Consider the following 57671-nt stretch of genomic DNA (forward strand, 5'->3'; position numbering starts at 1 on the left):
TGACCTGGAAAGCTCCACTATTTTGATGAATGCAGCTACAATTTTGACCCTTGAACCGGATTACAGAATTGATTGGATAATTTTCGATTTTAGTAAATAGCTATATGAAAGGTTTAATAAAATGGAAGCTTGACAGTCAGATATTTTCGGCTATGTTGGGGACCTGTATGCTTTTGGGGGTAGGCATAGAAAAAACCTCTGCCCAAACAATTACGTATGCTACGGGCCAATGGGATCGCCGTGAATTTGGTAATCACCGGGTTGTCATATCAGTGAATGATGATGCTCCAGCTGTAAAGGTTCATATACCCTGGCGAAGACTGGATGATCCCCGGAATAAATCGGTTATCCTGGTAGACGCTTCCAGCGGGAAATTGATACACAATTTCAGTTTCCTGGCGATCAACAGAGAATTTTCAGACTTTATTTTCGAGCCATCTACCCGAAAGGGAAAATATTATCTGTACTATTTACCCTACAGGAATACAGGCAGCTGGTACTTCCCCAATACAGTTTATCCGCCTGCAAAGGAAACAGCAGATTCCCAATGGATCGCAAAGTTTAAAGGCAAAGAATTATCTCAGGCGGAGGTACTTCGTTTTGAGTCTGTAACTGAGTTTGATAGTTTCGATCCTATGGAAACTGCAGCTACTGCGGGAGAAGTAGAAGAAATGCTGCGCGTTAACAGGAAGAAAGACTATCTGCTTTTCCCGGAAGACCGGAAGCATCCTGTCCGGATGGATTCCGATATTCCATTACGCTGGGTGCAGCGAAAAGATGGGGAACCATTTAATGCTACAGTGCTGCGAAATGAATTCTTTGCCTTTCAGTTGGGGATATATACACCATTCCGGGAGCTGAAAAATGTGCGCCTGGTATTTACTGATCTGCGAAGTAGAGGAGGAGAAAAGATCCCCGGATCGGCCATCCGTTGCTTCAACCTGGCCGGGGTAGACTGGCTGGGTAAGCCATTTACCAGGGAGATAGATATACAAAAGGGTAAGATTCAACCAATGTGGATTGGAGTAGATGTTTCATCAGCTACCAGGCCGGGAGTTTATGAAGGTGAGATAGAAGTGCTGGCAGATGGTGTTCACAAGAAGATGCTGAAGATCCGGTTCGATGTACAGGACTCCCTGCTGATGGACCGGGGCTACAATGAACTGTTCCGAATGGCGAGATTAAATTGGCTGGATTCGAAGATCGGGCTGGATGACAGTTTATATAAACCATATACCCCCGTTCAGCTAGAAGGCAATACCATTCGGATTTTGGGACGGGAGCTTCGATTTGACCGCTATGGTTTACCAGACAAAATCACCAGCAATTTCACCGGCGCCAATGACAGAACAGGAGGACCAGCCAGGGATATTCTCAGCGGCCCAATGCGGTTAGTGGCTTCCTGTAACGACAAAGAGCTGATCTGGAAGGGTGGAAAACCTGTCATCACGTTGAAAACGGAAGGGGCTGTGAGTTGGAAGACCAGCCTGCATAATGGACAAAATCTTCTTGAAATCGCCGCAAAAATGGAATGCGATGGGCATATCGACTACCTGGTAACGTTAACAGCAGGGGAAGATCTCACGCTTGATGACATTCAATTACAAATCCCCTATGCATATCAGGCTGCCACTTATATGATGGGGCTGGGCCGTAAGGGAGGAAAACGTCCGGAACACTGGGATTGGAAATGGGATAAGCAACTGGCCAATAATCAGCTTTGGCTTGGTGATGTGAACGCAGGACTTCAATGTAAGCTAAAGCATGTAACCCCGGACTGGTCCTTATACAATTTCAGTCAGACAGGGACCTATAAAGATTGGAGTAATGAAGGACTTGGTGGATGTACCTTAAATGATGAAGTACAGGACAAAGGCAGGGTATTATTCAAAGCTTTCACAGGAAAGAAGATGCTTCGGAAAGGCCAGACAATACATCTCAATTTCGGATTACTCATTACGCCCGTTAAACCGCTGGACAACAATCATTGGGATGAACGGTATTTTCAGGCTGACCCACCGATAGATAACTGGAGAAAAGAGGCGATGAATAAAGGCGCAACAGTAATGAACATTCACCAGGGCAACCTGCTGAATCCCTATATCAATTATCCATTCATCGCTACGGATACATTAACGAGGTATATCAACACAAACAGGAAGTTCGGAATAAGGACCAAGATATATTATACAGTCAGAGAACTGAGTAATTATGCAGCAGAGCTCTGGGCGTTCCGGAGTCTTGGTGATGAAATTTATACTCCTGGTCTTGGCGCTCAGCTGGCCAACCAGTTCGCCGACGATGGCCTTGGGGGCAACTTATACGCAAAGGGCGGTCCATGGCTGGTTGAACATCTAAGAACGAGGTACGATGCTGCCTGGCATACACCTTTGGAGGGAGGTGAATATGACATGTCTATCCGCACGCAAGGTCTCTCGCGTCTTCATAACTATTACCTGGAAGGTCTGGGCTGGTTGGCTAAAAATACAGGAATGAGGGGTATCTACCTGGATGGTGTGGGCTACGACCGGGAAATTATGAAGCGGGTTCGGAAAGTACTTGACAGGTCTGCCGATAGCTGTTTGATCGACTTTCATTCGGGCAACAATTTCAGTGCTTCCTATGGGATGAATAGTCCCGCTAATCAATACATGGAGCTTTTTCCCTGCATCAACAGTCTTTGGCTGGGGGAAGGATATAATTATGATGAGGGACCGGATTACTGGTTAACGGAAATGGCCGGTCTGCCTTTTGGGCTGTATGGAGAGATGCTCAATGGCTGCGGAAATGCGTACAGGGGCATGCTTTATGGGATGACTTCCCGTCTTGGCTGGGTTGGTTGCGACCCTTCTGCGCTATGGAAACTCTGGGATGAATTTGGCATCCGGCAATCCAGGATGATCGGATACTGGGACCCCGGCATCCCTGTCAGATGCAACCAGGACGATGTTAAACTTACTATCTACCAAAAAGAAGATAAACTGTTAATCGTTTACGCCAGCTGGGCTAAGGAAGATCGTCATATTCAATTATCGCCGGATTGGAATGCTTTGAAGATGACGCCCACAGCGGTTTCTATTTATGCACCGGCAGTAAACAGTCTTCAGGAAAAACAAGTTTATACCAATCTCAATGACCTCCATGTTCCTGCCGGCAAAGGAGGCTTTATCATCATTGCGAAAAAACAGTAACGTTATTCAAACATCGAAATCACGCTAACCTGAGATTCGTGTGAAAATGGTTTATTTGTGTAAGATAAGTCACTTATCTTACGTAAATAAACCATTGATGTTGGATAAGATAGTATACATACGAAGTGAACTAATGTAGTAAATTAAGCCGTCTGTCAATGTTTCAGACAACTGATAAAAATGTAAAATGAAAAAACGATTTGTTCTTATTCTTTGCTGTGCAATGGTGTCCCTTTCCTTAACTGCTTCTGCTGAAAAAATAAGAGACGCAAAAAAGATAGTTGCTCTTTTGAAAAAGTCGCGGGCATATTGTGAAGACGCGGCTGAAAACCGTATTGATAATAGCGCTTTGGCGATAACCAGAAGCTGGGACCATCAAATGGTTCGTTCGGCGGTAGTTAACAATGGCAAACAAACCATCTATGTCAACAATATCGTGTTGTTTGAAATAGATGGGTCTGTGCTGGACAGCAATAGCCAGATTTATGGTGAAGGATTCCAGATGTTGTCACAAACCGGGGGAAGCCTGGGGCATCCTCAAAACATTGGCGGTTATACGGATGAAGGGCACTATAAAGTAGTAGGGCCTCATCATATGCCTACTGCATATGGTATGTTTAATTTAACCTTACCTGGTGGTGAATGTTTAATGCTGGCTTTTTCCTCCTGCCAGCGCTTCATGGGGCGTATCAGTTTTTCAGCAAATAAGATAATTGTTTCCGTAGACGTAGAGCACTTAAAATTAGCACCCGGACAGCGGGTAGAACTGGAAGATTTTATGGCACTGGCTGGAACTGATAAGAATTTGCTGTATGACGAATTAACCCAACAGATTGCGTTAAAACATCCGCCAATTTTTGGAAAGCAAGTGCCTACAGGCTGGTGTTCCTGGTATTGTTATGGCCCTTCCGTTTCTCAAAAGGATATTCGTGAAAACATGCTGGGCTTTGCCGCTAAATTGCCGGCAGTGAAATATATCCAGATTGATGATGGTTTTCAGCCATACATGGGGGACTGGCTGGACGAAAATCCGAGATACGGTTCACTGGAAAGTACGCTGGCGGAAATTAGAAATGCCGGTTTTACGCCAGCGATATGGCTGGCTCCTTTTATTGCGGAAAAAAAATCGAAGCTATTCACAGAACATCCTGACTGGTTTGTAAAAGACAGCACAGGGCAGCCGCTTAATTCGGCTACCGTAGGATTCGGCGGTTGGCGTAATGGCCCGTGGTATGTGTTGGACGGGACTAATCCACATGCGCAGGAGTATTTAAAGTATGTGGTTAGAACGATGCGTGAAAAATGGGGCGTACAATATTTTAAGCTGGATGCCAACTATTGGGGTGCTATCCACAAAGGGGTTCATTATGATGCCAACGCAACCCGGATCGAAGCTTATCGCGCCGGTATGAAAGCCATCCTGGAAGCCTGCGACAGCAATACCGTTATCCTGGGGTGTAATAATCCCATATGGCCTTCTTTGGGTTTAATAACCGCCTGTCGTACAAGTAATGATGTATCAAGAGACTGGAATTCTTTTCAGGCAACCGCCCGGGAAAACCTGATGCGTTCCTGGCAAAACGGGAAATTATGGTATAACGATCCGGATTGTTTAGTATTGGGCCCAAATGGTGAATCCGGGACGGAACTTACGGCAAATGAATTTTTGTTTCATGCCACGGTGGTTCATGCTGTGGGAGGTTTGATGCTGCTGGGTGATAAATACGCCAGTCTCTCGGAAAAACAATTTGATATTATCCGGAAACAGTTACCTCCCGCAGGTAAGAGCGCCCGTTTTACGAGTGATAAATTTGAAACGGGAAGTATGGATATGGGTGCGGAACAATATTATTATTTTCTGAACTGGGATGACAGTAAGCCCGTTTCACTGAAGATAAAATTAAAATCTAAATCGTCATTGGAGAATTATTGGTTGGGTACCGACCTTGGTGTGCATGATGGAACATACCAGGTTAAAGACTTACCTCCACATTCAGCGTTGTTAATAAAAGCAAAAACTATAAATTAATGAATTCTCAATTTGGTAGTATGGAGCTGCGTGTTTGTAAGTATTTAGCAGGGCTGTTAATGATGATTGTTGTAGTGAGTGCCAGGGCAGAGGGTGTACACCATGATGAGTTATGGTATGTCAAACCTGCCGGAAAATGGGAAGCCGAAGCTTTACCCATTGGCAACGGGAGAATGGGTGCCATGCTTTATGGCGGCGTTAAAACCGATAGGATACAGTTTAATGAACAGAGTCTTTGGAGTGGCGATAACAATTGGGACGGAGATTATCAGACAGGGGATCACGGTTTTGGGTCGTATCGTAATTTTGGGGAGTTCGTAATAGATTTTAATCATGGGGATGTTGCCACAGCATATCAACGTTCTTTGAATATTCAAACCGGCGTTCACACTACATTTTTTGAAATAGATGGTATCCGTTTCCGGCGCGAAGCTTTTGCCAGTCATCCAGACCAGGTAATTGTTTTCAGATATACGGCCAGTACAAAAGGGGCTTTGTCCGGTAAAATTTCCCTGCAATCAGCACAGGGAGCAGTGAGTACTGCGGATGCCAATGGACTGAGTTTTCTGGGCGAAATGCCTAACCACCTGAAGTATGGGGCCAGGCTTCATATCGCTACAGAAGGTGGTAGTGTTTCATTGGAAGGTAATACATGGGTATTTCAAAAATGCAATACGATTATTGTTTACCTGGATGCACGTACCAACTATAAGCCTGACTATTATTCCGGGTGGCGTGGAACAGATCCGATGCCCCTGGTTGAGCAGGAAATAGCTGCTGCTCAAAAAACCGGTTATCAAAAATTAATCAGCCGTCATACGAAGGATCTCACCCATCTTACAGCCGCCGCCGTTATTGATATAGGGAAAACAACCAATGATTTGCTGGTATTGCCTACAGATATCCGGTTGGGAAAATATGCAGCGGGTGGTGCCGATCCCGACCTGGAAGAAACCATGTTTCAGTATGGTCGTTATCTGTTGGCCAGTTGTTCCCGCGCAGGTGGATTGCCAGCTAATCTGCAGGGTTTGTGGAACAACAGTAATACGCCGGCCTGGGCAAGTGATTATCACAACAACATCAATATTCAGATGAATTACTGGGCGGCTGAATCCACGAATTTATCTGATTGTCAATTGCCATTGATTGATTTCATTAAAGCTTTCCAGGAGCCATGCCGTATCGCAACTCAAAAAGCTTTCGGGAAGAATGTACGTGGCTGGACCGCCCGTACCAGCCAGAGTATTTTTGGTGGTAATGGCTGGGAATGGAATATTCCGGCCAGTGCATGGTATGGTCAGCATGTGTTTGAGCATTGGGCTTTTACCATGGACAAGGAGTATTTACGTACCACGGCTTATCCGGTTTTAAAGGAGATTTGCGGTTTTTGGGAAGATCAGCTTAAGAAAATGCCTGATGGTATGCTGATGGTGCCCAATGGTTGGTCGCCGGAGCATGGCCCCAGGGAAGATGGGGTAATGCATGATCAGCAGTTGGTATGGGATCTTTTTCAAAATTACCTGGAAGCTGCAAAAGCACTGGGTATCGACTCGTCATATCAGGCGAAGGTAGCAGATATGCAGGCACACCTTGCACCCAATAAAATCGGTAAATGGGGACAGCTACAGGAATGGCAGGAAGACAGGGACGACCCGGATGATCAGCACCGGCATACTTCACACCTGTTTGCAGTATATCCCGGTCGTCAGATCAGCATGACCCTTAACCCTGACCTGGCAAAAGCCGCCATTATTTCTTTACGCAGCCGGAGTGGGAACTACGGAAAAAATGTAAACACCACTTTTACGGTGGAATCAACTGTTGGAGATAGTCGCCGCTCCTGGACCTGGCCCTGGCGCTGTGCACTCTGGGCACGCCTGGGTGAAGGCGAAAAGGCGGGGACGATGCTGCGTGGGTTACTTACCTATAACACCTTACCGAATCTCTTTACGAATCATCCGCCTTTTCAGCTGGATGGTAACTTTGGCATCAGTGGCGCCATTGCAGAAATGTTAATACAAAGCCATGCGGGTGAAATACATTTGTTGCCGGGAATACCTTCCACCTGGGCCGCCAATGGATCTTTTAAAGGCCTGAAAGCCCGTGGGGGATATACGGTAGATTGCACCTGGGAAAACGGAAAAGTTACAAAGTATAAGATCAGCTCAACAGCAGGAGGAAAGGTATGGATTCGTGTAAATGGAGAGCGGAAACTGATAGAAAGCGAAAGAGGATAAAAGCATGAATGGCTGATAAAATTTTAAGTATGATAAGAATATACATAATAGCATCCTGGCTGAATGTACTCCTATGGTCTTTGATAGGCTTGTTTACTATTGGGAGTATTGTTTTAAGCAGCAATGTGCTGGTGATTAACCTTATTGTTGGAACTATTTTCTTATTAATTGCGGCATTGTTTTTTTTCAAGGCTTTCTTTCTCGTAAAAGGGGTGAGAAATGGAGAAATAAGTAGTAAAGGCGGGGCCTCTTTTTCAAAATACTTAATGACCGACTTAATATTGACAGCGGGGATAGTACTATTTTCATCGATCGTTTTTTCTGCTGTTTTACACAGAATATTTCTGGAAGGCAATCCTATATTTGGATAGCATATTATTCTTCAAACGGGGTATGTAAAAATTAAAGGGGGCTGGAAAGCCCCCTTTGTTATTGCTATTTTCAATCGTCTTCGCTACTTCATTGTAAAAGTTTCATCAAAGGAGGTGCGATGAGTGGCACCCGGTTGATTCATCCAGTACTTTACTTTGAGTGTTTTGGAAACGGGATCGAATTGGTTGACGCCTGAGGGATCCAGTTCCGCAGAACGGCCGTTGGAGGATGGCTGACCATATTTGTTGACAACACTGATAATATGGAAGGTATTATCCATGTTGAAAACAACGCCAAATGCGCCATAATAGGAGGCAGTTCCACCACTGATGATTTTATGAAATACATCGTGCGAATTGTCATCATCCACCAGCTCCAGTTGGTAAAGACTGATTATCCGCAGTGTTGTGTTCCAGGGGTAGGGACCTGTTAATGTGGCGCTGGTATAATCTGTCATACTGCCGGTACAGATATAGCCGGCGGCTGCCAGGTTAATCTGAACCGTTTGTGTAGCGTAGAAAGTATCGATTCCTTTCAGCGGCACATAGGCTGTTTTTAACTGTAGAGATGTAGCAGTCTGCTTAATGTCAGCAAGGGTATCACGAAAAGCGCTGTTGTCCTGCACCTTTTTTGAGATCGTTTTATTGGTATTATCAACATAAGATACCATCGTGTATTTGCAGGTGGTATCTGCTGACGCCCAATCAAGGATGATACCTGCTTTACTGTTTGATGCAGCCATTCGCCTCACCAGGAGATTGCTTTCGTACGTAGCTCCCAGTGCGCTTCCGGTAGTAATGGCAGATCCTGGCGTAGAGGAGTTCCCTGCTTTGTCCAGGGCTACGATCTGAAAGGTATAATCACCCTCCGGCAGGTCGTTGACAATCACTTTCTGTATTACATTTTTATCAGGCGCGACTTCCAGTTTATTTTTGTTATTGTTCCAGTAAATAACATACCTGGTAATATTAGGATCTTTCGATTGGGTAAACTGAATTTCTATCCTGCCTCTCCCTGCATGTGTTTCAAGATTATAGGGAGCGCCGGTATAAAAAATTTCTCCGTTTGTAAGGTATGGTTTGTACTCATCATCCATTTTGGTGCAGGATGAAAAGCAACAGGAAAGTGCGGTTAGCGCGCAAAGTATTTTCTTCATATGGAATATTTTTTTGCGGAAAATTTATTTATCTGTAATCTCCCATGAACTTAAGAGAGTATATTTCTACGCCGTCTCCGCCACTGAAGTTTTGCAGAACGACAATCCGGAAATAGCGGATGGAGATGGCAGGTAATGGGAGAACGAACTCCGCGCCATTGTTCACTACTTCGTAATCTGCGCTATTCAGCTGTCCGTAGGGCAAGCCGGATGGCTTCACGAGTTCGTATACACCTCCCAGTTGTGTCCAGGAATTATCCAGTGCGCCATTCGGATTAGGATTCAGGCTGCCATATACTTTAAAGAAACGGAGTGTTCCATTTTTGAATTCTGCGCCACCATTTGAACGCATCCAATACCTGAACCGGCTCAATGTTACTGGTTGTCCGAGGTCTATAGTAATGCGTGCGGGCGTTGAATCATTCACGCCTCTTCCGCCGTAAAAAGAATGATCACCTGCTTTGTAAGGATTGGAGAGCGGAACATCAAGGTTGGACCCACAGCAGGACTGCTGATCTCCACTCAGGAACAGGGCCTTCATTTTGGTTCGGTCTAGTTCCACCTCATTCATGGATTGAACGTTTGTCCATACCGTATCGGATACATTTCCCCATCTGTCTCTCACGTAAGCGCCGAATTTTCTTTCTTTTGCGGTGAATCCGCGAACAGAAAAGTTACCTGAGGAATCTTTGGTGTAGTTGGTATACAGGTATTCCGGTTTGCCGGTAGTATCTACCAGTGCTACAATGGCGATTTCATTTTCCATTGGATTACTGAACTGGATATTAGCGCCTCCGAAATCGGCCAGGATTTTCAGGGTGGACTTTACCGTGATGTAAGGAGGCGTGAGTGGGTTTACAGTTACCGTTACGGGATCTGATTTTACTTCACTACGGCTGACAGCATAGAGTGATACTTTGTATTCACCTGCTTTTTCAAACCCTGCTACTTTCAGGGTATCTGTATAATAGGAGACTTTTGCCTGCTGTGCCGTCGTTTTATTGACCATGTAATCTGCCTGAACATAGAGTATCTCGGGATCTGCCGGAATATCGTAGGTAATCCAGGCGCCTCCGGCAAAATTGATGACATGGATATTCGTTACTACAGGTGGCTTTTTATCGCTTTTATAAATAGGGTCAAGGTTGGTGCCTGTTTGTTTCTGGCACGAGTATATCGTAGCACATAACAGGATGAATAGAATAGGCGTTAGTATAACCAGTGTTTTTTTCATCATTTTATTTTTTGGTGAGATGTGATCATTTTCCCCTGAATGCCTCAGTGGGTGGAATGCATTACCATAATGGATTCTGTACAAGATTAGGATTGATATACAGGTTATCTTCCCTGATAGGGGAGAGAAAATCCTTGTAGGTATTATGAGGCTGATAGATCGTTCTCATACGATAGAATGTACCTGGTTTACTTTGCGATACATCCCATCCGGTGATAGGTCGGTTGATCAGGTCCAGTCTTTTCCAGCGGCGCATGTTCCAGTAGTTTTCGCCTTCAAAAATAAATTCGATCATGGTTTCCTGTTGAATGATGCTTCTGAAACCCTCTTTGGACGATGGTTTTGCGGCATTCCTGGAATAGGCGGCCCAGGAGGCTACTACTCCATTAAGTCCTGCGCGTTTCCTTACTTCATCGATATACTGATATGCTTTAGCGGAAGGGCCTTCTGCCTCGTTGAGTGCTTCTGCGTACATCAGGTAAAGCCCGCTCAGGCGGATGGCTGGCCATGCATAGGCGTCTGGTGTATATGATCCGCCATCGCCGGAAGTTTTCCAGCTAACGAGTTTTTTGGGCCAGTAACCTGTAAATGAATACCTGGAAAGTGTATTGGCGGAAGAAGATCCCCACATCGTATTGATGTAAAGTAAATTGTCTTCACTGGGTCGTTGTTTCATAAAGAAGGAAGATCCATCGAATGCCAGGTCGGCATAGAACCGGTATTCCCTGTTCATATTAAAAGCCGAAGTGGTATAGTTGGGTTTCAAAATGCTGCGCATGGATTCCGGAACGGTTTTTAGCGTGCTATACCTGTTGGCATAATCCCAGGTAATATCCTCCTCAATAGGCACACCATTTCCTGTATAGAACATTTCGCAGGCATTCATATTAGCGGCCCATAAAGCAATGGTGTAGGAGTATACGTCATTGCGGGGAGCGCACTGACGTTGCAGGCTTGATGTTGTTGCGTTGGTAAAGGTCCAGATGTTTTCCTGGTTCCATTCTTCCGTAAGGGCGCAACGGATATCCATACATTTTTTGGTGGTATCTCCGATGGTATTGAGGTCGAATGGTTTGGTGAAGTAGTAAAGGGTGAAGCCTGCACTATTGGCGGAGCTGATGGCTTCTGCACAGGCGGTGGCAGCTTTCGTCCATTTCGTGTTATCTGAAACGGTACTCACCAGGGCCTGACCATCTTTATTTTTTAATCCTGCATAATCTGCGTTGCCGTTAAAAAGAGGGCTGGCACCTAATACTAATGCATAGGCTTTTATGGCCAGGGCAATGGGTTGGGTGATGCGGCCCAGTTCTTCTCTCTGATTGGCAATGGTGAGTGGCAGGTCCGGGGTCGATTCATCTACCAGTTGGGTGATATAATTGACACCTTCATCCACCGGATCACGTTTTACTTTTACGGCGTTTACATCGGCCGATACCGCAATATTATTTTTGATAATAGGGATAGGGCCATACATGCGCAGCAGCAAAAAGTGATAGTAGGCTTTTAATACTTTTATTTCCGCTATCCACCTTTTTCTTTCACTCTCCTGTATATCGGGTACTTTGCCGATGTTGTCCAGGAAAGTATTACAGGTGCGGATGGCAACGAAATAGGCCCTTCCTCCGTTTAGTCCGTCCCAGTTATTGCAGATAGGGTTTACAACATTCTGGTAGTCGTAGCATAATTCCATAATGCTATTGGGAACGCCGGACTGCGAACCAGGGTAGGGCGTGGCAATTTCCCTGGAGCCCAGGAAGGTATAGTTGTCTGATTCACTTGCCAGTTTTGGTAAATAGGAATAGCAGGTAAACAGGTATTTTTTGGCGGTAGCTCTTAACTGGAAAGCCTGATCGAGTGTGGCCACATCGTCCGGTATGATATCAAGGAACTTACTGCAGGAGTGACCGCATAATACAATGATGATGATGACCATCATCTTTTTTAGAATCTTCATTGTTGATGCTTTTGATATTGTAAGAAATTAATGCGTTCGCTGGAAAACCAGGTGCGGATTTATTTAAGTGATAACGTAGCGCCTATGTTGATGACACGTTGAATGGGGTATCCCAATCCATTTCCTCCCATTTCCACATCCCATAAATTGAATTTGCTGAATGTGAAAAGATTGGAGCCATTCAGGTAGAATCTGGCATTCGATAAGCGTAGTCTTTTCATCAGGTTGTTGGAAAGCGTGTAGCCAATTTCGATAGACTTTATACGCAGCAATGCGCCGTTTCTCATGAACCAGGTGCTTGTCTGGGTATTGTTTGCGTTCACATCGGTACTAAGTCTGGGCCATAATGCATATATATTCCTGTTGTCTTCACTCCAGTGATTTTGGGCCCATACATCCAGCAATTGACTTTGTTCCTTTACAAACGGGGAGGTTGCTTTTGCATCGATCCAGAAAGATTCCCTGGCCAGGCCCTGGAAAAAGATGGAGCAATCGAATCTGCCGTATCCGGAGGAAGCACCAAAACCGTATACAATTTCCGGTGTGGTAGGAAACCCGATCGGGCATTGATCCAGCTCAGTAATCTTACCATCTCCGTTTACATCTCTGTACTTAATATCGCCGCCGCCATAGGGGCCAAAATTCTGCACGGGCGAATTTTTGGCGTCCAGGTCATCTACGAACAGGCGTTCAGCGATGTAACCCCACTGCTGTGAAAGTGAATGACCAACGTGCAGTTTGTTCTGTTCCGGATATTGAGGTTCCTCATACACTTTAAACTGACTGGTGGCATAGGTAAAGTTGGCCATTCCTTTCGCCCACCATTTTTTAGTGATGTTTTGGGAGTAATCGATGGCTACATCTATACCCTGAGAAGACGCTTTCCCGATATTGGCTTTCAGCTCAGCAGACAGCCCCATCGTAGTGGGTACAGAAGACCTGGTCATCAGGATGTTGGTCCTGTTTTCATGGTAAACATCCATGTCGATATTCAGTTTGTCAAAGAAGCTGGCTTCCATGCCGATATTGGTTTTCCTGGCCTTTTCCCAGGTGATATCATTGTTGGCATACCTGGAAATATCAATGCCACTCAGGCCGTAGTTTTTCAATGTGCCGAATTGCATTCCCCTGTCACTGCTGTTCATGTTTACGTTGGAGAGATAGAAGAAGCGATCGGTAGGACTCCCGATAGCATCGTTACCAACAAATCCATAAGTGGCCCTGAGTTTTAGTTTAGTGACGATATCCTTAAGCTTATCCCAGTACTTTTCATTGGAAACAGTATAGGCCACGCCTGCAGATGGGAAGAAGCCAAAGCGGTGTGTTTTATAGAAACGTTCCGATCCGTTATAGCCGAAGTTGAATTCCGCTGCGTATCTGCTGTCGTAGAGATAGGTAACGCGGCCTGACAGCCCCAGATTTCTGAACGGCAGGGAGCTTTGCAGGTCTTTGGCGTTCCCGGTCAGGCTATTTTTGGCGATTCCCACCAGCGTGCCGCTTACACTATGTACTTTATTGAATTCCCGGCGGTAATCCAGCGCCAGTTCTCCATAGAAATCAGAAGAAAGGGTTTTATCTCCTTCTTTGTAATCCAGGTATTCTGTACCAACAGGAGCTTGCGACTGATCGGCTTCCTGGTTGATCGGTTTGAGTGAGTAGCTTTTTGCTGCATAATCGTAATTGTATGCCAGGTAGTAGAATGGACTATATGCCCTTGAAACAGAGAAGTAAGCGCTTCTCTGGATATTCAGCATTCCTCTTGCAGATAGTCCCTGCGTGATAAATGATAATTTTTGGTTAAGGGCAATCTGCGCATTGATGTTGGAACGATTGAACTGTTTGTATCCCTTCTGGAGATCTGCATATGGATTATTGTATCGTCCATCTGCCGCATTACCGAACATGATGTGTTTTACATATTTTGTTTCTTCCGTAGGTTCGTAGTAGGCAGGAAACAATACGGAGTTGGACTGCATGATTTGATTGTAGATATCCTGGCCACCTGAAACAGGTCCGTTGTAGTCGTCAAAGCTGCCGGATAACCTGGCAATCATTTCCGTGGTCGGCGTAAGATTAATATTGATGTTACTCCTGATAGAGTAGGACTTTAGCCGGGAATTGCTGTTGAAGTTACTTTTTCTGTCAACTTTCAGGATACCATTATCAACATTCATAGAGCCGGATACATAGTATCTGGCCACTCTTCCGCCACCGTTTACAGAAAGATTGTAACGTTGGTTCATGGTTGATTTTTTCAACAGTTTTTCCTGCCAGTCTGTGGCTGGAAATACTACCGGATCCAAACCTGTTTTCGTGTTTTCGATTTTATCTTTAGAGTAGAGCAATCCACCGAGCGGGTTCCGGGTCAGCACGGCTTCATTGGCCAGTTCCATATAAGTGACCGGATCTGCCAACTGTACATTCCTGGTAGATTGAGACAGGGAATTTTCCGCCCGGAAGGAAAGATTGACATTGCCTTCCTTACCTTCTTTGGTAGTGATTAAAATAACTCCGTTGGCGCCTTTTGATCCATATAGCGCGGTGGCGGTGGCATCTTTCATGATGGAAAAACTGGCGATATCATCTACCTGTAGCCGGGCGAGATCGGTGGTACTTGTTTCGATGTTATCGATCAGGATCAATGGAGATTTGCGATAACCAAAAGTGGTGACTCCTCTGACAAAGAAATCAGCGTTATCATATCCTGGTTCCCCACTTCGCTGATAGGCAATAATACCGGCGAGTTTTCCTGCCAGCGCATTGGTGAGGTTACTGGAGGGTATTTTCAGCTCGCCTGGTTTGATGGTAGTTACTGCACCCACCATTTCTTTTTTCTTTAGTTTACCGTGTGCTACTACCACTACTTCATCCACCTTTGCTGTGGAGCTTTTCAATACAATCCGTAAAGGGCCTGCATTGGTTACCGGTAGTTCAAGGGATTCATACCCGATGAATGAAATCACCAGTTTACTGCCTATACCTGGTACCTGCAGACTGAAGCGTCCATTTGCATCAGTAGAAACGCCCTTGTCGGTGCCTTTTACTTTTACGGAAGCTCCGGGAAGGGGCTGATCATTTTCGTCCACGACAATCCCTTTAAGTTCCAACGGTGGAAGCGGGGCGGTAGTAGTGGAGATGGAGTGTTCTTTTTCCATCACCACAATGGTATTTTTGGATATGAAATATCCAATGTCGGAACTTTCAAAACAGCGCTTTAAAGCCTCGTCAATAGAAACGTTATGGACGTCAATGTCTATCCGGCCAACCTTATTTATCAGCTCGTCTTCAAAGAAGAACTTATACCCGGTTTGCTTGCGGATTTCGGTTACAATTTTTTTAAAGGAGACATTCTTTTCAGATAATGTCACTTTTTGGCCGAAAGTTGCGGCGCTGACGTGGAGACCGGCGATAACCAGTATTGCTGCAGTGAGATTCATTATCAGTAATGTTTGAGTAATTACTCTCCACCTTACGCGGACAGGTAAATGTGCTTTAAAATTCATAATTTTGGTTTTGCCACCACGGTTTACACCTGGTGGAGTTTGGGTGAAGAATTGATTTATTGCATAGAGATATCCGCTCCCGGACCCATGTCCGGAAGATTAGCTCAAACTACACACCGTTCCGTCTCGCACACGGAGCGGTTTTTATTTTGAACCGGTAAATTTTATTCTATTGTATTACTGTGATTTTTTTTCCATTGTTCCTGAATTTTATACCTGCCAACTGCATGAATTTTAGTATTTCCGATATATCCTCGGTTCTGCTTACAATACCTGTAAAATGTTTTTCAGTGACAGGCCCTTCATAGGTTATTTCTACATCATACCAGCGGCTTACCTGCCGCATGATTTCCGGCAATGTTTGCCCTTTAAAAAGGAAGAACCCTTTTTGCCAGGATAAAATATCCTCTACATCTACTTCGTTTAAAATACTTGTGCCATTGCGGGTGATGCGGGCTTGTTGCCGGGGTTTAAGAGAGATGGTTTCAGTTCCTGTTCCTACTCTTACTGCACCTTCCAATAAAGTTACTTTCAGCGCTTCTTCGTCTTCATAGCCATTGATGTTAAAACTGGTGCCCAACACCTGTACTTCCGCCTGGTGCAGTTTTACAATAAAAGGGGCCATACTGTTTTTATGTACTTTAAAATATACTTCGCCGGTGATTTCAACGGTTCTTTTACTACCTGTGAATGAAGTGGGAAAACGAATGGATGAAAAGGCGTTGAGCGTGGCTTCACTGCTATCAGGCAGTATTATTGTATACATTACTCCCTTGGGCGTAGAGACAGTGTTGTATACTATTTCCGTTGTTGGTTTCCCGGATGAATTATAGGCAAGCTGTCCGTTTTTCTGTTTTAATACAAGAGAATTTCCCTGCCGGGCGAGCAGTCCATTCTGAATGCTGTCCAGTTTTATGGGAGTTCCATCAGCAAGTGTGAGAATGGCATTTTTACCGGTTGTACTAACCGGTTGTTTTACAGCAACAATTTCCCTTTTTTCTATAGCGTGATTTCTCTGGTGTACCAGCCAGCCCGCAGTAGCTATCAGTATGATTACACACGCCGCCGCCAGCAGCCGTTGCAGCAAATGAACGGAGCCTTTCTTTTTCGACTGGTATTGCGGATGCTCCATTATTTTAATGTACATCGAGTGCCGTTGATCAGCATCTGTCAGCCCATCAAATCTACCGGATTCCAGGTCGCCGGTTACTGTTGCTGTTAATTCTTCCAGATGCATAGGGAGCATCTGCTGTAATTCTAGTAACTCATTATCAGAAAGATCTCCATTCAGATATCTTTCCAGTAAGCTGTGGAATTTTGACATAATGATTCACTAGTGGTTGATAAAATATAGCTCTTCTACTATAAAGACAATCAGATGTATTGATTGTACCAGTGGAAAAAATTATTTTATCGAAATTTTAATAGAAGGAGAAGAAAAATTACATAGCAATCATCTGAATGTTGCTGTACATAGTGACGGATAAAGAGCATGGCCCTGGACAAATGGTTCCTGGTCGTGTTCCTCGACAGGCCCAGCTTTATGGCTATTTCGCCAAGGGGTATTCCCTGTAGCTGATTGAGTTGATATATCAGCTTTTGTTGTGGCGGCAGTAGATTGATCGCATTTTCGATGATACGCCTGGTTTCTTTAAAATGATATAGCTGCTCTGGTGTGGGTGTAAGATCATCGTGAGTATCAGAAGGTTGCAGCAGATAGGATTTTTCGAGTTTACTGCGACGTAACGTATTAATTATCTTGTTGCGCGCAATGATAAATAAATAGTCTGAGAAATTTCTAATAGCAGACAGTGTTGATCTTTTTACCCATATAGTAAGGAATACATCTTGTACGATTTCTTCCGACATCTCGATGGATTTGGTATACGTAAATGCTACACCGTAAATCCTGTCGGAATAGGTGTTGAATAGCTGCTGGAACGCATTTTCGTTTCCGGCTGCCATTTGTATTAATAGCATCGAATCATCAGTAGGCGAGCTGGGTAGCGAAATCATTATTGAAATAGAAATGAATTTATCAGAAAAAATATGGACTTAGAGATTTTGTATCTGATGGCCGAAATAAAAGTAGTAATTGTTTTGCTATGTTGATATGTACCGGTGGACAGATACAGATTGGGTAAATAGGGGAGATGAGATTCTTTTTATTTGCCATTAAAGGCTTATGCCGCTTTGCAGAAGGGTTTTAACGAATATGCGTCTGTCGTTATGAGGTGATTGTTGTGCAATAGTTTCAGCATTGAGATCAAAATAGCATTGATAATGATCAACATTGTAATGGTTTTAGGAGATGGAAAAATAATAAAGGTGCCGGCGATAGTTTGCCGGCACCTGGAAAGTAAGTGATTTACCTGTTTGAAATAAATACCTGGTTTATTTTAATTTGTCAGCAACATTCCACACTTTCAGATCCCGGATGCTTCCTTTGAAAGCATGGGCAGTATCTCCTATATGCTGCAAGGGGAAAAACAAGGTCTGTACCTTTGTCATGGAATCTTTTGTGCCGGCAAAACTGATCCGCTGCGCCTTCAGACTTTGTAGCAATTTACCATCCACGTACAGACGTGTACCTTTATGGTCGCCACTGATAGCTAATGTTGTCCATTTGCCTGCGGGCACTACATAATCAAATACATAGTCATATCCTTCCCGGGAAAAGCCCAGTTTACCGGTTTGCTGCTGCTTCAGTTTAACAGTGGATCCCGGGGAACTAAACAGGGTAGCGTTCGGATCATTATTCATATCTGGTTTAATGGTAAATGCCACCGTATAATTATATCCGATTTCCTGTACAGGTGTTTGAGCGAAGCTCCTGCCGCCATTCAATTGCAGGCCATCTTTTTTGTTATCTGAATGGATGGTTTTAACAATATGCCTTTTATTGCCTGAACGATCTTTGCTGTTGCCCTTGCGTAAGTCGTAGTCTAATACAAGGTCTGTTTCGCCGGCTACTTTTCCACGCATGTTGGCGCCCGGACCTTCTCCGATCGCGGAAGCCTTTTTGGCAAAAACATCATAGAGCTGTGTGGTATCCGTACCACGCCACATTTTCTGAGATAACACCTGCATGGCGGGGAATACCCTGTCATGCACATCTTTTTCCGTGATGCCATTACCTACCACATCATTCCAAACGGCAAAGGAGCCTCCTTTGATCTGAGGGTCCTGATCTTTGAAACGTACATCTCCTACCTGAACAGGTTCCCATTTTTTGTAAAGCATGGGCAGGTTGAGATAGTCATAATAATAGCCGGCAGCAGGAACAATATAGAGCCAGCCATCCGGAGTAGAGATGATATCATATCCTGCTTTTTTCATTTCCACAGGATCAGCGTAGCCATTGTACCAAACGTTCATGGTAACATCTTTCACTTTCACGGGCGTGTTGCCTTTTGCATGAGTAAGGGCGCCCCATAGTCTTGCTTTTTTGCCGTAGCGTTCTACCAGTCGTATGTAATGATCCGTAAAAGCACGAAACTGCTCTGCGGAAGATTTATCATATTCATCGGTGCCTATGTGGACTTCAGGGCCAGAGAAAACAGGGTCCGGTCCCTCCAGGTATTCCATGAAAACACTGTCAATGACCTGGTAAGTAACCGGGTTATCGAGGTCCAGATGGTCCATACCAAATTTTTTGCTGCCTATTTCCGGACGAAAATGAGTGAATGCGAGCGAATGTGCCGGCACATCAATTTCAGGCACTATATTCACGCCATAGGAGGTGGCCAATGCCTGCAGCTCTCTGAACTCCTGTTTAGTATAGGATCCGTCTTTTGCGGTCAGGTTTGGATAGGTATCGCTTTGCAGGCGGAAGGCTGCGTAGGTGCTATCCCAGTTTTTGCCGAAGTGTTTATAAAAGCCGTTGTCATTAAGGTGTATATGGAAATCATTCATTTTGTAGTAAGCCATCAGCTTCACATATTGACGCAGGAAGTCAAGACTGAAAAACTTCCGGCCATCATCCAGCACAAATCCGCGGATTGAATAGCGGGGATAATCTTTAGTGGTGCCGGAAGGGAAATGAAGGTGCTGTTTATCCTGTTCCAATACCTGTAAAAGTGTTCGGGTACCCCAAAATAAACCGCGTGTATACAAGGCCGAAATATGAAGGGATGTTAGGTTGGCTGTCAGCAAATATCCTTCCTGGCCAAGTGTGGCATCGGTAGCATGCAGACTGAGGAAAATATCGCCTGTGCCGGGAACACCTGTCTTTATGGGGTATGCAGCGTTGCCGGTGAGCAATTGCAGATCTTTTTGCAGAATTTTTGCAGTAGCAAGCAGCTGATTGGCGGAAGTTTCCTCCATTACAATAGCTGTTGATGATTGAAGTGTGAACTGTCCATAACCGCCTTTCCATTCCTGCAGGTTGGGAATCACAAAGGGGACCGGGTTGGCTGCTCCTGACTGAGCACCGAGTATAAACGTCCTGCAAATACAGGCGGCAATGAGGAAGTATTTTTTCATATGTTCTTTTGATACTGATGATGCTTCGTTGGGAATTTTTGCTGGATGGTGTAAATTCCTGTTCACTTAAATATACAAAGAACATAAAAGTCAGTGAGAAATTTACCTCCACTCCAAAAAAACAATGAGGTTGTTGAAATATCCCCGCAGGTATCTGTTCCTGGCAAAGAAAAAGGCCCGCCATAGCCTGCCGGGAAATGATACCGGTATAAGCCTGGCGGACCTTATTTGATTAGCCTGACTGCAAATTATCGCGGGTAGGGATGATGATAAAAAGGTTGATCAGACATGACTACTTCGTCATCTTTTCCAGTTCATCAAGCGTCCAGAGCTGATCTCTGCCGGCTACTTCTGATCGGATCTTCCGGACATCGTCTACTTCCACTATCGGCGATTTACCTTTGTCATATTTTCCGAAGTTGTAACGTACATAGCTTAAAATGGAAGCTACCCATTCATCGGTATTGGAAGCGCCGAATGGAGCCATTACATCGGTAAATGACTTGCCATCAATAGGACCTGATAAGCCATTGAGCAATATTTTAGTCATCAGTGCTTTGTTGCCGTTTACACGATTGGAACCTACGAATGGTGGCGCCGCTGCGCTGCCGCCGCCAACGATGATACCTTTACCATCCGGCCCGTGGCAGGTAGAGCAGAGTTGTTTATAGATATTGGCACCATTGAGGATCAGGTTACGATGTGCTGCCGGCATATTTGCAAGACGGCTGCCAAATAGTTTGGTGTTGGCATTTACTTCTGCGCTGTGGGTCGCACTGATTAGCATGTTCGGATAAGCGGAAGCATTTACTATGGACTTTTGTATGTCCATAGCTCCGGCAGATTTAGTGCTGGCCAGTGAAAGTACCAGCTGCACCTGTACGGCGGCCGATGGATCGTTTTGCATGGCTGCTATATGATGAAGTACTTCTTCATCATCTTTCTTTAAAAAAGATTCGCTGATCCATACAGCGGTTTTTCTTACCTCTGCGGCGCTATCTTTCATCGCCGTGAACAACGTTTGTTTATCTATGGCATTTAGCCCTTCAAGGGTCCACAGTGCATGAATACGCGCCAGGGCGCCGGTATTTTTTCCGATGGTAGCGTGCTTGCCAATGGCAATGGTTTTAAGTTCAGGGACAACGGAGAGATCACCATGGACGATGATTTCTTTTTGTGCATTTTCTCTCCACCAGCCATTGGGATGGTCGAGACAGGCAAGCAATTTATTGGCGGGAGCATCGAGTAACTGTGGCTTATCATCGGCTTTGTAATGATCATGTACCAGCCGGTAGATGCGACCGCGTCCGATATTTTTCTCCAGTCCTTTTTGCAGAATGCGGGGGCGCAGGAAGCTGCCTTCTGCTGTCCAGGTAGCTTCCTGGATAATTCCATGGTACATATCTACGATATAGAGGCAGCCATCAGGACCGGTAGCTGTATTTACAGGCCGGAAGTTCATGTCATAGGAGGTGATAAATTCCTGGTGAGCTTCATAGGCATTTTTCAGGATCGTTTTACCACCTTCTTCTGTTATTTTTGCCCGCCTGATTAAGCGGCCCACTGGTTCGCAGATCAAAAGATCTCCTTTCAGGTCTGCCGGAAGAGCATCTCCTCTGTAAACGGATTGTCCGCAGGCAGCGGTGAAGTGATTAAGGGTAGTATCTGCACGCAAACGTTTTAATCCGCCCTGCACATCCGGGGTGGCAATGATAGGCCATACTGCGAGGAAGTCTTCGTTGTATTGATCCTGGAAATTCAGGGAGCCATATGCCGGATTAATCTGAAATCCCAGGGCCGGGATCTCAGCGCCTGCAGCTGAAAAGAACAGACGTCCATAGTCATCGTTACCAAGTCCCCATTGGCCGCCCGGTGAATTTGTCAGGGTGTCCGGAACCAGCCTGCCTTTGGAGTAGTGGTATCTTACCGGGTCACAGCTCACATATATCCAGTTATCGAGGTTCCATACCAATCCGCTTTTCTGGTGTTCGAGGTTACGGGTATCCGGTCTGTTATTTTTGTAAACCAGTTCTTTGCTGTCTGCTATACCATCTCCATTTGTATCCGTATAGCTCCAGATGTTGTAAGTAAACGTTTCATTTACCAGCAGTTTGTGGCCAATGCAAAGCATCATACGGGGCAACACAAGGCTGTCGATGAAAACACTGCTTTTATCCATCGTGCCGTCTCCGTTGGTATCTTCCAGCATGGAAATACGACAGATAGGCTGTTGCTGGCCTGTGCCATTGATGTCCTGCATGTAGGTCCGCATTTCCGCTACATACATACGGCCGTTACCGTCCCATACAATAGCTACCGGCTCCTTGATCATAGGTTCACTGGCTACCAATTGTAAGTGATAACCAGCAGGGACCTGTATGGATTGCAGGCTTTCTTTAGGTGATTTATAGGCGGGAGACGGAGATGGATTCACCAGGATGTTGCCGGCTGCATCCCGTTTAATACGGGTGCTTTTTTCAGCGACCTTGCATTGATAAATAAAAAGACTGAAACCAGATAGCGCAGCTATCACCCATATTTTCTTTTTCATGGTCGCTGAACTTTATTTGGCTTTTAAAGAGAGTATGTAGGTCACCATTTTTTTAACGTCTTCATGCTGGAGTGCCGGATGGGGTGTCATCGGAACGCCTCCCCAGCTGCCGGAACCACCCTTGATGATTTTAGAAGACAGCAGTTCGAGGTTGGTATCTGTATATGGATATTTTTTCGCTACATCTGAATAGGCAGGGCCCACAAGCTTTGTATCTGTTTTGTGACAGGCAAGACAATCAGATTTGCTCAGCAATTGTTTGCCCTCGTCAATATCCTGTTGCCTGATAACCGGAGCTGTCTGCTGCCTGGGTTTTGTGATGGGTGCTTTCTTTGCAGGTGGTGTTTTTGCACCGGATGATTTAGTTTGTGCATTTACATGCAGGTTACCGATGATGGAGATCAGTAAAACAGAAAAAACTAATTGTTTCATATTCTATATAAGTAATTATAAGGTGTGGTCCCGGGATGGAGAAGTAAAATTCCTGGCATCTGTTATATTATGACCAGGTATTTCTTCAAGTATATTTATCCGGATGTAAATATCTTCTACGTGTGCATAGTATTCAACCAGAAAACTGACTTTAGCTGATGCTTTATTTGCTGATGTTAAGAGGATTCATTTTTCAGCGTACTGTCAATCATCAAAGAAGGCCACGGGAGAGTCGTGGCCTTCTTTGGTGAATATTTATGTCCAGCTTCCTATTCCCGGGAGCATCCGCCCGTAGATAGTGCTGCTGCCGTTACATTTCGCCGTATAACTGGATTTCCTTCACGGCTACCTTACTGGTTTCCGGTTGGATACCGGTAATCAGATAGCGTACATATCTTGCAGCCGGCGCATGAAACAATGCTACCTTGTAATCCTGTCCGGATACCCGCTCCGGCTTTTTTACCTCCACCCAGTCGTTGCCATTAACAGATACCGCGATACTATAGGTATACCAGTCACTATCTTTTCCCCATACAATACGGCTACCGCGGAGGGAAGCTGTTTTTTTGAGGTCGATGGTAATGTTGACGGGGAGGCTTCCTGCGCTGGCGGCCCAGCCTGTGGCGGTATTACCATCTATCATGGTTTGGATGTTATCCTGGTGGTGGTCTGGTTGAACAGCAATGGATTTGTCCGCCAGTTTAATCTCCGGCAGTTTTTGGCCGGATGTGGCGGTATCTGTATAGTACACTGCCGGGGTTGTTTTGTTTTCGTTTATCCATTGGGGATGGGCGCCGTCATTTACATATATAGCGGAAGAAGCTATTGTTTTAATGGTCCGGCTGGCCGGGGCTACTCCCGGGCTGTTTACACTGATCCTGATATTGCCTGGCGTTGTTGAATGACGGACAATGCCGTAGGCAATACCACCTTCTGTTTGTTGTAGCGCTATACCTGCTGCAGGGATGTTGCCGCCTGTCAGTGTGGCTTCGCCTGATACATTCATCCGGATGAGAAAGGATTGCCCGGATACTTTGTTGGAAATGAGGGTGCCGTTCCGGTCGCATACTTTCACGTAAAAAGGCGTCATGGAAGAGCCGTCAGCAAGGAAGGAGGTATGGTGTTCCGGGATCTCAATTTCCAGGTGGTGAGGAGCACCAGGCGTTTTTACCATATGTGTGCAAACAGCTTTTCCGTTGATGATGCCCACGGCTTTTAAGGTGCCCGCTTCATATCTGCCGGTATGGAAAATAAAGTACGGGCTGCCACCTTTTGCCGCTACAAAGGGGGCGGTGGTAGCGTTTTGGGCCCTTGTTATTTCACCGCATAGCTGGTTATTTCTATAAAGTTGTACGGCATCGCAATTGGAGAACACCATTATGGCGCTATCTAAGGCAGGTTGGTTATTATAGCTGCCAATGTATACCATAGGTCCATAAGTGGGATTGCGGGCATCCTGCATCGCTTTGAGCTGGTAATAACCGAACTTTTCATAGCGGTCAAGATCCGTTACGCCGCTGAATGCAGTCACCGGATCAGCCCCACGGGTGTAGTCGTTATAACTCCATACAAAGTATCCGCCTATTCTCGGATTGGCATCCAGCCCGCCATGGTCCCAATAGCCGCCGAGTTCTTCTGATGTTTCTCCATTCAATGCGTTTTGTCTTAATATACATTGATTGATCAATCCTTTCTCCGTATACATTCTGCTGGCGCGCAGGCTGTTTTCTTTTTCGGCATCTGCCATCCAGCTATCGCCCCACTCGCGGGTAAGGAACGGGCGGGAGGGCATAGGATCGCTACCATCTTCATTTACCACTTTATAGGAAACATTGTAATGATTTTTGCTGCGTGAATTATAGTCATCTGCTACAAAGAGCTGGTTGCCGGGCATTTCTTCCTGCGCTGTTTTTACCGCTTGCTGCATCCATGTTTCGGGGGTAGGCGATTCGTTGAGGGAAGTTTCCCAGAGAAAAACGGAAGGGTGGTTGCGATCGCGGCGGATCATCTCGCGGATATCCCGGAAGGTGTTGGCTGTAAACAGGGAATCTTTAGAGAAGAATTGCCACCCGGGCTGGCATTCAATGACCAGCAAGCCTGTTTTGTCGCAGGCATCCAGGAAGGCAGGTGACTGCGGATAGTGGGCGGCACGCACGGCATTGAATCCTCCTTTTTTCAGCTGTAGGGCATCAAGATACTGCATGTTATCTGCTGCTGCATCACCTATGTATTCATAAGCCTGGTGCCTGTTGGCGCCGCGGAGATACAACTTTTCACCGTTGATATAGCATCCGTCAGTACCAAAGGAAATGTTTCGTATACCCGTATAGGTGACCAGGCTGTCGACAGGTGCATTGTCTTTATAAACAACAGATACCAGGTGATACAAATAAGGATGATCCGGATGCCATAGTTGAGGATGATTTATGGTCAGGGATTGTTGGATATCCGTATCCGTTTGACCGGGAATATGCTGACTGCTGCGGGCGGTAGCCACAGCGATCCCATTACTGTCTGCCAGGGTGGTGCTCAGCATTGCATTTACCGGGTTGGGGGTAGCATTAACAATATTGGTTTTAATATTAACGGAAGCGCTGTTTTTGTTAGCAGCGGGATAGGTGATAAATACGCCACCACCGGCTATTTTGTTGGCTTCCAGCGGATGGGAGATAAATATTTTTTCAGTAATGATCAGGGAAACATTTCTATAGATGCCACCAAAATAATTGAAGTCTAATTTCGACTGGGGTTTTCCCGGTGGTATCTGTGGGTTGTCGGTATTAGTTACCCTAACAGCCAGCACATTGTCTTTTTCAAAAGACACCTGCCCGCTGATGTCAATGACAAAGCCCATGTACCCGCCGGTATGCGTGGCTATTTTTTTACCGTTGAGATATACGTCTGCTGTTGTTTGCACGCCGTCAAAACAAATGGTGATTCTTTTATTACGGTAGGAGGAAGGGAGCCTGAAATATCTTCTGTACCAGCCGGTACCCTGGTAAACGGTATTGCCGCCGTTATGTTTTTTTTCGATGCGCATTACATGCGGAATACTGATGCCGGCCCAGCGCTTATCGTTGAATATTATTTTTTCTCCACCGTTTACATCGCCTCTTTGGAATGCCCAGTTGGTATTGAAGTTTAAAACGGTTCTTGTTTGCTGGGCATATAAACTGAAGGGAAGTATCCAATATATCAACAGGAGGAAAAGATAGGAGCGGCATTTTGATAAGGGCATGTGGGTGTTTTTTTAAGATAAAAAAATCCCGCTCATTTTTCAATTCGCGGGATTTTTCAATAGTGATAGTTGTGTTAATTAGTAACCGGCATTTTGTGTCAGGTTCTTGTTGATATCTCTTTCCTTTTGTGGTACAGGCCAGAGGTAATCCCTCTTATCCTGGAAGGAGCGTTGTTCTACTTTAACGTGTTCTCCGCTAAGGGTAAGTTTGCCATTGGCAGGATCTACGGTGCCTAATTTTGTACCATATACGGTGCCTGATCTAACGGCGCTGCCTATTTTCCAGCGTTGTACATCATACCAGCGCAGACCTTCCAATGCCAGTTCCACTCTGCGTTCACGTCTTACCAGCGTACGCATTTTATCAACAGTGTTGTATACTGTTCGGTCTACCACCGGCATACCCGCACGGGTTCTGATGGCATCCAGTGCATCATATACGGAATTGTCGATCACACCAGATTCGATTTGCGCTTCCGCATAGGTGAGGAGTACTTCCGCATAACGTATCACAATCATATTCAGCCCGGTATTCCACATATCGGTGAAGTCGGACAGGTGAGACGTGAATTTTTTGGGAATGTAACCTGTTTTGGAATTGTTATCGCCGTTGTAATAATCGCCTGAGCTGCTTTCTATTGAGTTGTAGTAAGCACCTTCATACAATTGACCGGGACAAACGATGGTGGCCGTTAAGCGCGGGTCCCTGTTGTTGTACGGATCATTTTCATTGTAGCCGGAGGTTGGATCGTCGATGGTTTTTCCGGTTTTGGTTTCGTAGGCATCTACCAGTGCCTGGGTAGGATCGAGTGAGCCCCAGCCACCAAAGGAAGACGATGGCATGACACCGATGTCTGAATTGGCGTAATCATTTTCCTTGTATTGCACATCCAGGATAACTTCTTTGTTATTTTCATTTTGAATACGGAAAAGGTCCTGGTAGTTATTAAACAGTCCGTATCCTAAGCCCATTATTTTTTTACAATCGGCAATACAGTCTGCATAATTTTTATCATACAATTCTATCCTGGCTTTCAGGGAGAGGGCGGCACCTTGTGTAATACGGCCTACTTCGCTGCCCGTGTAGCTTACCGGTAATACGGCAGCGATAGCAGCCAGCTCGTCTTTTACAAACTTGCGTATCTCGGTAGCGGGTGTTCTCGAAAGGGTATTGGCTACGTCCGCAGTAACGGTATTTTTAACGAAAGGTATGTCCCCATAAAGTTGGGTCATGGTAAAATATTGGTAAGCTCTCAGGAAACGGGCTTCACTTTTATACCTCTCCTTTAACGCACCGTCCATGGGTGTGTTATCTATATTTTCCAGGAACCAGTTGCATTTCTGGATGGTAGTATAACTCCAGCGGCTGGAAGCATTGGTATTGGCGGGTGTAATAGCACCACTGCCATAATCTGTATAGCCTTCCCAGGGATATTGGCTGTACATATTATCACTTGCTGCATCCATATAGATTAAGGCATAATCGCCTTCCCAATCTTTATAGCAACCATTCAGGGCCGCCAGTGCATCTGACTGGGACGTCCATAAAGAGGAGTTGCCGTAAGCAAACGGTGGTTTTCTATCCAGAAAATCTTTTTGACAGGCGGACTGCAGTAAGCCTGTAGCGAGTATTATATATAGAATGTTTTTTTTCATGATGTTAAGTACTTTTCGTTAAAAACTAACATTTACACCAAACGTGTGCACTTTTACCTGTGGGTAGTAATAAATACTGCTTGAAATGGACGCTTCCGGATCTACCCATTTGTACAGGTGATCAAACGTGAGGATATTTTGTCCACTGTAGTAAAAACGTACTTTACTGAGTCCGGCTTTCTTCACAATGCGACCCGGCAAGGTATATCCTATCTGCAGATTTTTGAGGCGCAGATAAGAGCCATCTCTCACCCAGAAAGAGGAAGGTGTGTTACCCGGATCGTTTTCTTTATTGTTATACCAGATGCGCGGGAGAGATGCACCGGTATTATCTGGTGCCCAGGTATCCAGCAATGCAGAAGTAGGTTTACCCGCAGAAGAACTTACACTGCCCAGTTTACCCGCATCGATATAGTTTTTTACGCCAGTAGCTCCCTGCAGGAAAATGGCGATGTCAAAGTTTTTCCAGGCGCCGCCCAGGTTAATGCCAAAAGTTACTTTTGGGAAATAATTACCGAGATATACTTTATCGGCCGTGTTAATGGTATCATTACCATCCTTATCCTTGTACCGGATATCACCCGCGGATGTTTTGTTGGTCTGGAAAGGAGATTTTTTCACCTCATCTGCTGATTGGAAAATACCATCCGCTTCATATCCATATAACGAATACAGAGGATGGCCTACTTGTTGGTACGTATAGCCATCAATTTTAGCACCGGCGTTATGGCGGTCTGTTATTTCATTGTTGATGAAAGCGGCGTTAATAGCTGCGTTGTATTTAAAGTCCCCTTTAGTATCATTATAGCTGAGGGAGAATTCCCAACCCTTGTTTAGCATAGCGCCTGCATTCTGTACAGAAGGCTTCAGTCCATATGGTGCGCCCACCTCTACCGGCAGAAGGATAGCATTGGTAACCTTACGGAAATAATCGGCTGTAAAATTTAATTTTCCGTCTAAGAAACCCGCGTCAAGACCCACACTGGTTTCAGTAGTGGATTCCCATAAGAGATCCGCGTTAGCACCATTAATAGGCGCTATACCGGGGGCAATACTAGCACCAGTACCGCCAAATGTATAGTTCTGGCCACCATTCACCTGCAACACATAAGGATAATAGGGAAAGCCTGGGTTATTGGCATCATCCGGTCCCACCACGATTTGGTTACCCAGTTGACCCCAGGAACCTCTTAGTTTGAGGTAAGACACATACTTCTTTAAAGGCTCAAAGAAATTTTCCCTGTCTATATTCCAACCGGCAGAAAAGGAAGGATATGCTCCCCATCTGTGGTTAGCGGCGAAACGGGAAGAACCATCGTAACGGAGATTGGCTTCAAATAAGTATTTACCGTCGTAATCATAATTTAACCTGCCGAAGTAGGAGCGGAGTGCTAATTCATAAGAATATCCGCTGGTCTTCTGCCCATCCGTAGAGGCCAGGTTTACATCGGTTAGCAGGTTGTTCAGGAAGCCTTTACGATAACCATCATCAAAAGTGTATTTGGTCAGTTCCTGTGAGAAGCCGCCCAATATCTTGAAATTGTGTTTCTGAATGGATTTGGTATAATCCAGTAATGCCTGCTGAGTAACAGTGTTACCAAAGGAGTTTTCATCTGTTACAGAGTTGGGACCCTGGTAAAAGGTAGGTTTCCCGTTAGCATCATAGTACTGTTGGTCGGCAATAAATTTCTTATTGTGTTTTATTTTCATCACGTAGGAAAGTGATGGCTTGAAATGAAGACCGTTGATGATTTCCCAATCTGCGCCCACATTCCCAATCAGGTCGTAATTATTGTATTTGTTTTGACTGTTTCCTTCCAGCCATGCCATAGGGCTACCATCTGCAATGTATCCAAAATAGCCATTGGCGTATTTGTATGGGATGGTGGGAGAAATGCGGTTGATCTGTCTTACAATCTGCGTAAAATCACCGGTATAAGGATTACTCGGTTCTACCTGGTTGCTGTTAGTAAAAGCAATATTGGCATTTACCTTTACCCTGTCTGTAACTTCAGAGGTGATATTCAGTCTGCTGGTATAACGTTTGGCATTTGTTTCTTTTACGATACCATTTTCATCGAACAAACCGAGGGAGAAAGCGTACTGTGTTTTCTCGCTGCCGCCGGATACGCCCAGGTAGTGGTTTTGCTGCAAGCCACTGCCTTTATAGAACAGGCCGAGCCAGTCGGTATTCGGATATTTGTAAGGATCAGAACCATCTTTGAATTTCTGAATTTCCTGATCTGTCCAGCGTACAGGTTTTCCTTCATTCACGAGGGCTTTGTTATACAGGGTAGCTGCCTGCCAGGAAGGTAAGAAATCTGGTAAGCCGGTAGCATTTTGTTTACCTACATATGCGTTATAACTCACCTGTGGCTTTCCTTTTGAACCTTGTTTGGTAGTGATGAGCACCACACCATTGGCGGCGCGGGAGCCATAGATAGAAGAGGACGCCGCATCTTTCAGCACAGACATCGTAGCAATATCATCAGGATTGATATTATTCAGGTTGTTCAGGTTGGTGATAACCCCATCGATTACAATAATCGGATCGGAGTTATTCATGGTACCGATACCCCTGATGCGGATCCTTGCGGCATCACTACCTGGTTGTCCGCTGTTGGCGGATGTAACGGTTACACCTGGCATGGTACCCTGCAGGGCATTACTCAGATTGGTTACCGGCCTGTTGGTGAGTTGCTCGGAGGTGATGGAGGTAACAGCACCAGTGAGATTGGCTTTCTTCTGGATGCCGTAGCCTACTACTATAAATTGTTTTAACGCGCTTACATCGGGAACAAGCGAAATATTGAATTGTTTTTTGCCGGCGATAGGAATTTCCTGGGCAACATATCCCAGGCTGCTGATCACCAATACCGCATTTTCAGGTACGTCTTTCAGCTGGAAAGTACCATCCGGGCCGGAAATGGCTCCTTTCTGGGTGCCTTTCACCATCACAGAAGCGCCGGGAATGGGGGCTCCGGTATCGTCCGTAATTTTTCCTGTAATGATAGCAGGAGGTGGAGCTACTGGCGGGGTAGCTGCCGGTTTTTCGTTTTTGGTAATGAAGATGGTGTTGCCCTGGATTTCAAAACTCAGGGGTTGCTGAACCAGCACCATTTCCATGGCCGCCTGCGGCGAGGCGTTTTTAAGGTCAACCGAAACAGGCTTACTGTTTTTCAGGTCCTCTTTATCATAGAAGAAAACATACCCTGTCTGCTCTTTTATAGCATTGAGTACTTTCTGAAGACTCACCGCTTTGGCGGAGTAGGTGACCGTTTGTGCACTGCTGCTGGCACTTACCTGTAAGGTGGCCACGAGTAGCATGATAGAAGTTAGTCTCATCACTAACAAAATTTTGGTTGAGAGCTCCGCAAACTTCCAATATTTGCGGGTACCGGAATTACAAATAGCCTTAAGTTGCATACTTTTGCAATGTTTGGTTGAATTAATAAATAAAGTTTACCGACTTGTTTGTTGATGAAATTGAACTATAACCGGGGTAGGACGCCAATCTTAATCCCCGGTTTTTTATTCAATATGCGTGGAAATCCACTACTGACAGTTTCAGGTGGTTCATTGTTCCGAATGTTTCATTGTTCATAACTATGGCTGGATAACAATCCGGTTACCATTTTCAATTCTATATCTGATCCTTGTTTTAGATAATCCTTTTAATACCTGCGACAGGGTGAGGTTTCTGCCTATTTCTCCGCTGAATACCCGTTGAGGGATATCGCCTTCATATTTTACTTCCACATTGTACCAGCGCGAAAGCTGACGCATAACAGTAGGAAGGTCTGCATCATTGAAGTTGAAGAAGCCTTCTTTCCACGCCAGCACCTGCGACAGATCTACATGATCCACTATCTGTATGGCCTGGCCATTAGCGTGTACCCTTGCCTGCTGCCCTGGTTTAAGCGTTTGTTGCTGCTGCTGCGCGATGATCTTTACAGCTCCTTCCTGTAAGGTGGTATTGGTACTGGCTTCATCTTTATACGCATTTATATTAAAATGTGTGCCCAACACTTCTATTGTTGTATTGTTAGCCTTCACTACGAAAGGCATTGTTTCATTTTTGGCTACTTCAAAGTAGGCTTCCCCGGTAATGGTGACCATTCTTTCGTGCCCGGTAAATGCAGTAGGGTAGTAGATGGAAGAACCTGCATTTAGCCAAACGGCCGTACCATCCGGTAAAATAAGCTTGTATTGTCCGCCCAGCGGGGTACTCATCGTATTATACAACACCTTGCCGGCGGCAGCTCCTGATTCATCATAAGCCAGTTGACCGTTACTCAGTTTGGTAATACGGGTATTCCCCTGTTGAGCCAATACGCCGTTGCCTGCACTGTCGAGCGGTATCTGGGAACCGTCAGACAGGGTGAGCATAGCCCGGTTGCCACCAGGTGCAACGTCCTTTGCAGGCGCTGTAGCTACTATTGGTGTTGGGTGCGCGGACGTTGATAAATGATAATAATAAGCACCGGATAGGATAAACAGGCCACAGGCGGCAGCCCACCAGTAGCGTTGCAGGAAATGTACCCGCTTTTTAGCCGGTTCAGGCAGTACGAATTTATCGGAATCCAGTATTTCTTTTACGATTGATTGCCAGTAGGGGCGGTCATATTCCGCATCCGTGGCGGCGGCTGATGGCCTGGTGGCATGAAATGCGTCAAGTTGCCGCACCACGTCGCCAGATTCATCATCATTGATGAACTGCAACAGTTCTTTGTACTCTGCCTGCGTGGCTCGCAGCTGCTGTACCTGTTCTAATAGATATTTAAGTCTTTCTGGCGTGGACAACAAGTGAAATTTAGAGTCTTTCTAATTTAGTTGATATCATAGGAAATCTCCTTGTTCAGAAGATCCCCTGCTATATACGTACGGCAACTAAACAAATAGTACCTATCCGATTAAAAAAAAATTAATAAAAAAATAGGATATCCCATCCAATCAGGATGAGCGGAAGCGTAACACCTTTACTGATGAGGTATTCCCGGATGGATTTCAGGGAACGGACCAGTGAATTTTTAACGGTTTGCGGTGACAGTTGCAACTGATCCGCGATGGTTGCAATTTTCAGTCCCTTCTCCCTGCTGAGCAGGTAGATCTTTTGTGCCTGTGGTGGTAACTGGCGAATGGCTTGTTTTACCAGCAGGGATGTTTCGGAAAAAGCAATATTTTCTTCTGTCAGATTGGATTGGTCGCTGCTTTCTCTTATAATGATCTGGCTGGCCTTGTTCCGGACTTCCTGTTTCTGTAACCAGCTGTAACAGCGGTGGTACACCATCTTGAAAATCCAGCTTTGTGGAATCAGCACGTCTGTCAGCTTTTCCCGGCCAAGCCATATGCCCAGGAATATTTCCTGTATAATATCTTTCTCTGGTCCCTCTACCTGTATTACACGTGCAATGACGGGTGTAATCTTTGGTACATACAAATGAAACAATATTTCAAATGCAGTTTCGTCCCCCTGCGCTATTTGGTGGAAAAGTGCAATTTCATCCATTGAATCATTATTCATTCCGTTAGATCCTGCTCTCTTTTTTTAAGATCATCCAATCCGGCAAATCTAAAAATAAAATGCCTGAATGACCTGTTGTTATTGGTAAAGATGCAGTTGCAAGGTACAAAAAAACAAATTGCTGCACGGAGGGCGCTATAAAGTTCCAACGCCTGCGCCGATCGCAGGCGTTTTAAATGGAGGAAGATCAGTTTTTTTATCGCCTGAACCAGTTGAAGTCTGCATGACCACCAGCTGCACGGGTATTGAAATTAAACAATGCAAACCGATTGGCCGTCCAATCCAGCCCCAATCCCATTTTTAATTCATTTCCGATTGGGATGAAGTCTTTACCATTGGTACTATAGGCAAAAGTGGCCACAAATCCCTTTTCTCTGACAAAAGACTTAAACCAGACCTTTGTGCTTTTTAAATTAACCACTGCTATAATGCTGTCGTTGTTTGCCATGATTATTTTCTTCCTGCCGTTGGTTTGCTGAACGGCCACATAGGCATAGGGGAGCTGGAATATGCCCAAGCCGGCGATATCTCCATCTTTCATTCCCTGTACGTCCATTTCCACTGTTCCTTCCGAATATGGGCCTTCTACGCGTTGTGTTAAGGTATTAATAGCCTGCTGCCATGTGGACGCTTTGCCGGCTTTTAAACGAAGATAGCCGGGGCGGTCTGTCAGCGACCATTTGCTGTTATCGGGGTTATGATTCCATTGCCATTGCAGGGCCAATCCGGGGGAATTGAATTCATCGGAGCTGGCAGGCACCGTAATCGGAGCGGTTATACCAGTTACAGGTTTGGGAAAGGTATCTACTCCCATCCCGTTTTTGCCCAGCATGGGCCAGCCATCTACCCATGTAACCGGTTCAAGATTAGGCACCCGCCCTATTGGCCCACGGTCCTGCATAATAATAAACCACCAGGAGCCATCTTTTAATTGTACCATACCACCCTGATGCAATCCATTGCCGGGATAGGTGTGATCATCATGTATCACTACTTTCGATTCATAGGGGCCATAGATACTGTCTGAGCGTAAACAAACTTCACGACCCCTTGTGCCGCCGGTAGAGCCAAGTATGTAATATTTATTATTGATTTTATAAAGATGTGATCCTTCGAGATAAGGGAAGCCGGGATTGTCGTAAATTTTCCGCTGCGGAACTTTTACTGACTTCGCATCGCTGTTTAATTCAGTGATATAAAGTGTTTGTTGCCCATGTGCCACATACACTTTGCCATTATCATCAAAAAAGAGTCCCGGATCATACAGGTACTCGGGGAAGATGGTTCTTGTCCATGGTCCGCTTATACTTTTAGCGGTACAAATAGAAAAATGCCCTTCCTTTCCTTCCATCCTGGGAGTGCAGAAGCCTACATAGAAGGTGCTGTCATGATGGCGGATGGTGGCTGCCCAGGAACCACTGAGGTACATATCTCCACCTTTCATATCATAACGGGCGTCTTCATCATACCTGGAAACGGCGTAACCGGCCATTTCCCAGTTTACCAGATCCCGGGAAACAGCAATGGGACAACCTGGTACATAATGCATGCTGGTGGAAATAAAATAGAATTTATCGTCTACCCGGATAATGTCCGGATCCGGCCAGTCGCCCCACATAAGCGGATTCTTAAAATGCCCGTTACCCAAATCCGGTGTCCAGCTTTTATTGGTTTGTGAGAAGGCGGTAGTGAACCACAGTAGAAGTGTAGATAATAATAAAGTTCCTTTCATCGATCACTGTATTTTTTTCGCGTAACGTTATTTTCTGAGTGCGGCGCTGCCTTTCATCAGCAGTGCAATTTGATATCTATTTGGTGCAAAAATTCCGGAAGGTAGCGAAGCTACTAATATTTTTTAATAAGACTGTTTTACTTCAATGTAACAGTAAGCATGTTTTTGGTGATAGCGTGGCACTTGCATTATTTATGCAAGTTCAAAAGCGTACGAAGGTCAATAGATAATATTTTCAAACCTACAGTTAATTTGACTTATTCAGATGTTATTTTGACGATAGCTACTCTTTCATTTGTATAGCGTAGAACGCTTAATGATCACTTGTATGAACCCCGGATATTAAGAGAAGGGGAGAAGCAATCAGTCCGGTATATTCCGAAAAATGAATTTTGCAGGATGTGATTTTAATCTGACAGCATTAATGAAGAGGTATGCATATTATACATTTTATAGATCACCTTGTTTGTGATTTAGTCCGCATAATTTTGTTGTTCCTATAAAAATTCTTCTCTTGATAAATCGATTGTTTTCCCTTAGCTCATTAAGGAAATATAGCGTGGAGGCTGCCGGCGCTTACATGGAAAAAAATATTCGGGGCAAAATAACATTACTAAAAATCAAAGCAGTTGTTGTTTGAAAAAATATATCGCGTGAACTTCGTCAGCGAGATTTGCCTCACAATTATCGAGGATATTATTGTCACGATTTGTCAACCGATTCAGTTATGAAAACAAAAGTAGAACCACTCCGGTGGCTCTTAGGTGTCTTATGCCTACTGCTGACTACGCAGATTTCATTTGCACAGAACCCGATCAGGATTACAGGAAAAGTTATTGATTCAAAAGATAGGGTGGCCTTGGGAGGAGCCACTATTACCCTTGTTGACAGCAAAAAAAATGCAATAGCTGACAAAGAAGGGCTGTTTGAAATAACAGTGCCTGAAGGTAGCCGCTTGCGCGTTACAATAGTAGGCTATGAACCTGTTATTGTAACTGCCCGGGCCAATCTCATTGTTCCGATGAACGCATCATCCGAAACGCTCAACGATGTAGTGGTGGTGGGATATGGTACACAGAAAAAAGAATTGTTAACCGCTTCGATAGGAACCGTAAAATTTGATGAAGTAAAACGTAATATACCTACTCAGCAACTGGGTAATCTTTTAGCAGGTCAGATAGCAGGTGTGAGTGTTGCCAGCCCGAAGGGAATACCAGGAAACGATCCGGGTATTTCTATTCGTCAACGGACCACCTGGGATAAGAATAAGCAGGATATTCTGTATGTAATTGATGGAAGAATTGCAGGGAGTGATGATTTCAACCGTTTATCGCCAAATGAGGTAGATAACATTACCGTGCTGAAAGATGCAGCTTCTACTGCGGTATATGGTTCAAGAGCTGCTGCTGGAGTTATTGTGGTAACAACACGCAGAGGGAAATCCGGTAAGGCAACCATTGAATATTCTTTTCAGACCGGTGTTGATAAAAGAACCAGGAATAGTGAGTTGATGAGTGCGGTGCAGTATTTTGAATTTCAGAACCGGATAACGCCCAATTCATATAGCCAAACTGTTATTGATAAGTTTAAAACAATTAATGATGGTTGGGGATACGATCAATTAGCTGCTGTATGGCATGACCCATCTACTACTACGCATAATTTAAGTATCACCGGAGGAACGGATAAAATACAATACTTTATTGGCGGTTCAATGAGTAATCAGCAGCTGTTCATAAAAAATTTGAAATGGCAAAATTACAATGTAAGAGCCAATATTAAAGCCCGGATTGCGCAGGGGTTGACGGCGGAAGCGCTCTTATCACTCAATAATAATATTAGAAACTTCCCTTCGGACAATGATTACGATGGTGACGTGTATGCCAAACTAAGGGTATGGCAGCCATATCAACCTGTTTGGACAACTGACGGTCATCCAATTGACTATGGTTGGATTCAGAACATGGGTGCGCAGGCAAGGGGTGATAACGGGTATAAGACTTCGTCTTCCGTTAAGCCAGTGGCCAACTTAAAGCTTAACTACCAAATTCCGGGTGTTAGAGGACTTAGCGTAGCGAGCCAGTTTAGTAAATCGTTTTCCAATCAACGGGAGAAAGCGTTTGTTAAGCAATATGATATGTGGATCATGAAAACAACTGACCAATATATCATTAGTACAGACCCTAAAGATCTTGTGTCGTTGGCAAAATCTTTTCATACCAACAAGTTGTCTGAACGATATGAATGGAGCACCGATTATCAGTTGAACCTACAGGTAAATTATGAAAATACCTTTAAGGACGTGCATCATGTAAAGGCATGGCTGATCTATGAACGCACTGGCAACGATGGTTCCTGGATGAAGGGTACCAGGGAGCGTTTTCCTGTATATATCAGTGATCAATGGGGCTTTACAAGTGGCGACAGAGTGGATTCTTATGTGGAAGGCAACACCGAACAACCGTCCGGAAGAAAATCATATATCGGGCAGTTTTTTTACGATTATGACAGCAAATACCTGGCTTCCTTTGCTTTTCGTTATGATGGTTCTATGCAATTTGCGCCCGATAAACGTTGGGGCCTCTTTCCATCCGGCTCATTGGGCTGGATTATTTCAAAGGAAAATTTTTTCAGGTCAAACAAAATTGACATGCTCAAACTCAGGTTATCTGCCGGCTTAGTAGGTAACGATGGCGTAGGAGGATGGCAATGGCAGGAAGCACACCAGCAGGGCAACAACGCGTTTTTTGGCACAGGAGGAGCAACGGGCGTAGGCATCAAGTACGGCTCACTGGTAAATCCTGATTTAACCTGGGAGAAAACCTTGAATTATAATGCAGGCATTGACGTTAATTTCTTAAAACATTTCAATGCGTCACTGGAATATTTCTTTACAAAAACCTATGACATCCTGGGAGCCCGTATTCAAACAGTACCTCCTACATTTAGCAGACCACTTCCTTTTTCCAATTACGGAGAAATAAGAGCACAGGGGGGAGAGTTAAGCGTAGGATATACAGGACAAACTGGAAATGTCAATTACCATATCAATGCGGTAGCCTCCTATAGCAATGCCATTACTAAAATCAGGGATCAGAATCTTACCCATCCGTATGACGACGTGCTCAATAAAAGCACTAACAATATCGTAACCCGTGTAGCTGAAAAAATAATCAGAACACAGGCCGACCTGGATGCCTGGAATGCAGCCAACCCCAATTATACCTATTATGGCTATAAAGCAGCATTGGGGCAATTGGTGTACAAGGATATTAACGGCCCCAATGGCAAAAAGGATGGTATCATAGACGATTGGGATGCGATTGAATGGAAGAAGAATAACAATCCTATTGGTGTGGGATTAAGTTTTGGCGCATCCTGGAAAGGGCTGAGCCTTGATGTCAGCTTTAATGGTAATTTAAATTATTACCAGTCTATCAATCCCATGACACAAAATGTGGAATGGAACCGGAACTGGGTGAAATGGTCTACCGATAGCTGGACCCCTCAGCATCCCGATGCCTTCTTACCACTTCGTTACTCCTCTAACGATGGAACTAATAAGGTGACCTCGGATAAAAGTACATTCTGGTGGAGAAAAAGTAGTTGGGTGAGGTGCAAGTATATATCACTCGGTTATTCGCTTCCTCAGAACTGGGTAAATAAAGCTGGCCTCGCCGGTGCACGCACTTTTTTCAACGCTTCCAATCCGTTTATCATCAGCAAGTTTAACAAGTTGTATTACGATCCTGAAATTGGTGGACCCAACAGCTTCCCCATTATGCGCACATTCAATTTCGGGGTAAGTGTGACCTATTAATTCAACTTGTTTAAAATAAAAAACTACATTGTTATGAATAGTAAAATTCGTTTCTCCACATACGGCGCAGGATTGTTGTCGGTCATACTGATCTTGTTTGGTCAGGCTTGTAAAAAGGGATTGGATTATGAAAATAAGGATGCCATTGTGCCGGATAAAGTCTGGACTGATGCCAATATGATAAGCGCTTATCTCAACGATATTTATGGTAAGTTAATGCCCGGATGGCCGATCGACGGAACCGATAGTGATGAAGCGATGAATGCCGATGGGCATAACCTTAGCGAAAACCAACGGGGAATTACCACGGTTGAGAATACCCATATGGATTTAGACTATGAGTATATCGACAGGATTAATTACTTCCTGGATAAAATCGCCACTGTATCTAATACAATAGTCAACGAGTCATTGAACAAACGCTATGTCGCAGAAGCCAAATTCTGGCGGGCATGGAAATATTGGGATATGGTGAAACAGGTAGGTGGCATACCGTTGATATTGCATGTGCAGGACCCGTCTGACCTTTCGAAATTATTTGTTCCCCGCAATAAAACCGCTGAATGTGTAGCGCAGATACTGAAAGACCTGGATGAGGCCATTGCTGTTTTACCCGCAGCATATACTGATGCAGGTAAAGATTATGGAAGAATAACTAAAATTGCAGCCATGGCTGTCAAAGGCCGGGTGCTGTTATGGTATGCCAGCCCCTTGTTTAACCCGTCTAACGATAAGGCCCGCTGGCAGGCAGCCTACGATGCCAATAAAGCCGCAAAAGATGCCGGCATTGCTGCCGGTTACGGATTATTTGAGAATTTCAAAAACATCTGGTACCAGGAACGGAACAAGGAGGTGATTATGGTGAACCAATACTTCTATCCGGGACATCCTATAGATTTAACCACCCTGAAAGCTGGTGGCTATAACGAAAATCAGCCCTATCTTCCCATGCTGCTCGGTTTCCCAAAACGTGACGGGTCTCCTATGGACATGGATGTTAGCAAGCTGTCTGATCCCGCTTACAACAGCCAGTTTTTAAAAGATTTCTATTTGAACCGTGACCCTCGTTTTTACGCTACCGTATTTTTCGGCGGAGTTCCGTATGTATGCCCTGACCAAAACGCCAATACATACCGGAAAGGAGAAACCTATTGGTGTGTGTATCGGCATATTTCCGGTAATCCAACCGAAAGGGCCAGTTACAAGAGTGTATTGGTAACCGATTTTAACCGTTCCGGCATACCCGGTTTTGTAGGTTTTTACGACAGGAAAGGATTAGATACAACGGTAGCAGATGAAAACAGCGGCAAAGGACAAACCGATTGGCCCGAAATACGTTTTGCTGAAGTATTGATGAACTATGGTGAATGTGCCAATGAATTAGGTCAAACCTCCGAAGCATTGGATGTATTGCATCAAATTCGTCAGCGGGCAGGTATTATGCCTGGTAACGCCGGTACCTATGGTATCACTGCTGCAACGAAAGCAGAAATACAGCGTGCTTATATGGCAGAACGATTTATTGAGTTTGCATTTGAGGGAAAACGTTCCGGCGATTTAAGACGTTGGAAAAGATATGATCTCCTGAATACGATGGGCACACGTCAATCTATTTACATAGTGCTGCAACCCGATAAAAAAGTAGCCGGCAATGAACTTATTCTCAACGATACCACCAGGGCGAAGTTTTATGCTGCATATATTGCCAGCATTGATGGAGACATTAATCATAAATTCAACTACAACTTAGCGCACTGGTTCCCGGCATTAAATCCGGGCCAGATTTCACAATCGAAAAATGTATTACAACAGAATATTGAATGGGGCGGAAACTTTGATCCGCTGCAGTAAATAGTTGGAAATAAATCACGTTAAAAGAGGCCGGCTGTATTTACCGGCCTCTTTTTATTGTAATGAGGATAGAAGTAAATGCGCCTGCTCCTTCGTGTCTGAAACGGGAGCGAGGGAACTGTATGGAGGGAAGCATAGACTTGCACGGGTTTTTACTTACCTGTTTTTAATATAATAAGGATACCGGCATTAAAAACTATTGCGGATGCAGGTCAGTACTTTTTTTTATAGGGATAAAATAACATGTAAGCCTGCAAATTTTGATGTTGATTTTTCGGGATCACAAGAGGATCTTTGTCTTTTAGGTTAAAAGGAAGCGAATGAGCGCTCAAACGAGTCTTTTCCCGTTTATTTATCAAAGACGGAAAGTAGCTTACACTAATAGGTTTCAATTTTTTTCACATAATTAGCAACTGTCGGACAATAAAGAGGAATTGAAGGGATCATTTTAAAGTTCCACGAAATGCCGGGGGTATTCCTACCCCTGGTTTAAATTTGTTGTGCAATGGGGTAAATATAACATTGATGCTGGTCAATATTGTTGTACTATGGGTGCTGGCTGTAACCTAACTTCATGAAATATATTATTTATGGTTATTCAATAGCCGATTTTCCTTACCGTTTTGAAAATAATTACACTATTATTTATATTGTATTAAATTAGTCTCCATGTACAAAATCTGTTCTTCTTTCTTTTCACTGCTTTTATTGTCTGTAGGTCCTTTGCTGATGGTACAGGCATGTAGTACAGGTAGCCCGGAAAGAGACAGTAAGCCTGAGTTGAAGGAATATGTCTTTGTTGTGAATATTGTGCCTGATTCATTAAAACTGAAAGAGTACCTGGATTATCATGCGCATATATGGCCAGAAGTAGAGGCTGGGTTTAAAAAAGCAGGATATCGGAAAATAACACTTTACCGGCATGGTTATCTTCTTGTAATGACGCTTTCAGTACCTGCAGATGCTAACCTGGATCAGATGGGTAAAATGGCGGAGTCATATGATAAACGTTGTGCAGAGTGGAACAGATTGATGGATGGTTATCAAACGGGGGTAGCAGGGGCGGGGAAAAATGAAAAGTGGGTGGAAGCAGCGCCTTTCTATCGCTTTGTTAAGGATTAACTATACATTGCTGGTATTCGGTTTTAAGAGGTTTTCTTTATCCTCGTATTGTTTCATGAAGTCCCGCGGTGAAAGACCCTTGATTTCCTTGAAATGTTTATTGAAATTTGAAATGTTGTTATATCCGCTGTTGTAGCTGGCCTCAGCTACGTTGTAGTGTCCTTCCAGTAATAATTTCGCAGCGTGTCCTATACGTACTTCTTTTACAAAATCTATCAGGGTTCGGTTGGTGTTACGCTTAAAGAAACGGCAGAATGCAGCTGATGACATGGGAATAAGATCTGCCACTTCCTGCAGGGTGATATCATTCCTGAAATTTTGAAAGATATGGTCGAATACCTTATTTATTTTTTTGGCTTCGCCGGAGTTTTCAACGGTATTGTAGAAAGGGGAAGATAATACGCTTGATGTTTCAGACTGCGACAGGATATCGAGCAGGCGTATCATCAATGCAATCCGGGTAAGTCCGGACACAAAGACCATTTGATGCATGATCATTTTCGCAGTGTGCAATGTACTGCCGGTAAATAAAACTCCTTTGGCTGCTTTCTCAAAAAGTATATTCAACTGTTTGGCTTCTGGTTTTTCCAACAGCTCCTTTCCAAGGAAATTGGGAAAGAAATGGATGACAACTGCCTGTGGAGAAATCAATGGATCGATTAACTGGTAGTACTGCCAGCAGTGAGGAACATAACTGCCCAGCAGTACCAGTTCCGGGCCATTGAAGTCTTCGATATGGTCACCGATAAATCTTTTGCCACTGCAATTTTCCAGCAATGCTATTTCAAAATTAATATGCGACTTTAATGCTGCATATTTTTTTATCTCCAGAATTTCAGATCTGACAGTAAACGATTGGTCGGGTGGGAAAGTAAAATTCTCGTATATATATTGCATAGAATGTGGGCCTTGTTAGGTGGGCTGACTATCCAAATATAGGGAAAAACCACGGAGAAATATGGCTAATCCCAGAGCCGTAATTATTGATTTTATGATCGGCAAAAAAAGTATTTGTAATGGTTAAATTAAGGGTTGTATGCTGCCTCAAAGAAGCTCATCTTTGCACTATTATCGGATTTGTTTTAGGCCGGAATAAATTGATTTTTACAAATGCTGTTTGTATTTAAAAACGGCTGTTGTAGCAACTTATCCAGCCATTTAATGTTCGTATAATAGTGTCTCATAAGCAAATAGGATATTTAACGGAGGAGGTTTTTTAACCTCTTTTTTATAATTCTCGCTGTAAACCCTGGCATCCTTCTGCAGATTAAATCATCCCGCATCAAAAAAACATTGGTAGTAATCAATTAAATAATAGGTTTAAAGCGATCTGTTGTGGTAATTTCGCGTGGAGATAAGATGTCTCTTTGGTAGCTGATCATCAAAGCGATGGATAATATCAGCCATCTCATAAAAGGTAGCTACTTTATTTACTTTAATATTTCAGGTTCATGTTTATTCTCCGGAGCACCTATTGGTTCCTATTTAACTTTTTTGTTATTGGCTTTTTTGCAAATGATTTGCGCGGGCAAAATGCGGTTGTAGTGCATTATAATTTCGGACATTCCGGTGAAGTAACCTATGCCAATGGACCCGATACGATTAGAGATCTCGCGCATCATATTGATCTGAAGAAGACAGGGCAACCGGTGTTTTTTGCAGACGCACCTGCAGACAGGAAGCTGATGGGAGAGGGGGCACTGTTATTTAAAAATAACGCAGGCTATAACAGTCTGCAGACGATAGACGCCGGAGGAGCGGGTTTTGTGATGGAAGTCTGGGCCCAGGCAAATTCCAGGCAGGACGCGCAGCAGCGCGACAAAGATTTTAAGGTGCTGGCAGGTTACGGAAATGATTCATTGGGATATCTCATCGGACAGATGGGTAATAGTTGGTCTGTTTTAATAGATGGGCGTAATGCGGGAAAGAATATGGGGACAGTAGTACCAGGTGAGTGGGTACACATTGCGTTGGTCGTGAAAGGGCGGAAGACGATCGGTTATATCAACGGTGTGAAGACACTGGAAGCTGATGGAAGCGTATCACATGCTCCCGCTTTTTTTAATGCTGGTGCTGTGGGCCGGAAAAGTTCATTTGATGGCTTAATATATGAAATGCGCCTGAGTAAATTAACGGAAGGTAAGTTTGATCCACGCCGCCATTTACTCTATAATGGCGCGCAAATAGTGCAGCAGCGGCAGTTATCGGTAGCTCAGCAACAGGCAATGATTTCCGGCGTTTTAAATACGCCCGGCGTAAAGCGTGTAACCGAATGGCCGCTATCAGGTAACCAGGCAGACTGGTTGGTAGAACGCATACATGTGCCGGCGCAGGTATTAGTGCAACCCGCCGCTGATGGACTGTCGGCGAAATTGTTGCTTACTAACGGATTGCTTTCCCGGGAGTTTTATATCAGTGGAAATATTGCGTGTACAGGTTTCAGCAATTTGTCTGATCATGCTGAGTATATAAGAGCCGTAAAGCCGGAGGCGCGTGTAATGATTGATAGCACCTGGTTTAATATCGGAGGGCTGAGTGGCCAGCCGGAAAAATCTTACCTGATGGATAGCTGGTTGAAGGACCTGGTAGCTGAACCATCCGCCTTCAGATTCGATGGTATCGAGTTAAAGCAACCTGAAGTGCGTTATCCCTGGCAGCAAAAGTATAATGCTGTACACGCAGACTGGCCTCCAAAAGGGGTGCATGTAATCATGCATTATAAGGCGCCGCTTTATAAGGGGGATTTTAAGAAAGATGTGGAGGTATTGGTGCATTATGAATTGTATGAAGGAATTCCGGTGATAGCGAAATGGGTTACTGTTGAAAATAAGGGTGGTGTTGCTTTCACCGTGCAGGAATCTGAGTCAGAAGTATTGGCGGTTAACCAGGACCAGATTAAACGACTACACGTAGAAAGCGATTATTCGTTTGCATTGGTGAATGCAGATACAGAAGGAAGTGCATTGATGCATTATAAAGGGACGCCACCTGCCTACCAGGTAGGCAGATCTACAACGGATTGGCGGGTAGACAAAGAGTATAATACGTGGGCTTCACATAATCAGGCGGAGGACAGGTTTCTGGGTTTCCCTCATCATAACCTGATGGTTAGCCGGATGCCTATGGGCCCCAATGAGACCGTGCTTCCCAGGCAACAATTTACATCGTTTGTAACATTCGAATTATTACATGACAGCGATGACCGGGAGCGTCAGAGTCTTGCGCACAGGCGTTTTTACAGAACGCTTGCGCCTCAGGTAACGGAGTCACTTCTCACCGGAGGTATTACTTCTCATGACAGGGTGGAGTTGAAAAATTTTATTGATCAGATGGGCGAGCTTGGATTTGAGCGTCTGGATATTATGGCATGGCCGGGCATATCGCATGATAACCTGGATTCGGCTTATGTGGGTCTTTGGAAAGAGATCGCCCATTATGCAGCCGCTAAAGGTATTATTATGGGCGGCTATGAGTTGCAGGTAGCATCCAGAGGGCGTGGGGCTGCGGTGGACTGTATTGATCCGCAAACAGGAAAACCAGGTAGTTTATTCGGGCAGAGTGTTTGTGTGGCCAGTGAGTGGCAGGATACTTACTATCCGAAAATGTGGAAATTTTTCGATAAAACAGGATTCATGTGTTATACCGTGGATGGCCCATATCATGGGGATGTATGTGCCTCCCTGGAGCATCCGCATCATCATAATTTATATGACTCCCAATGGGAGCAATGGAAGCAACAGGTACGTGTTTTACACGAAGCCCAGCGACGCAACATGTACGCCGCCATACCGGATTGGTATTTCCTGAATGGACAGAGTGCCACCGGTATGGGATACAGGGAGGCGAGTGCCAACCTTACTCCCCAGCAACAATTATTATTGGGGCGGCAATATATTTATGACGGCACCTGGCATAAAGCCCCCACCATGGGCTGGATGACGCTGCAGTTGGTGGGTTTTTACACAGGTGATCCACGTGTTGGCCTGGAACCATTGTCGCAACACCTGGACCGATATGAGGTCGGATTATTTCAGCATCTCGCCAGCGGCTGTCAGTTTACATTGCGGGGTAAGCGCTTATACGATACCCCGGAAACAAAAGCAATGGTAGCCAAATGGACAAACTGGTTTAAACAACACAGGGCTATTCTAACATCTGATATCATCCATATTGCCCGCCCTACGGGGCGGGACCTGGATGCCATGTTTCATGTGAATTCCAGTATTGAGGAAAAAGGAATGCTCGTTATATTTAATCCGACAGATAAGGCAATCACCAGGCAAATGAAGGTGCCTGTATACTATACCGGGATTACCGGTAATGCAAAAGTGACTGATAAGGATGGTAATATTAGCAGCTATGCAGTTGATGCCCATCATGAAATATCGCTGCAGGTATCTATTCCACCAGGAGGTTATGCATGGTATGTAGTAAAGGAATAAGTCGCATTGAATTTTAATCTTGTTTGCAAATGACGATAAAATAATAGGCATCACCTTAGGTATTTTAATACCTATTTCCGTATCCATATAATTTCTTTATAGGAAATGATATTTCCGTTTGTGAAATAATATATTTGTATATACATTTACAAATAGTTACTTCCAGGTTATTTCTTTCCTGTGGAAATTTTTTTATAAAAGTTGGATATGAAGTTATTTTCTATTGCTTTGTTAGTGCTGCTGCCATTTTTTTTGAATGCGCAGCGGCGGCCAAATATTATAGTAATTCTTACAGATGATGCAGGTTATGCGGATTTCGGTTTCCAAAAGGGAAATAGCGTAGAAACACCTAATATCAATGGGCTTCAACAACATGGAATCACTTTTTCGCAGGCGTATGTTACTGCTCCCAATTGTAGTCCATCACGTGCCGGATTACTGACAGGCAGGATGCAGAATAGGTTTGGTCATGAATATAACCTGGTTAATCCGCAGCCATTGAATGGAACGAGTCAGGACAGCCTGGGACTTCCGCTTTCACAAAAGCTGATGCCTTCCTATCTGAAGGAACTAGGCTATTCCACAGGCATTATTGGAAAATGGCATGAAGGACTTGCGCCTTATTATAGCCCTTTAAAAAGAGGATTTGATTATTTTTTTGGGACACTCGAAGGTAGTAGTCCCTATTTTACCGGGAAGGCAAAAGAAATAGAACGGAATGGTACACCAGTGAATCCGGACAGCCTTTCCTATTTAACAGATGCTTTGGGGGATGATGCAGCAGCGTTTATCGGCCGGCAAACGCAACCCTTCTTTTTATATCTTGCTTTTAATGCACCACATGTGCCTTTACAGGCCAAAAAAGAATACCTGGATAAATATCTGCAACGGTATAACTCGATGGCGCGCGCAACAAATGCAGCCATGACACAGTCCATCGATGATAACGTAGGGAAAGTATTAAAAGCATTAACGGAAAAGAATATACTTGAAAACACCCTGATTATATTTACAAACGACAACGGCGGCCCGCTTGCTTCCAATGGTTCAAATAACGAGCCTTTGCGAGGCGCAAAAAAAATGATGTACGAAGGGGGCATCCGGGTACCTATGATTATTCATTGGCCCGCAGTTATTAAACACACTGAAAAATCAGATCAGGTAATTTCCACGCTTGATCTCTTGCCATCATTTATTGTCGCTGCCGGGGGGAAACCTAACCTTCAATACCTTGATGGTGAAAATATATTGCCTTTACTATATGGTAATAAAATAAAAAAAATGAGAACCTTGTACTGGAGGCAGGGGAAAGTAGGCGCTATTCGTGATGGAGACTGGAAGCTGATTTATTTTGAGCATAATGGTTTTCAACCAGAACTATACAATCTTGTATCGGACGTTAGTGAATCCAATGATCTTTTTCGAAAGCATGCCGCTGTTGCGACCCGGTTACTGAAAAAGTATAAACAATGGGCCTCCAGTTTAGCTAAGCCTTTATGGAGCGGAGGACCCGGTGATACAGACGTATTGGAAATGTACAAGGTGAATGAAAATTTGCAGGAAAAAATTAAAGGGAAATAAGAACAGCATCCCTGAAGACCTGGATAGTGCATTAAGAACACCCATCATAGTCAGCATTACTTTTTCATTGTGTAGACTCCGTTGATGCTATGCCTGGCACCAGCTATATACCTATAGTAACACTGCAGGGGAGGTGGACTTGATGCGGGGATGAGTTCCGGATGTATAACCCCGATGAAATTGCATCCGCAAATGGATAGAGGCCAGAACCGGCCATAGCAGGGCTGCTTCAGTACCAGGGCTGTAGCTGGGGAAAGAGATAGACTATTGAAAGGGTACAGGTATAAGGGTTTATTTATCAAAATATCTCCGGGGCAGGATCGCTTTATTCGAGTTGAATGACAGCTGGATATATGTGTGGCCAGGTGAGTTTGGCCGGCAATATCGCCCGCTTTGGATAAGTACGTTTTTTAGCATACCTGGGTACTTGTGGTGCTGTTACCGCAATAATATCGGCCGCCATATATTGTCTGTTGCCCGATGGGCCATCGCTGTACATTGCTCTCACCTGGAAAACTACTACCAGTGAACCTTCCCCGGGTACATCCAGCGAAACATTTGTTTCCTGGAAAGTGGTATCCGGATCTATCATGAGCGTAACCGTTTCGCTACCCACCACCCGACGTGATTTAAAATCAATGCGCGTTGCGATCACTTTTACTTCCAATGCAGCCAACCCTTTATGCCCGGCGATGGTTTGCGCGGGAATATTTAATATCCCGTTCCTGCACAGCCGGGGAGCTACCGTAAAGAAACGATCTACGCCGGTATGCTGATTGAAGCGGAAGCCGGTCATGGCGGCGTGATGATCACCGGCAGCAATGAGTAGCTTGTTGAGCCGATTGATGTGGCCGCCGTCACAATGGATATCCAGGTGAGGGTAGAAAGCCTTACGGATAAAAGCGCCTTTCCTGCTGGCGACGCCAAAGCGGCGGGATGCGCGGCGGGTAGCAGTGGTTTGCCGTACGCTTTCAGGCATGGAGCGCAGGAAGTATTCGCCATTGCGCTTATACCCAATGAGAGGACCGAGTTTTCCCGTAAAGGGAAGGATAGACATTTGTTTTGCCATAGGAGGTTATTTTGATTACTATAAATATAAGATAATTCGGGGAACGTGTTTGCGGGATAGGTGGAAGATTAGCTAAAGCTAATGTCATTAGAATTGTATAATATTCAAAGATAGTTTGATAGGATTTGAGTGTCGGGATGACCAGGTTCGAACTAGCGATGATGTTAATTAAACATCTTTATTTGCAAAGAATAGTTGGAAATTCCATCTTCAAAGTAATTAACCTATTGTAGAGCCAGAAATAATTGCATATTTAATCAAGTGGCAGAATTTTTTTTTCTATTCACCCAACCTTTTGCTGTTGAGCCCCCGTTTACTTTAGTAAATAAACTGAATAGTATGAAAAATATGCCACTCTATTTAATGGGCCTCGTCCTGTTGGCTTTTGTTGTTTTTGGCTGCCGCAAACAGATGCAGGTAAATCCTACCGATGATCCGCTGTCATCCAGTTTTGCCAAAAAGGATTCCAGCCATCCGGGTGATACGATCCCACACGATACCATACATCATCCCGGCGACACGATTCCTCATCATCCTGGCGACACGATTCCACATCATCCCGGCGATACCATTCCTCATTATCCAGGCGATACTATTCCGCATCACCCGGGCGACACCATCCCACATTATCCAGGCGATACTATTCCGCATCATCCTGATTCCACCCGGCATCGGCGGTAACTTTTCGTGATTGTTGTTCAACGCGCCGGATGACGGCGCATGCCATAAAATTATTATACTCACAATATTTATTCAAACAAACGTTGCCTTCACCTAAATGTGATGGCAACGTTGCTATTTCTTACTGTCTAGGAAAACACCCATTGGAAGATATTTTACAACTGATAGCGGAATGTGCCGACAATAACCGTCTAAGCCAGGAAAAGCTTTACTATAGGCTTTATCCGGCATTTTTTTTACTATGTCGTAAATTTTTCAGTGACAACAATGACGCGTTGGAAGCATTGAATGATGGTATGATTTTAGTTTTCCGGCACATAAAAAAATACGATGCAACCAAAGGAGCGTTCTTTAACTGGGCTTATACGGTTGTCAGAAATGCGGCACTGGATAAGCTAAAACAACATAAATGGCCGGAACACCAGGAGCTGGATATTTTTTTGCCGGAGAAAAAAGAGAACCTATTGGGCAAGCTGGAATGGAAGGATATTTATAAACTACTGGATTGTCTTCCTCCTGCTACCAGGACCATTTGTTCTTTATATTATCTGGAAGATTTATCCATTAAGGAAATCAGTGAACGGCTGAAACTTAGTGCAGGTACTATAAAATGGCATCTGAGCGAAACACGAACCCGGTTAAAGCCCGTATTTATAGCATACTATCTGAATAAATAATTACATCTGTGAGCGCATCTAACTTAGGCAACGATTATATAAACGAGGAAAATTCACCTATTCCTATTCCTCCTGCAAAGGATGGATGGGCAGATATGGAGCGCAGGCTAAATGCCACTCTACCGGAGGTGCACCTGAATAAAAGACTACCATTTTTACACAAAGCAGCTCTGCTGGCCGGAATTGTGGTTGTTTCCAGTATTGCATTTGCTATCGCTTACCATGCCATTATCCGACCAAACACCAACCATTCACTCCAACTACATCCTACCTTAACAGATACCTCATCAGCAGGAATGCCCGCTGATGAAAATATGGATACCTTACCACACAACTATTTCTCTCTGGAAAAATATTTACCGTCAACATCGGGCATAGTTGGTGCAGGGGGAATACACAGCATACCTCCCGTTATTCTCATATCTGACATCAACAGTACAGGAGTGAATACTAAACCTTCTGCAGACGAGGCCAGTGCCGGCATTGAGGTGAATGCTACCCGCACTGAACGTCAAACGGCCACAGGAAATAACCTTAACACGGACGTCCGTAATACTGGTGTCAACGCTACAACTGTTGCACGCAGAGAAACAAAAGGTACGACCGTTCATCCGGTGACACCTGGTCCCGGTAGCCGGGCAGGGGGGAGTCGGGCTACTCATCATGCAGGTACAGGAAGAGATATCAGTATCAATAAGAAAAAGAACGCTGCTACTAAGCTGGATACCAACAACGCCAGCCCGAAACCATCCGCTAACCATACTTCAGGGGATCTTAACATTGCCGGTGCTTCTGCCATTCTATTTCCTGAAGTTAATATCAATGCTTCCTTCAGCGCATCGGAAACTTCCCGGCTGTTACTGCAATCGCTGCCGCTATATGCTGGAAATGGGAGCGCATTGCGTCATCAGCCACCCAACAACATCGCCTCACATCTTAATATAATCAGGAAACATGAATTACCGGAATGGCAACTGTTTCTACAATGGCAGCCGACTATTCCGCTTTCCGGCAGCACTCATTATTTAAGCGGTCCCAATGGAAACAACCAGGTGTATCGTCTGCTGATACCGGGTATCCGAGCTGTCAGGAAATGGAATGCCAACTCCATTTCACTGGATCTGACACCTTTTACGGCACAGATGTATAATGATCCGCTGATCCGGGAAAGTGAAAGCAGGAACGCCGACAGCTCTATCAGCAAAATCAAAACAATGCTGCGCAAAGAATTCGGAGCCAGCATTGCACTACTTTACCACCGCCGTATTTTTGAACAGTGGCAGGTGGCCGCAGGCATTCAATTTAATTACTGGATGAACCGGTCTACTGATGTGCAAACTGTCTTCTATCGGCCATGGGGCAGCAATGCCACAGATTCAAGCAACAGGTTGGTAAAAGAAAGTAGTCAATGGCAACAGTGGAAGATACCGCTGGAGGTGTATTACAATGCCCCGCGCTGGCAGGCAGGTGTACGGGTGGAGATGCCACTTAATACCAACCGTAGCGACAGTATGACCGCCAGCATAAAAGCACCTGTTCAGTTACAGCTGATGCTCCGATACAAACTGCTGACGCGGCGTAAATAATCAGGAAGTGTTGATAGCTAATTTTAGGATTTAAGGAACAGGTAGCCATTCTGTAACCTGGCAATAGCCCTATTACAGGACGACAGGGAAGGGCTACCTTTTTTTAATTGTATCAAAAAATAATTTGATTTTTAAAAAATATAATATTTATATTTGAGTGTGTACTGAGAATTGTTCCGAGAATTATTTCAGTTAGTTATCCGACCCAACAGACAAACCAAATCTAATCAGTTTTCCAGAGTAGCATAATAATCAATAGAGCAGAGCCCTTTATCGTATTTAGTTTATGTCACAACTATAACCCGTTCCCGTGAAATCTTCATTTTTCATGATTGGATGCTGCATGCTTATATGTGTCCAGGCATTCGCTCAATCTGACAGTTTAGCTTATAAAGAGAAAAAGCCCTTGCCTGCCGATGAATGGCTTGTAAAATTAGACGGTACCACCGCGCAAACGCAGGAGAAATTACTGATGGCCACGAAAAGGAGTCTGCAAAAGCTCCGGATGCAGGAAGATAAATTATTGAGTAAAGTAAAGAAGAAGGATACTTTATTAAATAATGGATCACTGCTATCAACAGCCGCCTTTTATGAAGGATTACAGAAAAGGATAAATTCCGCGAAACAATTACCTGCACAGGCTTTCTCTGACGTATACAGCAGCAAACTGGATTCCCTGAAAACAGCCATGAAATTTCTTTCCCAGCGCAATCTGCTGCAATCTGTTCAGGCACAGAAACAGTACCAGCAGCTGCTTTCCCAATATAGTGACCTGCAGCAGAAATTTAATGAAACAGGTAATATCAGCCAGTTATTGATGGATCGGCAACAACAGTTATTGGATAAGATACCACAGCTGGGACGTTATAAGGGATTCCGGAAAATGCAGGAACAGGTGGCTGGTTACCGTTCAAAAATAGATGCGTGCAAAGAGATATGGGAGAATCCTTCCAAGCTGGAAAGTAAGCTCACCGGCCTGTTAGCAGGTAACCCCGATTTCCGTAATTTCTTTAAAAATAATTCTGACCTGGGCAGCATCTTTCAACTGGGCAGCGGCCAGGGTAGTGCTGCAAATGCGGCTAATCTGCAGACCAGGGAGGCCGTGAACCAGGTTATAACGCAGCGCACCGGTTTGGCCGGCAATATACAGTCAACCATACAGGAAAGTCTTCCATCCGGCGCCGGCCAGGTGGACGGTATGTTGTCTGATCTGCAGGGATTGACAGATCTGAAAAAAGAGGATCTTGGTATAACAGGCACCCATCCTGGCTTTAAGCGCAGGAAATCTCTTCGTGAAAGATTGGAGTATTCCACCAATATACAAACTGTGCGTGCTGATAACTTCTTTCCGGCAACAACAGACCTTGGCCTTTCTATAGGCTACCGGTTTAATGAACGTAGCACGGCCGGTTTGGGATCGAGCGGAAAGATAGGCTGGGGGAAGGGATTTCGGGATATCAATATCACAGGACAGGGCTTATCCCTGCGTTCATTCGCAGACATAAAACTTAAAGGAAGCATCTGGATCTCCGGAGGTTGGGAATTTAATTACCAACAACCATTTCATACGCTGCGAACACTGCAACAGGTATCTGACTGGAAACAGAGCGCCCTGCTTGGAGTAACCAAAAAACTACATATTGGTTCCGGATTATTTAAGAGCTATGAAATAAAGCTCCTGTACGATTTTCTATACAGATACCAGATTCCAGTCACCACGCCATTTAAATTCAGAATAGGTTACAGTTTATAAAACCCATTATTCTTATGCTATGAAATTACTATTAAGAAGCCTTTGCCAGGCCCTCTTCCTTTGCGCCTTTTTTCATACGACGCTGATAGCCCAATCATTAAAATCTTATGTTCCTCCGGGCCCCAATGCTGCCAGTCTTGGGGTTTATGGACAGGTACCTGTCAGCGAGTATAGCGGTGTACCGGAAATCAGTATTCCGCTTCACACCATCAGTACCGGGGACTTTAACATGCCGGTATCTATATCTTACCACGGAAGGGGATTCAGGACTGCCGATGAGGCTTCCTGGGTAGGACTGGGGTGGGCATTGAACATAGGTGGGGTGATCACCCGGTCCAAACGTCAACTGGATGATTTTGCCCAATGGGGATATTTCAGAAAGAATACTTTTCCTCCGGGATTTCCTGATTTGTGTCATGAGGATATAGATCAGGAGCCGGATATGTTCTATTATAACTTCAATGGATATACGGGGAAGTTTGTATTGGACGTAGGAACAGGCGGGCAACCGTTTACGCTTCGTTCCTTTACCCAGGAGAATATACGTTTTGAATACGACATGATCAATTCTGCCTGGATGCTTACTACTGATGACGGTGTAAAATATGTGTTTGCCAAAACTGAAATGACTACGGAACGTACGATCAGCCCGGCAGCAGAAGGCCCCAATAAGGATAAATCAGAAACATACATTTCCAGTTGGTTTATCTCTGCTGTTATTTTACCGGATAATTCCAGGATCACCTACACTTATCAGACACCGCTGAATACTAAAATATCCAGATCTACTTCTTCATCGGTCACCTCTTCCCTGGTATCTATATATCCCGCCGAGCTGGGCAGCGGTTGCTGCGCACCTGGATCCGTTCAGCCGGGAACGTTCTACAGCTACTCCAACACCACTATTTTGTCCGATGATGTGGTATTAACCCAGGTGGATTATCCGACAGGAAAGATAGTGCTGAACACCAGCAACAGAACGGATCTGCAGGTAGGACCAGGGTTGCCTCCCAGTAAAAAGCTGGACAAAATAGATATTTACATGAAGGTTTCAGGGGCAGACGTTTATCTGAAGTCATTTCAGATGGGCTACGATTACTTTAGCTCCGGCAGTACTGCTCCTCCGGCTATTTCTACCCGTTTGCGGCTACGAAGTATTAATGAAAAAACCCAGACAGCTGCTTTTAAACCGTACTCGTTTTATTACATCAGTGACTATGTGTATGATAAATCTTCCTATGGAGGATTTATGGGAAGCAACGGTATTATACAGTCTATCGTTTATCCTACCGGTGGTAGTACCCGTTTCCAGTTCGAACCTAATGAGGCCGCTAGTCTCATCCCAGGTCCGAAAGGATTACGCATCAGGCAAATCTATGCCATGGATCCGGCCAATAAACTCGATGTCCGCAATTTTGAATATACCGGTGGAAAGCTCATGGGAGATGAATATGAATTCTTCTCCGCAGACGTGACAACGCCCATTACATTACAGCCCGGCTCCTGTTGTTCCTACCAGACTACTATCTATGGATCAATGCGTCGCAAAATTGTTGCTTCGGCTAACTATTCCACCATGAGCGAAACGGTAAATGGTACTACGCTCGGATATGATAAGGTGGTTACTTATTTTGGTGAGAATGGTGAGAATGGCAAGAGAGAGGCTTACTTTGAAAACGTTGTGCCTCCGGCCACCAATTATCATTCAGGTATTTTTCCTGTTCCGGTGCCCCTGGATATATCTGCCAGAAATGGAAATCTGAATGAGGAATATACTTATAGTAAAGTAAATGGTGCTTATGTGCTGGTAAACCGGGTCCATAATGAATATTCCTCCGCTAACGCCACAGTGATGCATGTAAGGCGCTTTGCTTATGACAAGTGTGAGGATTTTCCTTATAATATTACTACTGAATGGATCCGGCCAAGTCTTCAAACAGTATACAATTATGATCAGAATGGTGCCAATCCGGTGATCAATACCACCCAGTATTATTATGATCAGACTGGCAATAGTCACCCAACACGAATCGTCAGTACCGATAGCAAGAACAATACGATTCAAACAACCAATCACTATGTGCAGGAAAAAGCATCCCTGCTGGGCGGTGTTTATGCAGCAATGCTGAGTAAGAACATGATAGGTGCAGTGATAGATGAAGATTATCTCAAGGACAATGTTTTGCTGACAAAGAAAAGCAGGACTTATAAAGACTGGTTCAATAATGGAAAAGTAATCAGGCTGAATGAAGAATATATTCAGAAGGGACCTATCGGAAGTCAGCAACTCGAAATGAGGTACAATGATTACCTGGAGAATGGGAAAGTGGCTTCCTTCTCCAAGAGTGGGGGCAAACCTGTTTCTTACATCTGGGGATATGATGATACTTACCCCATTGCAGAAGTTAATAATGCGTCATTGCAGCCTGTCAATGAAATGATACCAAGGAGCTATGTGGCAGGTCAGTTTCTGGATTTGGGCGGACCCACATCATCGTTTAACTCTACGCCCTTTAGAACCAATCTCGGTCAATCCGTCACTTATACCATCAAAGTGATCATGGAAGGTACCAATCCGAGCGGGATGATTACGGTAAACCTGCGAAGCAGCAACGGAGTTATACATAGCTCCACTCATTATAGCGCCAATACCTATACCGAAACTGCACAGTTGCCAGATGGAACTGATTCCTATTATTTTTCGGTGAACTGGACCGGGGTGCAGGCGACTTTGGCCAGGGTAGACATCAAAATTAATTATAACGAAGCCCGTGTACATAAAAGCATCTTCCACACCAGCTTTGAAGACCTGACCACTGGTTTTCAGAACGAAGGTAAAACAGGTAGCAAAAGTATTACCGGTCCCTTTAATGTACCGATGCCCTGGACGGTAGGGAAATATATATTGTCGTGGTGGGAAAAAACAGCTGGCAGTAGCGGTGCATGGATATACAAGGAACAACCTGTCAATATCACTACCACCAACGCTGCCGACTATACGATCGGGAGTAGTACGGTTTTGCTCGATGAGGTACGCCTATATCCCGCTGATGCACTGATGCGCACTTACACGTATAAGCCCGGTATTGGTATGTTGACCAAGTGTGATGAAAGAAATGTTGTTACCTATTATGAATATGATGATCTGCTGAGATTGAAAATAATCAGGGACGAAGACCGGAATATCCAGAAGACAGTCGACTACAACTATAAAAACTATTAACTCATTTAACGACACCCGTATGAAACGATTTTTCCATCACAGGTTCGTAGTCAGGTTGCTGCTAATAATCTGTTCCTCCCTTTTTTCATTAAAAGGCTTTTCCCAATTTACGATATCCGGTCCTACCTGCGTAATAGCTGGTTCCTCCAACTATTACGCTATTGGAGGCGACTGGAGCATCAGTACCAACATGCTCTGGTGCACAGATAATGGCTTGATTACAGGTACCAGCAGTAGTGGTAGCTGTAGGTCTGGTACACCTTTGCCTTCTATCCAGATCACCTGGGGGAGCCCTGGTACAGCAACGGTGACCTGTCAGTTAAGTGGCAGAAATGCCAGTCTTGCAGTAACTGTTGTAGCCCCATTTACGCCTGGTAATATTACCTCGGCTACTACTCAGCAGATTGCTTATAATAACGTACCGGCCACTATCACTTGCGCACCGGGAACAGGGGGCACCTGTAATCCCTCATTTGTTTATCAATGGCAATCTTCTGCAGATAATACTAACTGGACGGATATTGGCGGTGCTACCGGGATTAATTTGTCTTTCTCCACCGGACTTACCAATA

General features: G+C 44.6%; 32 protein-coding genes (1 of these 32 cut by a window edge). 15 read left to right on the forward strand and 17 right to left on the reverse strand.

Features of this window, described 5'->3' with window-relative positions; translation table 11 throughout:
* Positions 1–104 precede the first annotated feature (104 nt).
* The 4 genes from AB4Z08_RS21335 to AB4Z08_RS21350 all read left to right on the forward strand — a co-directional run bounded on the left by AB4Z08_RS21335 (position 105) and on the right by AB4Z08_RS21350 (position 7828).
* On the forward strand, positions 105–3191 hold the full coding sequence (locus AB4Z08_RS21335) for a glycoside hydrolase domain-containing protein (protein WP_441575808.1): 3087 nt from the start codon (positions 105–107) through the stop codon (positions 3189–3191).
* 187 nt (positions 3192–3378) lie between these two features.
* Positions 3379–5220, forward strand: coding sequence for a glycoside hydrolase family 36 protein (locus AB4Z08_RS21340; protein ID WP_441575809.1), 1842 nt, complete (start codon positions 3379–3381; stop codon positions 5218–5220).
* Entirely contained in the window at positions 5220–7457 is a 2238-nt protein-coding gene (locus AB4Z08_RS21345; protein ID WP_441575810.1) for a glycoside hydrolase family 95 protein, read from the forward strand. The genes AB4Z08_RS21340 and AB4Z08_RS21345 overlap by 1 nt, the downstream gene beginning before the upstream one ends.
* Before the next feature lie 29 nt (positions 7458–7486).
* Positions 7487–7828, forward strand: coding sequence for a hypothetical protein (locus AB4Z08_RS21350; RefSeq protein WP_441575811.1), 342 nt, complete (start codon positions 7487–7489; stop codon positions 7826–7828).
* 83 nt (positions 7829–7911) lie between these two features.
* Here AB4Z08_RS21350 and AB4Z08_RS21355 read toward each other — a convergent pair whose 3' ends face one another.
* The 15 genes from AB4Z08_RS21355 to AB4Z08_RS21425 all read right to left on the reverse strand — a co-directional run bounded on the left by AB4Z08_RS21355 (position 7912) and on the right by AB4Z08_RS21425 (position 35294).
* On the reverse strand, positions 7912–8985 hold the full coding sequence (locus tag AB4Z08_RS21355) for a DUF4998 domain-containing protein (protein WP_441575812.1): 1074 nt from the start codon (positions 8983–8985) through the stop codon (positions 7912–7914).
* A 28-nt stretch (positions 8986–9013) separates the two neighbouring features.
* A complete protein-coding gene (locus AB4Z08_RS21360; RefSeq protein ID WP_441575813.1) occupies positions 9014–10219 on the reverse strand; it encodes a DUF4959 domain-containing protein in 1206 nt (401 codons plus the stop codon).
* A gap of 61 nt (positions 10220–10280) precedes the next feature.
* Positions 10281–12173, reverse strand: coding sequence for a RagB/SusD family nutrient uptake outer membrane protein (locus AB4Z08_RS21365; protein WP_441575814.1), 1893 nt, complete (start codon positions 12171–12173; stop codon positions 10281–10283).
* A 59-nt stretch (positions 12174–12232) separates the two neighbouring features.
* Positions 12233–15676, reverse strand: a complete 3444-nt coding sequence (locus AB4Z08_RS21370) for a TonB-dependent receptor (RefSeq protein ID WP_441575815.1) — start codon at positions 15674–15676, stop codon at positions 12233–12235.
* Between the two features lie 169 nt (positions 15677–15845).
* Positions 15846–17000, reverse strand: a complete 1155-nt coding sequence (locus AB4Z08_RS21375) for a FecR family protein (protein ID WP_441575816.1) — start codon at positions 16998–17000, stop codon at positions 15846–15848.
* Between the two features lie 86 nt (positions 17001–17086).
* Positions 17087–17656, reverse strand: a complete 570-nt coding sequence (locus AB4Z08_RS21380; RefSeq protein ID WP_441575817.1) for an RNA polymerase sigma factor — start codon at positions 17654–17656, stop codon at positions 17087–17089.
* A 414-nt stretch (positions 17657–18070) separates the two neighbouring features.
* Positions 18071–20161: a family 20 glycosylhydrolase gene (locus AB4Z08_RS21385; protein ID WP_441575818.1), complete on the reverse strand. Its 2091-nt coding sequence runs from the start codon at positions 20159–20161 to the stop codon at positions 18071–18073.
* A gap of 292 nt (positions 20162–20453) precedes the next feature.
* A complete protein-coding gene (locus tag AB4Z08_RS21390) occupies positions 20454–22712 on the reverse strand; it encodes a DUF7133 domain-containing protein (protein ID WP_441575819.1) in 2259 nt (752 codons plus the stop codon).
* Positions 22713–22724: 12 nt separating this feature from the next.
* Positions 22725–23144 carry a c-type cytochrome gene (locus AB4Z08_RS21395; RefSeq protein WP_441575820.1) on the reverse strand — a complete coding sequence of 140 codons (420 nt, stop codon included), beginning with the start codon at positions 23142–23144 and terminating at the stop codon, positions 22725–22727.
* 310 nt (positions 23145–23454) lie between these two features.
* Entirely contained in the window at positions 23455–26382 is a 2928-nt protein-coding gene (locus AB4Z08_RS21400; protein WP_441575821.1) for a glycoside hydrolase family 2 TIM barrel-domain containing protein, read from the reverse strand.
* 78 nt (positions 26383–26460) lie between these two features.
* Positions 26461–28038, reverse strand: a complete 1578-nt coding sequence (locus tag AB4Z08_RS21405) for a RagB/SusD family nutrient uptake outer membrane protein (RefSeq protein WP_441575822.1) — start codon at positions 28036–28038, stop codon at positions 26461–26463.
* Between the two features lie 18 nt (positions 28039–28056).
* Positions 28057–31383, reverse strand: coding sequence for a TonB-dependent receptor (locus AB4Z08_RS21410; RefSeq protein WP_441575823.1), 3327 nt, complete (start codon positions 31381–31383; stop codon positions 28057–28059).
* 261 nt (positions 31384–31644) lie between these two features.
* Positions 31645–32841: a FecR family protein gene (locus AB4Z08_RS21415; RefSeq protein WP_441575824.1), complete on the reverse strand. Its 1197-nt coding sequence runs from the start codon at positions 32839–32841 to the stop codon at positions 31645–31647.
* Positions 32842–32962: 121 nt separating this feature from the next.
* A complete protein-coding gene (locus tag AB4Z08_RS21420; protein WP_441575825.1) occupies positions 32963–33547 on the reverse strand; it encodes a sigma-70 family RNA polymerase sigma factor in 585 nt (194 codons plus the stop codon).
* A gap of 211 nt (positions 33548–33758) precedes the next feature.
* Positions 33759–35294 (reverse strand): glycoside hydrolase family 43 protein, encoded by a 1536-nt coding sequence (locus tag AB4Z08_RS21425; protein ID WP_441575826.1) that lies wholly within the window; start codon positions 35292–35294, stop codon positions 33759–33761.
* A 727-nt stretch (positions 35295–36021) separates the two neighbouring features.
* Here AB4Z08_RS21425 and AB4Z08_RS21430 point away from each other — a divergent pair.
* The 3 genes from AB4Z08_RS21430 (at position 36022) to AB4Z08_RS21440 (ending at position 42087) form a co-directional block, all read left to right on the forward strand.
* Positions 36022–39114, forward strand: a complete 3093-nt coding sequence (locus tag AB4Z08_RS21430; protein WP_441575827.1) for a SusC/RagA family TonB-linked outer membrane protein — start codon at positions 36022–36024, stop codon at positions 39112–39114.
* Positions 39115–39147: 33 nt separating this feature from the next.
* Entirely contained in the window at positions 39148–40965 is a 1818-nt protein-coding gene (locus AB4Z08_RS21435) for a RagB/SusD family nutrient uptake outer membrane protein (protein WP_441575828.1), read from the forward strand.
* Positions 40966–41634: 669 nt separating this feature from the next.
* Positions 41635–42087 (forward strand): L-rhamnose mutarotase, encoded by a 453-nt coding sequence (locus tag AB4Z08_RS21440; RefSeq protein WP_441575829.1) that lies wholly within the window; start codon positions 41635–41637, stop codon positions 42085–42087.
* Here the strand turns inward: AB4Z08_RS21440 and AB4Z08_RS21445 are convergent, their stop codons facing one another.
* Entirely contained in the window at positions 42088–42984 is an 897-nt protein-coding gene (locus AB4Z08_RS21445) for an AraC family transcriptional regulator (RefSeq protein WP_441575830.1), read from the reverse strand.
* 554 nt (positions 42985–43538) lie between these two features.
* Here AB4Z08_RS21445 and AB4Z08_RS21450 point away from each other — a divergent pair.
* Both AB4Z08_RS21450 and AB4Z08_RS21455 read left to right on the forward strand, forming a co-directional pair.
* Positions 43539–46529, forward strand: a complete 2991-nt coding sequence (locus AB4Z08_RS21450; RefSeq protein ID WP_441575831.1) for a LamG-like jellyroll fold domain-containing protein — start codon at positions 43539–43541, stop codon at positions 46527–46529.
* Between the two features lie 207 nt (positions 46530–46736).
* Positions 46737–48110, forward strand: a complete 1374-nt coding sequence (locus AB4Z08_RS21455) for a sulfatase-like hydrolase/transferase (protein ID WP_441575832.1) — start codon at positions 46737–46739, stop codon at positions 48108–48110.
* A gap of 325 nt (positions 48111–48435) precedes the next feature.
* On the opposite strand, the gene AB4Z08_RS21460 is transcribed toward AB4Z08_RS21455, so the two are convergent.
* The gene (locus AB4Z08_RS21460) at positions 48436–49179 is read right to left on the reverse strand and encodes a hypothetical protein (protein WP_441575833.1); all 744 of its coding nucleotides are present in this window, start codon (positions 49177–49179) and stop codon (positions 48436–48438) included.
* Positions 49180–49518: 339 nt separating this feature from the next.
* Between AB4Z08_RS21460 and AB4Z08_RS21465 the strand changes: the two genes are divergently transcribed.
* From AB4Z08_RS21465 to AB4Z08_RS21490, 6 genes are all read left to right on the forward strand, one after another.
* On the forward strand, positions 49519–49860 hold the full coding sequence (locus AB4Z08_RS21465; RefSeq protein WP_441575834.1) for a hypothetical protein: 342 nt from the start codon (positions 49519–49521) through the stop codon (positions 49858–49860).
* 143 nt (positions 49861–50003) lie between these two features.
* Entirely contained in the window at positions 50004–50537 is a 534-nt protein-coding gene (locus tag AB4Z08_RS21470; RefSeq protein ID WP_441575835.1) for an RNA polymerase sigma factor, read from the forward strand.
* A gap of 8 nt (positions 50538–50545) precedes the next feature.
* Complete coding sequence (locus tag AB4Z08_RS21475) at positions 50546–52123, forward strand: hypothetical protein (RefSeq protein WP_441575836.1); 1578 nt, start codon at positions 50546–50548, stop codon at positions 52121–52123.
* 343 nt (positions 52124–52466) lie between these two features.
* Positions 52467–53876, forward strand: coding sequence for a hypothetical protein (locus tag AB4Z08_RS21480; RefSeq protein WP_441575837.1), 1410 nt, complete (start codon positions 52467–52469; stop codon positions 53874–53876).
* Between the two features lie 19 nt (positions 53877–53895).
* On the forward strand, positions 53896–57099 hold the full coding sequence (locus AB4Z08_RS21485; protein ID WP_441575838.1) for a hypothetical protein: 3204 nt from the start codon (positions 53896–53898) through the stop codon (positions 57097–57099).
* Positions 57100–57118: 19 nt separating this feature from the next.
* Positions 57119–57671 carry the 5' end (the start) of a DUF6443 domain-containing protein gene (locus AB4Z08_RS21490; protein WP_441575839.1) on the forward strand. The gene runs 5351 nt beyond the window's last position, so only the first 553 of its 5904 coding nucleotides appear in the window; it begins with the start codon at positions 57119–57121; its stop codon lies beyond the right edge, outside the window.

Origin of the sequence: Chitinophaga sp. RAB17 (genome assembly GCF_052114225.1) — a bacterium.
In the GTDB taxonomy this organism is placed as follows: Bacteria; Bacteroidota; Bacteroidia; order Chitinophagales; family Chitinophagaceae; genus Chitinophaga.

Bases quoted from the DNA above. Each gene is read 5' to 3' on its own strand.
- AB4Z08_RS21335 (WP_441575808.1), top strand. From the start codon at position 105: ATGAAAGGTTTAATAAAATGGAAGCTTGACAGTCAGATATTTTCGGCT.
- AB4Z08_RS21340 (WP_441575809.1), top strand. From the start codon at position 3,379: ATGAAAAAACGATTTGTTCTTATTCTTTGCTGTGCAATGGTGTCCCTT.
- AB4Z08_RS21345 (WP_441575810.1), top strand. From the start codon at position 5,220: ATGAATTCTCAATTTGGTAGTATGGAGCTGCGTGTTTGTAAGTATTTA.
- AB4Z08_RS21350 (WP_441575811.1), top strand. From the start codon at position 7,487: ATGATAAGAATATACATAATAGCATCCTGGCTGAATGTACTCCTATGG.
- AB4Z08_RS21355 (WP_441575812.1), bottom strand. From the start codon at position 8,985: ATGAAGAAAATACTTTGCGCGCTAACCGCACTTTCCTGTTGCTTTTCA.
- AB4Z08_RS21360 (WP_441575813.1), bottom strand. From the start codon at position 10,219: ATGAAAAAAACACTGGTTATACTAACGCCTATTCTATTCATCCTGTTA.
- AB4Z08_RS21365 (WP_441575814.1), bottom strand. From the start codon at position 12,173: ATGAAGATTCTAAAAAAGATGATGGTCATCATCATCATTGTATTATGC.
- AB4Z08_RS21370 (WP_441575815.1), bottom strand. From the start codon at position 15,676: ATGAATTTTAAAGCACATTTACCTGTCCGCGTAAGGTGGAGAGTAATT.
- AB4Z08_RS21375 (WP_441575816.1), bottom strand. From the start codon at position 17,000: ATGTCAAAATTCCACAGCTTACTGGAAAGATATCTGAATGGAGATCTT.
- AB4Z08_RS21380 (WP_441575817.1), bottom strand. From the start codon at position 17,656: ATGCTATTAATACAAATGGCAGCCGGAAACGAAAATGCGTTCCAGCAG.
- AB4Z08_RS21385 (WP_441575818.1), bottom strand. From the start codon at position 20,161: ATGAAAAAATACTTCCTCATTGCCGCCTGTATTTGCAGGACGTTTATA.
- AB4Z08_RS21390 (WP_441575819.1), bottom strand. From the start codon at position 22,712: ATGAAAAAGAAAATATGGGTGATAGCTGCGCTATCTGGTTTCAGTCTT.
- AB4Z08_RS21395 (WP_441575820.1), bottom strand. From the start codon at position 23,144: ATGAAACAATTAGTTTTTTCTGTTTTACTGATCTCCATCATCGGTAAC.
- AB4Z08_RS21400 (WP_441575821.1), bottom strand. From the start codon at position 26,382: ATGCCCTTATCAAAATGCCGCTCCTATCTTTTCCTCCTGTTGATATAT.
- AB4Z08_RS21405 (WP_441575822.1), bottom strand. From the start codon at position 28,038: ATGAAAAAAAACATTCTATATATAATACTCGCTACAGGCTTACTGCAG.
- AB4Z08_RS21410 (WP_441575823.1), bottom strand. From the start codon at position 31,383: ATGAGACTAACTTCTATCATGCTACTCGTGGCCACCTTACAGGTAAGT.
- AB4Z08_RS21420 (WP_441575825.1), bottom strand. From the start codon at position 33,547: ATGGATGAAATTGCACTTTTCCACCAAATAGCGCAGGGGGACGAAACT.
- AB4Z08_RS21425 (WP_441575826.1), bottom strand. From the start codon at position 35,294: ATGAAAGGAACTTTATTATTATCTACACTTCTACTGTGGTTCACTACC.
- AB4Z08_RS21430 (WP_441575827.1), top strand. From the start codon at position 36,022: ATGAAAACAAAAGTAGAACCACTCCGGTGGCTCTTAGGTGTCTTATGC.
- AB4Z08_RS21435 (WP_441575828.1), top strand. From the start codon at position 39,148: ATGAATAGTAAAATTCGTTTCTCCACATACGGCGCAGGATTGTTGTCG.
- AB4Z08_RS21440 (WP_441575829.1), top strand. From the start codon at position 41,635: ATGTACAAAATCTGTTCTTCTTTCTTTTCACTGCTTTTATTGTCTGTA.
- AB4Z08_RS21445 (WP_441575830.1), bottom strand. From the start codon at position 42,984: ATGCAATATATATACGAGAATTTTACTTTCCCACCCGACCAATCGTTT.
- AB4Z08_RS21450 (WP_441575831.1), top strand. From the start codon at position 43,539: ATGTTTATTCTCCGGAGCACCTATTGGTTCCTATTTAACTTTTTTGTT.
- AB4Z08_RS21455 (WP_441575832.1), top strand. From the start codon at position 46,737: ATGAAGTTATTTTCTATTGCTTTGTTAGTGCTGCTGCCATTTTTTTTG.
- AB4Z08_RS21460 (WP_441575833.1), bottom strand. From the start codon at position 49,179: ATGGCAAAACAAATGTCTATCCTTCCCTTTACGGGAAAACTCGGTCCT.
- AB4Z08_RS21465 (WP_441575834.1), top strand. From the start codon at position 49,519: ATGAAAAATATGCCACTCTATTTAATGGGCCTCGTCCTGTTGGCTTTT.
- AB4Z08_RS21480 (WP_441575837.1), top strand. From the start codon at position 52,467: ATGCTTATATGTGTCCAGGCATTCGCTCAATCTGACAGTTTAGCTTAT.
- AB4Z08_RS21485 (WP_441575838.1), top strand. From the start codon at position 53,896: ATGAAATTACTATTAAGAAGCCTTTGCCAGGCCCTCTTCCTTTGCGCC.